A 57,671-nucleotide genomic window follows, 5' to 3' on the forward strand; every position below is an offset into this window, starting at 1 on the left:
GACAAGTGGTATTTCCCATCTTCTTTGTTAAAGAACTCAGAAGAAGCTACGTCCATTGCAAGTAAGATTTCTTCACCAGGCTTATAACCCGCTTTTTCAATCGCAGTTAAAATTGTCGTAAGAGCTTCTTCGTTTGAAGCCAGGTTCGGTGCAAATCCACCTTCGTCACCAACAGCTGTGTTCAAACCTTTTTCTTTCAATACTGATTTCAGGCTGTGGAATATTTCAGCACCCATGCGTAAAGCATGACGGAAAGATTCTGCACCTACAGGCATAACCATGAATTCCTGGATATCAACATTGTTATCTGCGTGTGCCCCACCGTTTAGGATGTTCATCATCGGAACTGGAAGTTGTTTCGCGTTGAACCCGCCTAAGTACTGGTAAAGTGGAATATCCAAGTAATCTGCAGCAGCATGTGCAGCAGCAATTGAAACACCAAGGATTGCGTTAGCGCCTAATTTACCTTTATTTTCAGTACCATCAAGTTCGATTAAAGCTTGGTCAATTGAAACTTGGTCAAGAACTGAGAAGTTCTCTTCGATTTCAGCTGCAATGATGTCGTTAACGTTTTCAACAGCTTTCAATACACCTTTACCAAGGTAGCGGCCTTTGTCGCCATCACGAAGTTCTACGGCTTCGTGTTCACCAGTCGAAGCACCTGATGGTACGATTGCGCGGCCGAATGCGCCGCTTTCCGTAAATACTTCTACTTCAATTGTGGGATTACCACGTGAATCCAATACTTCGCGAGCTTGTACTTGTGTAATAATTGGCATGTTTAAATCTCCTCAGCTTTCACTAATGTTTTACCTGTCATTTCAGGTGGTAGATTAATTCCTAATAAGTGTAACATGGTTGGCGCCAAATCGGCTAAAATGCCATCTTTACGTAATTCTACTCCAGCTTTCGTAACGATTACTGGAACAGGATTAGTCGTATGAGCAGTCATTGGTCTTCCTTCAACAGTTAAAACTTCATCCGAATTCCCATGATCTGCTGTGATGATGGCCGATCCACCTTTAGCATGCAGCGCATCGACAATACGTCCTAAACACTCGTCTACTACTTCAATCGCTCGAACTGTAGGTTCAAGCATACCGCTGTGCCCTACCATATCCGGATTGGCGAAGTTCAGAATGATGCCATCAAAACGCTCGGATTCAATGGCCGTCAACAATGCTTCCGTCACTTCATATGCGCTCATTTCCGGTTGTAAATCATATGTGGCTACTTGTGGTGAATTAATGAGAATGCGTTCTTCCCCTGGGAATCGTTCTTCCCGTCCGCCACTCATAAAGAAAGTCACATGGGGATACTTTTCAGTTTCTGCTATGCGTAATTGAGTTTTCCCATTTGCTGAAAGAACTTCCCCAACTGTGTTGATTAAGTTATCACTTTCATAAGCAACGGTAGCCACAACTTCATCACTGTAAGAAGTAAAAGTCACAAACTTCAAATCTGTTGGATGCTTGACGCTCATTGAAAATGTTGTTTCACATGTTGGGTTGGTAAACACAGAGGACAATTGAATCGCACGGTCAGGTCTGAAATTAAAGAAAATGACTGCGTCTTGTGAATCAATCGTCGCTACCGGTTTACCCTCTTCTTCGATCACCATCGGAAGTACAAATTCATCTACCACACCAAGATCATAGGAAGACTGAACTCCATCTTTAGCAGAACTAGCTGAAACCCCAACTCCGTCAACTAAAGCACTGTACGTTTTCTCCACTCTTTCCCAGCGGCGATCGCGGTCCATTGCATAATAACGCCCACTAATAGAAGCAAATTTACCAATCCCGATTTCAGCCATTTGACGCTCGGTTTCTTCAATATATCCTATTGCAGTTGTTGGACCAACATCACGACCATCCAGGAAGCCATGAACAAAAACTTCGTCTAGACCATTTTTCTTAGCGACCATCAATAAACCAAACAAATGCTCATAGTGTGAGTGAACACCACCATCTGATAGCAATCCCATTAAATGCAACTTCGAGCCATGAGCTTTCACATATGCAATGGCTTCCATGAATGCAGCATTGTCAAAAAAGTCGCCATCTGCAATCGATTTGTGAATACGAGTCAAGTTTTGATAAACAATTCGTCCCGCTCCAATATTTAAATGCCCCACTTCCGAATTACCCATTTGTCCTTCAGGTAATCCCACAGCATTCCCCGAAGCGATTAACGATGCATGAGAATATTCGTTCCAATAGCGATCGAAATTCGGCTTTTTCGCATGTGCTACTGCGTTACCAAAAACTTCGTTACGCAGTGCGAAACCGTCAAGAATTATCAAAGCAACTGGTGATTTAGACATTGGCACCAGCCTCCAACAATTTAAGGAAAGATGAAGGCTGTAAGCTTGCCCCACCTACTAGAGCACCATCAATATGCTCCTTCGTTAACAGTTCTTCAATATTTTCAGGTTTTACAGAACCACCGTACTGGATGCGAATAGCTTCTGCTACAGATGCTCCATACAAGGACTCCACTTTAGCACGGATGGCACCACATACTTCATTGGCATTCTCAGAAGTCGCAGTTTTACCTGTACCAATTGCCCAAATCGGCTCGTAAGCGATGACCGATTGTTTCACTTGGTCTTCCGTTAAACCTGCAAGTGCTTTTTCAACTTGTCCTTCAACTTTAGAAGTTGTGTTTCCAGCTTCACGTTCTTCAAGAGTTTCACCTACACAAATAATAGGAGTTAAAGAGTGAGCGAACGCTGCGTGTGCTTTTTTATTCACGGCTTCGTCTGTTTCGTTAAAGTATTCGCGGCGTTCGGAATGGCCTAAAATTACATATTCCACACCTAAATCCGCTAATTGAACAGGACTGACTTCTCCTGTATAAGCGCCTTCTGTTTCATAATGCATCGTTTGCGCACCAACATGTACGTTAGAATTCAAAACGATTTGCTTCAATTGTTCAAGAAAAAGAGCAGGTGCACAAATTACTGTATCTACTTTCACAGAATCCGGAGCTAACCCTTTTACTTCTTCTGCAAATTGTTTTGCTTCAGATAATGTTTTATACATTTTCCAGTTGCCAGCAATAATGGGTTTTCTCATAAGAATTCCTCCTTAGTTTTGATCGTTCAGTGCCACGACACCAGGTAGGTCTTTACCTTCCATAAACTCTAATGAAGCTCCGCCACCAGTTGAAATGTGATCCATTTTTTCAGCGACATCGAATTTCTCAACAGCTGCAGCAGAATCGCCACCACCGATTACGGTATACCCTTGTGTTTCGGCCATCGCTTTAGCCACACCTTTCGTGCCTTCCGCGAATAGCGACATTTCAAATACACCCATTGGTCCATTCCAAATAATCAGCTTCGAATTGGCAATGACCTCTGCATACTGAGCAGTCGTTTTCGGGCCGATATCCAGACCCATCCAATCCGATGGAATCGCATCGATCGCAACTACTTTTGTTTCGGCATCTTTTGAAAATTCATTTGCAACGACAACGTCGATTGGCAAGAATAAATTCACGCCTTTTTCTTTTGCTTTATCGATAAATGATTTGGCTAAATCAATTTTGTCTTCCTCAAGCAAAGATTTTCCAATCTCATTGCCTTGTGCTTTAGAAAATGTATAAGATAAGCCTCCACCGATAATAAGGTTGTCCACTTTATCCAATAAATGATCAATTACACCGATTTTATCTTTTACTTTTGCTCCACCAATAATGGCTGTAAATGGTCGGTCGGGTTCAAATAATGCTTTACCCAGAACGTCCAATTCTTTTTCCATCAATAAGCCGGAAACTGCAGGAATATGTTTTGCAATACCTTCTGTAGAAGCATGAGCGCGATGAGCAGCTCCAAAAGCATCGTTTACAAACACATCTGCCAGCTTCGCAAATTGCTCAGCCAATTCTGGATCATTTTTTTCTTCGCCTTTATGGAATCGGACATTTTCAAGCAACACAATGTCTCCGTCTTCCATTTCGGCAATTGCTTCTTCAACTGACGTGCCGACTGACTCGTCCAGTTTTAGAACAGGTTTATGTAATAGCTCACTTAAATGTTTACCAACTTCAGTCAAGCGTAACTCTTCAGTGACTTCTCCTTTTGGACGACCCATATGACTCGCCAAAATTACTTTCGCACCCTTTTCCATCAATTGTTGAATCGTTGGAAGTGCTGCACGTATACGTGTATCATCAGTAATTTTGCCAGCTTCCATCGGGACGTTAAAATCCACCCGGCAAAATACGCGTTTTCCATTTAAATCCAGTTGTTGCATTGTCTGTTTTTGTTTCATGAAGAATCTCCTCCTCCAAAAATTAAAAAAATAAGGAACGGAGGGTACCTCCGTTCCTTTTACCCTACTTTATTATAGAGGTTAATGACAATATTCGCTACTTTAGCTCAAGAGCTTAAACGTCTTATAAACCTTTGCTAGCCATGTGTAATGCAAGGTCGATACAACGAGTAGAGTAACCAGTTTCGTTGTCATACCAAGACAATACTTTTACCATATTTTTCTCAAGAACCATTGTAGACAATCCATCAACTGTTGATGAAGCTGCATTGCCGTTATAGTCACGAGATACTAATGGCAAGTCATTGTATTCCAAGAAACCATTTAATTCGTTATCAGCTGCTGATTTTAATGCAGCATTAACTTCTTCTGTTGTAACGTCTTTATCAAGTTCAACTACTAAATCGACTAAAGATACGTTTGGTGTTGGTACGCGAACTGCCATACCATCTAACTTGCCTTTTAATTCAGGAAGAACTAATGATACTGCTGCTGCTGCACCAGTTGAAGTTGGAATCATTGATTCAGCTGCTGCACGTGCACGGCGGTAATCTTCATGTGGTAAATCCAAAATACGTTGGTCATTTGTATATGAATGAATTGTTGTCATCATTCCACGTTTAATGCCAAAGCTTTCATGAAGTACTTTTGCAACTGGAGCTAAGCTGTTTGTCGTACATGATGCATTAGAAACAACATTATCAGTCTCTGCATTGTAAGACTCATGATTAACACCCATAACGAATGTTGGCATATTCCCTTTACCTGGAGAAGAAACGATTACTTTTTTCGCACCAGCTTCGATATGTTTGCCGGCAGTCTTTTCATCACGGAAGATACCTGTTGATTCTACTACGATATCGATTTCAAGCTCTTTCCAAGGTAATACTGAAGGATCTTTTTCAGCGTATACACGTACTTGTTTGCCATTAACGATTAAGTATTCACCTTCAGAAGAAACATCAGCATCAAAAACGCCGTGAATTGAATCGTATTTCAATAAATGCGCCAACATGGCTGCATCTGTTAAGTCGTTAATTGCTACTACTTCCACTCCGTCACGTTGTAATGCTTCGCGGAATACCACACGTCCAATACGTCCAAATCCGTTAATCGCTAATTTTAAAGTCATTTAAAGTTCCTCCTAGTTTTCATTACTCATAAGTTGAGTTAAATTTTTCGCTGCACCTTCATCCGTAATCAAAACGGTCTGATGAGGTGCGTGTTTTAAATATGAAAGCATGGCAGAAGCTTTAGATGCTCCACCTGCTACTGCTAGTAAATGCTTCACTTGATTCAGTTGTTTTAATTGTATTCCCACCGTACGAATCCGATGGACGGCTTTGCCTTGTTCGTTGAAATAGTATCCAAACGCTTCTCCCACAGCCTGTTTCTCTGAAATAATATCCAGTTCCTCAAGACTCGAGTTTCGTCTTTTGGCCATTTCTTTTGCATCCCCAATTCCATGAATGACAATGTTTGTGTGATCATATAAGTCCATCATTTCTTTAATGACAGGCTCTTTTATCATGGTCTTATATGCGGTTTCGCTTAAATGATCAGGTAAATATAGTGTTCTGGAAGTACCGCTTGCTTGCGCGGCAAATGCAGATGCAATATGATTCGCTTGCAGTTCCACATTTTCCCCGATTCCACCACGGGCTGCTACAAACACTAGATTTTTAGGCTTGATATGCACCGACAAGTGATTCGTAATGGCCGCAATTGTACTTCCACCTGTTACAGCGACAGTGTCTCGCTCTTTCGACAATTGCTCCAGTTGCTTTGCAGCTTCTTGACCAATCAATGACTTTGCTTGACTTTCTTTTTCGCTGTCTCCAGGCACGATAATCACGCGACTTAACTTGAAATTCTTCTCAAGTTGTTTTTCCAGTTCACTTAAACCAGACCACTCGTGAACTAAATTTTTCAAGCTATCTAAAACATCATTACCTTCTTGTGTAATTTCCATTCCATTTGCAAGCACATGTATTAATCCTTGTGCCCGTAAAATGTCTAGCTCTCTTCTAGTCTCCCGTTCGGTTAAATGAACGATTTCGCTGAGGGCTCTGCGACCAATTCCGGCTGTTAACTGGATGGTCATCAATACTCGATATCTTTTCTGGAGAAGCGCAGTCATTTCCGGCAACAATTTTTGTTGTGCTCCTAGTAATTGATCCATTGCATTCTCCTTCTGAAAAGTGGTTGGACGTTTTTTGTCCCACTATATCTTTTTATGTCCCACCTCAATAGTTAATATACTCCTTTTCTTAAAAAAGAGCAAATAAAAAAGTCGTTTACGATGTAAACGACTCTAATAATGTCGGATAATCAACCCGACCTTCCTGAATAACTACTCCTTCACGTTCTATTACAGGAATACGAAGTAAGAATTTTTCATGGATGTCATCATTGTCCTCAATATTGATTTCTTCAATATGTAATACCACATCTTCTTTGACGAGTTCCAGCATCAGTCGTGCATCCTCGCATAAAGAACAATTCGGTCTCGTATAAAATTGTACTTTCATCATACAGCTTCCTTTCGCAACTTTATTATGATTCCGTCCCTATTATTTAAAATTGTACTTTACATTACACAATAAAAAAACAAGTGACTACACTGAGCCACTTGTTTTTTATTAAAATCCGCGACCTGCGCCGCCTCCGCCGGAAGATCCTCCGCCTCCGCCACGGAAACCGCCGCCGCCTCCGCCTCCAAAACCACCACCGAAGGATCCTGGTCCAAAAATCATTGGGAAACCTCCACGGCGCTCACGTGAACCTGGTCCCATACCGCCTCCGCCACGACCTTTAAAGATTGTGTAAAGCACGATGGCAATGATGATAATAGTGATGAATGACATGGAGCCACCGCCACCACTTCCCTGATTAGCCATTTCCGGCTCCACAGCTTCTCCATTCCACCCATATTCCGTAGCAATTTCTTGATAAAAGACTTTCATTGTATTAAGAATCGCCTGATCAGCTTGATCATTTTTCATATAAGGAACGGTAAATTCATCTAATATGCGTCCCACTTTTCCATCGGGAAGGGCTCCTTCAAGTCCATAGCCTACTTCAACCCACATGTCCCTTTCACCCATATCAATTACCAACAAGACACCATTGTTTTTTTCGGCATCTCCTAACTGATATTCACGGAAGGCTTGGTTCGCAAAACTTTGAATGTCTGTCCCGTCCGTGGAATTAACCGTCAAAACGGCAATCTGAGCACCCGTTGCATCATCCAACCGCCTAGCCATTTCGTTGATTTCAGCTTTCTGATTTTCATTCAGTAACCCCGCAAAGTCTTGCGTATAAATGTCACCAACAGGTTTTGGAATTGTTGCCGCCTGAATCATTGGCGCAAACGTCAACAGAAAAAGAAGCGCCGTTCCTACGAAAAGCGCAGCTTTTTTCATCACTCGCCATCTCCTCCGAAATCGACTTTAGGTGCCTCTTCCGCGCCTGCTTCAGCTTTAAAGTATTCTTTTTCGTCAAAGCCGAAAATTCCTGCTATTAGCGCACCCGGGAAACGTTTCACTTTACGGTTGTAATCAGAAACTGCGTTGTTGTAATCCTGACGTGCCACAGACAAACGGTTTTCTGTACCAGCCAACTCATCCATCAACTGACGGAAGTTCGCATCGGATTTTAATTCAGGATAATTCTCCACAACAACCAGTAATCGGCTTAATGCACCCGATAACTCATCATTCGCTGCCGCCTGATCTTCTGGAGATCCTGCACCTGCCAAGCGAGCACGTGCTTCGGTCACACTGTCAATAACGTCCTTCTCCTGCTTGGCAAACCCTTTAACTGTTTCCACTAAATTTGGAATCAAGTCAATACGACGTTGCAGCTGATTTTCTACTTGCGCATAGGCTTGGTCCACATTCTCTTCACCGTTTACAAACCCGTTATAACTAGGAATTAACATAAGAGCCAAAACAACAATAATAATACCCACAATAATAATTGGGCCTAAACCTTTTTTCATCATCTTCACCTCTTGGATAGTATAGTCAATATCTACCTTCTTTAGAGATGATTAAAACATTTTAGTCTCTACTAGTAGTGATTCCTTCGTCAGCTGCGAATTTTCCTACGTCGGGTTCAATTTTTCCTACGTGGACTCGCTTTTTTCCTACGTCACCCTCAATTTTTCCTACGTGAACCCTTTTTTAATACAACAAAAAAACTACAGTGACTAAACCAGTCACTGTAGCTTTGTTTTTTATGCTTTTTTCAATTCACTGCGAGAAATAATGTGATCTACTAAACCATATTCTTTAGCACGTTCAGCTGTCATAAAGTTATCGCGATCTGTATCCTTTGCAATGACTTCAATCGGTTGACCTGTACGTTCCGCCAAGATACCGTTTAATTTTTCACGCAAGAATAAAATACGTTTTGCAGCGATTTCAATTTCAGTCGCTTGACCTTGTGCTCCACCAAGTGGTTGGTGAATCATAACTTCTGCATTTGGTAATGAATATCGTTTGCCTTTAGTTCCTGCCGCTAGTAAGAATGCGCCCATTGAAGCTGCCATCCCGATACAAATTGTTTGTACGTCAGGTTTGATGAATTGCATTGTGTCAAAAATCGCCATACCCGCAGTAATACTTCCGCCTGGGCTGTTGATATAAATTGAAATATCTTTTTCTGGATCTTCAGCTTCTAGGAAAAGTAATTGTGCAACAATGGAGTTTGCAACATTATCATCAATGCCGCTTCCAAGCATAATCACGCGGTCTTTTAATAAACGTGAGTAAATGTCATAAGCGCGCTCTCCGCGGCTTGTTTGTTCAATAACTGTAGGAATTAAATTCATTGAAATTGCCCCCTTCAAGCTTTTATAATTTTCGTACATCCCGAGTATCATCTGTTGTACTCGGTTGTTCCTTTATCATATACAAGTTGGTCAAGGAAGGTCAAATATTATGCATAAAAAAGTACAGTTGAATTGTTTTCCTTCTCTTTGTATAATAGGTAAGTCGCCTGCCCTCGTGGTGCAATGGATAACACGTAAGATTCCGGTTCTTGAGATGGGGGTTCGATTCCCTCCGAGGGCGTCAAAAATAAGCCGCACCATACGTTTTCTATACGTATGGTGCGGTTTTTTTATATTAACTCAGGCAATTGTTCACATTAAGATTGGAATTCTGCCTTATGAATGGTGTTCATGTGGCCACTAACCACCATTGTTACAACTTTTTATTTACTTTACTGAATAAGAATCTTCACCAAATCATGATCTGAAATTTAACCGTTTTAACATAATTGCGGTTAATCCAATTGCTTCGGATTCTGTCAGCAATCCATCCTCAGCCTTTTTCTCCCAATGATCGGATTCAATTATTCCCTATTCTTCACACGCCTTGACCAACAAAGCCTTGTAAGAGAAACTGGGATTTAAAAATTCCCACAAAAAAAACCTTCGACCGATGTCGGAGGCTTTGTAAATTATTCTTCTTTTTGAATCATGGCGATTAGTCCTTCAACCGCTTTTTCTTCATCTGATCCTTCAGCACTGATTGTAACTGATGATCCTTTGCTGATGGCCAAGCTCATAATGCCCATGATACTTTTTGCATTAACTTTTTTATCGTCTTTTTGCAAATATACATCTGCTTGGTAGCGATTTGCTTCTTGCACAAAAAGAGCAGCTTGTCTTGCCTGCAATCCAGATTTTAATTCCACTAGCACTTGATTTTCCGTCATTCGTTCTTGCCCCCTAAACATTGTGCGTTCATGTATTGTTTTTTATGTTAGCTGAAATGAGCCATTCTCACAACTATCTTTTCACTTTATCGAACGCTACTCCACCACGAAGTCCATCAGCGATTTCATCAAGCTTACGCAATCTGTGATTTATGCCTGATTTACTAATTGTCCCCGCAGAGACCATTTCGCCTAACTCTTTCAAAGTCACATCTGTATACTCTACGCGTAACCGGGCTACTTCCCGCAACTTTTCAGGCAATTGGTCAATTCCGATAACATTATCTATATAACGAATATTTTCCACTTGTCTTATAGATGCACCAATCGTTTTGTTAAGATTGGCTGTTTCACAATTAACGAGGCGATTTACGCTATTTCTCATATCACGGATGATGCGAACGTCTTCAAATTTCAACAATGCGTGGTGAGCACCTGTAATACTTAAGAAATCTGAGATTTTTTCAGCTTCCTTCAAATAGGTTACAAAGCCCTTTTTACGTTCAATCGTTTTGGCATTTAATCCAAAACCATTCATTAAATCGACAAGCGCATCACTATGGTCTTTATATAGAGAATACACTTCCAAATGGTAAGCAGATGTTTCAGGATTGTTTACTGATCCACCTGCTAGGAATGCCCCTCGCAAATACGCACGCTTACAACAATTTTTTTTGACCAGGTCAGCCGAGATTGTATGATTGAACTGAAAATCTTCTGTAATGATCTTCAGATTTTCTAGCAAAGCTTTTGCCCCATCACGGACGCGACAAATATATACATTGTTCTTTTTTAATCGCATTTTTTTTCGTACCAATAGTTCTACTTGGTACGGATATAATTCTTTCATTAACGTATACAGACGTCTTGCAATTGCTGCGTTCTCTGTCTGTACATCCAAACTCAAACTTCGGTTAGCAAATGAAAGTGCACCATTCATGCGGATTAGTGCAGAAAGTTCTGCTTTCGCGCAACAAGGCGTTATGTCAGCTTGCGTCATTTCTTTTTTCGTTTCAGATGCAAATGACATAGGTATTTCCCCCTTTCGAGCGAAAGTTAGATAAATGTTTGCTTGATTGCATTTTCCTTATCTTCCGCATAATGGACCAACCATTCGGCAACTTTAGTTGCTTCATGGCGAATGGCTCCATCCTGAATGGTCGCTATATCTTTTTTGACCACTGTTATTCCTAATTGATTTAATCGTGATTCATCATAACTCACCGGCATGGACTGTTCTTGTTCATAAATTTTTTGAACGGATAAAGGAACTTCATCCGTATTCAATAATATCGTTTGGATAAAAGGAGCTCCCATATGCAACATCAACGCTCGGACATGATCAGCCGCTGAATAATCCATCGTCTCTCCTGCCTGTGTCATTAAGTTGCAAATGTATACGTTTGGTGCCTTCGATTGTAGTATCGCTTTTTGAATTCCTTGAACCAATAAATTGGGCAAAATACTAGTATATAAACTTCCAGGTCCAAATACGAGTAAATCAGCTTTTCTGATAGCTTTTATCGTATCAGGAAGAGGTTCCACATCGTTAGGTGTCAAAAAGACACGATGGATTCGTTGATTATATGTTGGAATTTTAGATTCCCCTGTAACAATGGTACCATCGTCCAGTTCTGCATGAAGTGTGATGGTCTGATTCGCGGCTGGCAACACGGTGCCATGAACATTAAGTACGCGACTCATTTCCCGAATCGCATGTGAGAAGTCTCCAGTTATATCTGTCAACGCCGTTAACATTAAATTCCCAAGGGAATGTCCACCCAAATCATCAGATTGACTAAATCGATATTGGAACATTTCTTCAACTAAAGGCTCGACATCTGATAATGCAGCCATTACTTTACGAATATCTCCCGGAGGTGGAATATCATAATCGTCGCGGAGACGACCTGAGCTCCCTCCGTCATCTGCAACCGTAACAATTGCAGTGATATCGACCGGGAATTTCTTTAATCCCCGCAGTAACGTGGACAGACCCGTTCCCCCGCCGATTATGACGATTCGCTTCCGACGTTTGGAACGTGCCATTCCATCAGCCCTTTCTATGTTTAATATCGCGATGCGTTATTACAGTTTGATAGTCTTGTTGGAACAAGTTTGCATAGTACTCCGTAAGAGTTACGGATCGGTGTTGCCCGCCAGTACAACCAAATGCGATGACAAGCTGGCGTTTTCCTTCTCGTTTATATTGAGGAATCATATAAGTCAGTAAATCAGTCAGTTTTTCTATTAACATTTGGGTTTCTGGCCATTTCAACACATAACCCGATACATCAGAATCCAAGCCGGTTTTCGGACGTAATTCTTCTATATAATAAGGGTTCGGCAGGAATCGTACATCAAACACCAAATCCGCATCAATCGGCAAGCCATGTTTGAAACCAAATGACATGACGTTTACGGTAAATGTAGAAATTCCTTTTGCAGAAAACTCTTCTTGTATTTTTTCACGAAGATCTTTCGGTTTCAGGGTTGAGGTGTTGTAAATGAATTGTGCACGGCCTTTCAGCTCTGACAGTAACAAACGTTCTTTTGCGATTCCTTCCAAAGGCAAGCCTTCAGGAGCAAGCGGATGTGAACGGCGTGTTTCTTTGTAGCGTCTGACCAATGTCTCATCGTCGGCTTCCAAGAAAAGAATTTTAGGTGTACTCAAATTCCCTTTCGCCATTTCGTCCAGTGCACCAATCAATGAATCGAATAAATCTCCGCCACGCATATCCATCACCGCGGCAATACGATTCATGTCTTTTCCGGATTCCTTCATTAATTTTAAAAACGTCATTAATAGAGCTGGTGGCAAGTTATCAATACAGAAAAACCCTAGATCCTCGAAACTTTGAATGGCTACTGTTTTACCCGCGCCAGACATACCGGTAATGATGACAAATTCCGAATCTTGAGTTTGTTGTGATTCCATCATTGCTTCTCTCCCTCATATGACGCTTGTATATCTTCTTTAATTAAATCAAAATTATGGGTGTAAACAAAGGTACCGTATTGAACCCCTTTTCCTGAAACAGCAAATTGGAGATTCGTCCGATCTCCTTCCGCCATCGGCAAATGTGCCAAGGCTTCCACTGGATGCCACTCCAAAATTCCTTCTTTTGTTACTTCAAACGGAATTCCTTCTAAGTCATTCGAGACAAATGTAAAGAGCATCCATTCATTTTCCATATCCGAATGTTCGTCATGAACGACCATCGTATAAACACCTTTTAGATGAGGTTCGACAGGAACAGTATTGGTTTCTTCTTTAAATTCACGGATGGCCGCACTATAAATAGACTCTCCTGGTTCCATTTTCCCGCCAGGTGCGACGTACCAATTTCTACGTGGTTTTTTCAATAAAAGCACTTGATGATTTTTCAAAACAATTAAGTTTGCTATACGTTGCACATTCGACACTCCACATCCAAATAAACTCACTTATTCTATTATACAACTTTGAACGTGGGCATATCAAAAAGTATGCAAAAAAAGAAACACTGAAAGCTTGATTTAAGTGATTGAATTGACAATGTTGCTTGTTCTAATCGAGGTGTATGTCGAGTCGAGATTGACTTCCATTCAGTCGAATTGAGTTTTATCCATTCAGGGTTAATTTGCGTCCGGTTAGGGACACTTTCTGCCCCGATACTCACTCCACTTCGCCATTTAATTCGAAACGATAAAAAAGAGGCTGCTTCTTCGATTTGCACCGAAAAAGCAGCCTTTCAAAATGTTGCTATAAAAAGGGGGTCAATTTACTAACTTCACTATACTCCTTTATTGTTGCAAGGGTATTACAAGTGGATTAAAGAATGATTAAAAATTAAGCCTTCATGCTTATTTTTTCATGTAATTCTTCAATATAATGCTGAGCAGCTTGAGCAGCGATGCTTCCATCTCCTGTAGCCGTTACAATTTGACGCAATGTTTTTTCACGTACATCTCCGGCAGCAAAGATTCCCGGGATGCTTGTTTCCATTTTTTCATTCGTTAAAATATAGCCTGTTTCGTTCAGGATACCTAACTGAGCAAATGGTTTTGTTAATGGAAGCATTCCAATATAAATAAATACACCGTTTGCTTTAAATTCTTGTTCTGAATCATCTACTGTGGATGCCAATGTCACACTTCCGACTTTGCCATTTTCATCGTTAATTGATTTTACAGTATGGTTCCAGATGAAATCGATTTTTTCATTTGCGAACGCACGATCTTGAAGGATTTTTTGTGCACGAAGTTCGTCACGACGATGAACAATCGTTACTTTGCTAGCAAAACGAGTCAAATATACGCCTTCTTCAACAGCTGAATCTCCGCCACCTACAACGACTAATTCTTTATTTTTAAAGAACGCGCCATCACAGACTGCACAGTAACTTACCCCACGTCCACCAAGTTCAGTTTCGCCTGGAATACCCATTTTCTTATATTCAGCACCAGTTGTGATGATAATTGAACGAGCTTTATATACTTTTCCACCAGCCTTGACGGTTTTGAATTCTTCTCCATCAATGATTTCCTGTACATCCCCGTATGCGTATTCCGCACCGAATTTTTTAGCGTGATCAAACATTTTCGTTGAAAGTTCAGGTCCTAAAATATGTTCGAAACCTGGATAGTTTTCAACTTCCTCTGTATTCGCCATTTGGCCACCTGGAATCCCTCGTTCAAGCATTAAAGTCGATAAATTTCCACGGGATGTGTATACAGCTGCTGTCATACCTGCAGGTCCTGCCCCAATAATCAAAACATCATAAATTTTTTCTTCAGTCATTTAAAAAAACCTCCTAAACCCATTGTTCTCTCACAAATCGTATAAGATTCATGCATGTCGTTCAACTTTTTTGCCTAAGCATCAAAGAGTGGTAAAAATTGAATCAGTTCATTTACATATTTCGTTATGGTTGGCGTCGTTATCTCATAGCGTTCCGCGAGTGCTTTTTTGGTTACGCCTTGTGAACGTGATGATTGGAACATATAATCCGCAGCTGCTGCTAAAGCCTTAGGATTTTTAAAGGCATACCCTTTATCAATCCCACGTTCAATTAACACAAACCACATTTGAAAAAGGAATGATCCATCAATTGTTAAGGGATAATTTTTGCGATACAACACTTCTGTTGCTTCAACCGCTCGCAAAAAGGAGCGTTCAGCAATTTGGCTTGCTTCAAATTCATGTCCGAGAGCATGGGCCAACAACCATTTTTCCATTGTAGAATACGTTTCTACATTTACCCATTCCGGATGAGCGATGATTTCTTGTTTATGTGCAGTTTTTCCTAGCAAAAACAAACCAAACATTCGCTCACTGCGATACGCGTTTTCAAGCTTTTCTACTATAAAATCACGATTGTGCTCCATGCCATCTAACGAATCGCCTTCTTTTTGGTCAGCCCAAGGTTCAAGGCCTTCTTTTTCAGGATCGATTTGAATTAGTTGCTTCCAGTATTGGCGTGCTTCATTTTCATGTCCCGAAAAATAAGCGGAATGTGATAACCAGAAATAAAAGCCTGGGTCGCCTTCATAGCCTCGTTTTTGAAGAGAACGCAACCATTTATATGCCTCTTCATACTTACCAACCAATGCAAAAGTTGCACCGAGCTTGTAGCGATGTTCCAGCATATAAGGTTGAATTTTGACGAGTAAATTTAATAGATATGAGAGTTCCTGCTCATTTTTTTCGTAATAATGCACCACTGCCAAATTACACAATGCATGTAAATTACCTGTGTTTTCTTCCAGTACTTTGTGCAATAAAGCTTTTGCCTGATCGACTTCACCGATATAGAAATAAGCAAGGGCTAAGTTATTGTAAGCTGCCCAGAAATCCGGATTTTCTTCAATCAGATTCTCCAAAACTTCGATTGCCTGTTCAAAGTTTCCTTGTTCCATCATTCGTCTGGCTTTTTCTTGTACGATTAAGATTTCACTTCCGAAATTATCATCTTCAAATAATGGCCAATCTTCTTGTTCAGAGAAATCAATGATTTCCATCGCTTCCTCAGCGTATGCTCCCGTCATGTCCAATTCTATATACTTTTTGGCGAATTTGCGGGCATCAGAAAGAAAACCGAGGTGAGCGTTCACTTCTGCTAAGAAGAAAACAACTTCAGTTTCATTTGGGTCAAGACTGTGTGCACTTTGCAATAACTCCAGAGCATGGTCGTATTTTTCTACTTCCATTTCTACAATTGCGTATTGCATTAAAATAAGCGGATCATCTGGACTCAGTTCCGCTGCACGTCTCAAATATTTATGCGCTTTTTCAAAGTGCTCCCGATTTAGAGCTACTAACGCTTTTTGATAATAATATTCGCCTGTAGGAAGGAACGAGACGATGTTTTCATTCGCGTGTTGTTTGTGTTTTTTCTTCAATTAATGCCTCCGAAAAAATAAAAAGGAACGCAATAGGTCCCTTTTCAGTATCTCTCTATTATAGCACACAGGCTTATGATTTACTCTCATGTCGTTTCTGTAAAACTTCCAACACATCATACAAATTTACTTTTTGTTCTTGAAGCAGTACCAACAAGTGATACAGCAAGTCAGCGGCTTCCCATTGCAACTCTTCAGCGTCACGGTTTTTTGCGGCAATCACCACTTCAGTCGCTTCTTCTCCGATTTTCTTGCCAATCTTGTCTACGCCTTTTTCAAATAAGTAGGTTGTATATGCACCTTCTGGCATTGATTTTTCACGCTGTTGAATGACTTCAACCAAATCTGAAAGAATCCCGAAACTGCCTACAGTCTCTGAAGGAGCAACGATTACCTTATGAAAACAAGTGTCTTTGCCAGTATGGCATGCAGGTCCTTTCGGCAACACTTCCACAACTAGTGCATCGGAATCACAATCGGTTCGGATTGCCACAACTTGTTGAGTGTTTCCACTTGTTGCGCCTTTATGCCACAGTTCTCGTCTAGAACGGCTATAAAACCATGTTTCTTTTGTTTCAATGGTTTTCTCCAAAGATTGTCGGTTCATATATGCGACCGTCAGCACTTCTTTTGTTTGTGCATGTTGGACGACAACGGGTATCAGTCCCTGTGCATCAAATTGAATGGGTTCCATTTCGTTTTTTGTCATCTAACTGACACTCCTTTCTCTCGCAAAACACTTTTCACTTCTTTGACACTGGTCTCTTTGTAATGAAAGATAGAAGCTGCCAGTGCTGCATCTACATCTACTTCATTAAATACGTCATAAAAATGTTGAGCATTCCCTGCCCCGCCACTCGCGATTACAGGAACATTTACTGCTTCGCGTACCGCTTTCGTTAATTCAAGATCAAAACCACTTTTTTCTCCATCTTTGTTCATAGAAGTAAGGAGGATTTCTCCTGCCCCCAAGCGTGTGGCTTCTTGTGCCCATTTTACCGCTGTCCACACTGTGACACGTCGGCCCCCGTGAGTATAGACCAACCATGTTCCGTCTTCCTCAGACCATTTCGCATCAATTGCAACGACAATGCATTGTGAACCAAAATAAGCAGCACCTTCAGCTATCAACTCAGGTCGTTCAATAGCGGATGTATTTACCGATACTTTATCTGCACCGGCACGTAGCATGTTTTTCATATCATCGAGCGTTCGGATACCGCCTCCCACAGTAAAGGGAATGGCCAGTTCGACAGCAGTCTGTCGCACTACATCAATCATCGTTTCTTTCCCTTCATGCGATGCTGATATATCCAAAAACACTAATTCGTCTGCTCCTTGCTCATCATAAAATTTAGCAAGTTCCACAGGATCCCCCGCATCACGCAGTGACACGAACTGAACCCCTTTGACAACCCGTCCTTCTTTGACATCTAAACACGGAATAATTCGTTTTGTTAACATGAAGCCACCTCACGCAATGCTTGCGGTAATGTAAAACGATTTTCATAAAGTGCTTTACCGATAATCACGCCACCAATTTTAGTCTCGGCTGCCGCTAGTGCTACTTGCTTCACGTCCGATAGTGAACTAATACCGCCTGAAACAATCACTTCTGCACCTGTTGCTTCGGCAAGGAGTTCATTGGCTAAAATATTAGGACCATTTAGTGTTCCGTCCGTAGCTATATCTGTGAAAATAAAGGTTTTTGCACCATTACTTGCAAAGTATTGCCCTACTTCAATAGCAGATTTTGATGAGGTTTCCAACCATCCGTGTGTTGCCACCATGCCATCTTTGGCATCAAGTCCAATAACAATTTTATCCGCACCGAACTTCTTAATCAACGAGACCGCAAGCTCCGGGTGCTGTATAGCTAAGCTACCGATGATAACGCGTGCCACACCATTATCCAGATAATATTTCACATCATCTTCCGAGCGGATTCCTCCGCCTATTTGCACATTCACACCAAGCTCTGTTGCTGCACGTATTACATCCTGGTCGTGAATTCGTTTTCCGTCTTTTGCCCCATCCAAGTCGACCATGTGAATCCATCTTGCCCCTTGGCTTGCAAACGTTTTGGCCATTTCAAAAGGAGATTCCCCATAAACTGTCTCTTGATTATAATCACCTTTAAATAAGCGTACACATTTGCCTCCACGCATATCAATTGCTGGATATAATTCAATCACTGACATTTTTGGCCACTCCTCTCATTTACTTGCCCGACCCATTTGGCCAACAAGTACTTCCCGAAAGGTCCTGACTTTTCAGGGTGAAATTGCATACCTGTAATGGAACCTTTCTGAACCAGACCTGGTACAAATTGACCTGCATATGTACTGCTTGCCACCACTTCTTTTTGGAGCGTTTTTTGTGCCAAATATGAATGAACAAAGTACACATGCGTTGAATCTTCTTTATCAAGATCCTGTAACCAAGTAGGTTGATGCGTAAAAGATAAGGGATTCCAGCCCATATGAGGAATTCGAATCCGATTTTGTTGTGCATCCAGTTCTTCAAATTTTTGAATATGACCAGTTAATATGCCGAGACCTTCTGTCCGTCCGTTTTCCATACTGTCTTCATAAAGAAGTTGCATACCCAGACAGATCCCGAGCAAAGGTTTGTTATTTTTTTCGATTTGTTTAATATACAGATCCATTCCTGACTCGCGCAGACGATTCATGGCATCTGGAAAAGCTCCGACACCAGGCAATACATATCCATCCATTTGATCTAATATGTTTGAATCTGAGGTTATGGACACTTCACACCCCAGTCGAAGTAGTGCTTGCTCAACGCTATATAAATTGCCCATTCCGTAATCGATTACACCAATTTTCATGTCAATAACCCTTTCGTTGATGGCACTCCTTTGACACGCGGATCGATTGTGACCGCTTCATCCAGTGCTCTTGCTAATGCTTTGAATATGGCTTCAATCATGTGGTGGGTATTGTGTCCATAGTGTAAGATCACGTGAACATTCATCCGTGCTTCAAGAGCGAATTTCCATAAAAACTCATGGACAAGTTCCGTATCGAAATTGCCTACTTTTTCTTTAGGAAATGTCGCTCTGAACTCAAGGTGTGGACGGTTTGAACAATCCACAATCACTTGCGCCAGTGCATCATCCATGGGCACAAAAGCATTACCGTATCTTCGTATTCCTTTTTTGTCACCTAACGCTTCTTTGACAACTTGCCCGAGTACAATCCCTATATCTTCCGTTGTATGATGATCATCAATATGTGTGTCACCAGAGGCTTGAATGGTCGCATTAAAGAATCCATGTTTCACAAATAAATCAAGCATATGATCCATAAAAGGGACACCCGTATCAATAGTCGCTTGCCCTTCTCCATCCAGTTGCATCGCGACTTTCACTTGTGTTTCTTTCGTTTTTCTATTTATTGTTGCTTCGCGTGTCATGATTGATTCATCCCCTTTGTCCAGCCTCTTGATTCTACAGCTCTAGCATGGGCTTCTAACCCTTCCATTCTTGCCAGTCGTGCCACTTTGGCTGCATGTTGTTGCCATGTTTCTTCCGTATAATAAATGATGCTTGTCTTTTTGATGAAATCATCCACTGATAACGGGCTTGAGAATCGTGCAGTGCTGTTTGTGGGCAATACATGATTGGTCCCGGCAAAGTAATCCCCGATTGGTTCAGAACTGTAGCGACCGATAAAAATCGCCCCCGCATGTCTAACTTGTTGTGCAACTTCATGAGGATTGATCGTCATGATTTCCAAATGCTCTGGTGCCAATTTATTTACAGCTTCAATGATGTTCACCATTGTTTCTGCAACATAAATTTTGCCGAACTTTTCAACAGCTGCCCGTGCAATCTTTTCACGTGGGAGCATACGCAATTGTTTTTCCACTTCCTGCATAACTTCCTGTGCGAATGTATCGACCGTCGTTAGTAAAATAGGACACGCCATCGGATCATGTTCTGCCTGAGACAATAAATCGGCCGCTACTTCGTCTGCATAGGCTGTATCGTCTGCGATAATGGCGATTTCACTCGGCCCGGCAATCATATCGATTGCCACTTCACCAAACACTTCCCTTTTGGCCAATGCCACAAACACATTCCCTGGACCTGTTATTTTGTCAACAGGTGCAATGGACTCGGTACCATATGCAAGAGCGGCAATTGCTTGTGCCCCACCTACTTTATAAATTTCTTCAATACCTAAAATTGAAGCTGCGACCAATACTGCGTCTGGCAATGCGCCTTTTTCGTTAGGAGGAGAGACAATGACAATTCGTTCTACACCAGCTACTTGAGCCGGAATAACATTCATTAATACAGACGATGGATATGCAGCAGAGCCACCCGGCACATATAAACCAACTGCATCCAATGGACTTACTCGCTGTCCGATAAATGAGCCATTTTTTACATCAACTTCATAAGATGACCGTTTTTGCATTTCATGAAATTGGCGGATATTTTTTGCCGCTTCTTCCAAGTCATTTTTAAGTTCATCATCAAAATCGGCGAGTGCCAGTTGGATTTCGTCATTCGAAACACGAAAGTCGCTCAGTTTAATTCCGTCCCATTTTTCGCTGTATTCAGCAACTGCCTGATCACCACGTTTTTTGACATCGGCCAATACCATTTTCACGGTGTTTAATTGTTCCGCATTGCCCATTTCCAACGGTCGTTTTAATGAAATATCTTTTGTTAAAGAAACGATTTGCATATCTAAATCCTCCTTACTCCATTGACTCTTTTAGTCGTTTCACCATATCGCGAATGCGTTCGCTTTTCAGTCGGTAACTGACGGGATTAGCAATTAATCTCGATGTAACATCCACAATGCGTTCGTATTCAACCAGTCCATTTTCTTTCAATGTCCGGCCAGAAGATACGATATCGACAATTCGATCTGCTAGTCCAATCATTGGTGCCAATTCGATTGAACCATTTAATCCGATTATTTCAACTTGCTCCCCTTTTTCTTTGTAAAAAGCCGAAGCAATTTCAGGATATTTAGTTGCCACACGTGGTGCAATCTCATTCATGACTGTATTCGGCAATCCTGCAGTTGCGATATAGCATTGGCTGATTTTTAAATCCAGCAACTCATGAACACTACGTTTTTGCTCAAGTAATACATCTTTACCCGCTATCCCTATATCTGCAACCCCATGTTCAACATAAACTGGTACGTCCATCGGTTTTGCAAGAATAAATCGGATTTTTTCACTTGGAGCTTCGACAATGAGCTTCCTTGATTCTTCAAAGTCTTCCGGTAACTGAAAACCCGCTTTTTGAAGTAACACATATGCTTCTTCAAAAATGCGACCTTTCGGCATCGCAATTGTCAGTTCACTCATTATGTCCATCTCCTTCTGTTAACCACACCACGTCTGTAAAGTTATCCTGATAAGCCTGTCTATCTTCCACACCATTTACATATTGAATGGTTGTGCGAATTCCTTGTTTTCTCTTTTCATTTGCCGCATTGACCGCTTTCAAATAATTAGCTTCATCAAAAAATAGTAATGCGTGTGGCTCACGAACGGTCGAAGTTGTCATCACTTCAAGTAGTCGATCCACTCTCAAACCAAACCCTGTTGCGCCGACATTACAATTGAATTCCTGCAACAAACCATCGTAACGACCTCCATTACCAATAGCAAAACCTGACCCACTCGCAAAAACTTCAAACAACATCCCTGTGTAATAACTCATCTCACTGGTAAGTGTCAAATCGTATGTAACCAATTTTGAAAGGCCAGCATTTTCAAGCAATACAGACAAGTCACTAAGATACGTAAACATATTTACTTGCTGCATATCTGATTCGTCGATGAAAGGACGCAATGATGCAATGGTTGGAACATTGGAAGCATGTTCAATAAATTCAATAAAGCGATGTTCTTCTTCTCTCGCTAACCCATACGATTTTACTGCTTCTTCAAATCCAACCATGTTCTTTTCCACAAGTAATGTGCGTAGTTCTTTCACTTGTTCCTTTGATTGAGTTAGTTGTGTCAAAATAGATTGCAATAACCCAGCATGGCCAACCGTCAAATGGTATTCACCTATTCCTAGTTCCTGAACGAAATCGGAAGCAGTGATAATCATTTCTGCATCAGCAAATACTGAAGAATCCCCAATTAGCTCAACACCCATTTGTTCAAACTCGGCAGGTCTCCCGCCTTCATTTTCCTGAGCTCTAAAAACATTGGCAAAATAGGCAAGACGTAAAGGGATTTGCTCCTTCAGCAATTTGGATGTCGCAACACGAACAATTGGTGTGGTCATATCCGGTCTTAAGACCAGTGTTTCACCTTGCCGATCAACTAATTTAAACAAAGATGAGTCTGCAATTGCAGAAGCTTTACCCACTGTTTCGTAATATTCAACTGTAGGTGTTTTTATAAAATCAAAGCCGCGAGTTTGAAAAAATTGTCTGCCAATATCCCGTATTCTTTCCTTTTTTTCATTTATCAACGGAAAAGAATCTCTCATCCCAAGCGGTTTTTCAAATTTTCGAATTGGTGTCATTATAATCACTCCCTAAAATAAGGATAATTTACTTTAGTACACTACTATGCTAGTACGATGAAATAAAATATATTTTAACGTAACTACTACAGTGCGTCAATACAAAAGACCTCATGAAGCGTTGGAATACTCTTCATGAGGTCTTTTCTTGTTGTATATGGCGACGTGCCGCCATTTCTTCTGCTGTGTATATAATTTTCATGGGATTTCCGCCAACAAAACTACCTGCAGGCACATCCTGATGAACGAGCGTGGCGGCAGAAACGATTGCCCCGTCACCAATATGAACCCCTGGTAATATAGTTGAATTCGCTCCTATAAGAACACGATTCCCAATTATGACGTCTCCGATACGATATTCGTCAATTAAGTACTCATGAGCCAAAATCGTTGTATTATAACCAATAATGGAATTCTCACCAATCGTAATTCTCTCAGGAAACATGACGTCTGGCATAACCATCAAAGCAAATGAAGTTTGATCTCCTACTTTCATATGTAAAAAACGTCGATAGAGAAAATTTTTCAGTGGCAATGAAGGACTGTATCTACCCAGTTGAATAACGACAAAATTTTTCATCACTTTCAAGAAAGGCACGGTCTGGTAAATATGCCACAAAGAGTTTGCGCCTTCAACTGGATATCGTTCCGTCCTTCTCATGAAGATGGTCCGTCCACAATTTCAAGCAGGTCCGTAATATGTTGCAACATATAGGTTGGGTTAAAAGTGGCTAAATATGCTTCGCCTTTAGCAGTCCAAGCAACACCGGCTGTTCTCACACCTGCATTATGACCACCCTCGATATCATGGGAGTTATCCCCGATCATTAAAGCCTCTTCTTTCGTTGCATCCAAACGTTCAAGTGCCAAAAGAAGTGGTTCAGGGTCTGGTTTTACATTTACCACATCATCAATTCCAATTACAACTTCAAAAATATCTTCAATGTCCATCAGCTTCAAACCACGTTGAATCATACCTTGTCTCTTCGTTGAGACAATCGCCATTTTGATTCCACGTGCCTTAAGGATACGAAGTGTTTCTGATACACCTTCGAATTCAACAACCATTTGATCATGCATTTCCAAATTCCATGCACGATATTCTTTAATCAACTCTTCGCTTAATGACGCGTCAATGCCATCAAACGTCTCTTTTAATGAAGGACCTAAAAAATGAATGACATCTTCTCTCGCAAACCGACCTGGGTAACGCTTTCCTAACACACTTAAAAAAGTTTGAATGATAAGCTCATTCGTATCCAGCAACGTCCCGTCAAAATCGAAAAGAAGCGTAGTTATGGGTTTAGATTTCATGAAGTCAGCACTTCCTTTCTTTTCGTTTGTTCAGCTCGTTTCCATAACACAGCGACCGTGATGGTCAATACAAAAGCAATCCCCAGCCTTAATAAGATTAATGGCCAAATCGGTATTCCAAGAGGAAGAAAGATAAGGGTATCTTCCACAACTGCGTGACAGGCGACTAAAAAGATAAAGACCAGCGTAGCATCTTTCTTACTGACCCCATCCTCCTGAACTGCTTGAATCATGACACCTGCCCCAAACGCCAAGCCAATCACCAACCCGGAGACGAGTGTCATAGAAGCATTCGGTTCAATGCCGAGCAACTTTGTAAATGGTGCCAGTTTTTGCGAAAACTTCTGTAAGTATTGTTTATCTTTTAAGTATTGAATAATAATCATTAAAGGGATCACTATCATTGCGAGCTGCAATACCCCAAAGCTCGCTTTTTGTAATCCTAGTAAAACAATTTCCATCCAGCCCTCAGGAATTGAAGCCATTTTTGGAGCCATGCCGTATTGAGCAATATCCGATCCACCGGACCACACTAAGTTTATGACAATTGCGGATATGGCTGCGAGTCCAAACCTTACGAGTAAAACAACCCATAATTTAACGCCAACTTTTAATGCCACTCCCGTTTCTATGAAAATATTATGAGAAAACGACAACATGACCGCCAAAATAAAGACTTCTTTCACGGTCAATTCTAGTGACAGAATCCCGGCAATCCCTGCGTACAAATTAAGCGCGTTTCCTAAGACCAGTGGAATCGCGGCATCACCGCGTAATCCAAATATGCCCATGACAGGAGAAACAAAGTCAATAATCCATGGTAGAACTGGGGTAAATTGCAAAATGACCAGTAACAAGGTAATTGGAAATATAATTTTGCTAAGCGTCCAGGTTGTACTGAGTCCCGCCAGCAGTCCATTTTTTATCGTAGACATGTTTTGTACATCCTTACTTATGCGTCTTTATAACGCACAGGTTCTTTAATCGTCAGGCGACGGTAAATAATAATTATGAGTGCAACAACAACCGTAGCGATTGACACTACTTGTGCCGTACGGAGTTCCCCGATTAAATACAAACTGTCCGTGCGCATTCCTTCAATAAAGAAGCGTCCCACTGAATACCAGATGAGATAGAACATGAACATTTCTCCACGCAGCAAGTTTACTCGACGCAATAAAATCAAGATGACTACTCCTGTGAAGTTCCAAATAGATTCGTATAAAAACGTCGGATGATAATATACTCCATCAATGCGCATTTGGTTGATGATCCATTCCGGCAGAAACATGTTCTCTAGGAAAGCTCGTGATACGGGACCACCGTGTGCTTCCTGGTTCATAAAATTGCCCCAACGTCCGACTGTTTGACCAATCAGGATACTCGGTGCTACCACATCTGCCAGTTTCAAGAACGATACTTTACGTCTTTTCGTAAATACATATGCGGTAATGAAAGAAGCAATCAATGCTCCGTGTATAGCAAGGCCGCCTTCCCATACTTTAAGGATATTACCAGGACTTCCCGCATAATCTTCCCATTTAAATAGTACATAATAGAGACGTGCGCCCAAAATTGCCAATGGAACAGCCCAAATCAATAAATCCGTTAAAAACTCTTCGTGAAAACCTCGTTTGACCATTTCGCGCTGTGCTACCAAGAATGCCAAGACAATTCCAAAAGCGATGATTACGCCATACCATCGTACTGAAATCGGTCCAAGCGAAATCGCGATTGGATCAATTGCTCCAAGTAAAAAATTCATGTTGTACCCCTTCCAAGCTTTCTGCTCTTAATATGTAGCGTCTTCATTTTGACTGATGACATCGTTCAGACGATTGGAAAATTCCTCTGCCGCATTGACTCCCATTCGTTTTAAACGATGATTCATCGATGCCACTTCAATAATAACTGCTAAGTTCCGACCAGGTCGAACGGGAATGGTCAGCTTGTGCAGGTCAGTATCAATAATTTTCATTTTTTCTTCCTCTAGTCCTAAACGGTCATAAGTCTTTTGGGGATCCCAGATCTCTAAATCAATGACAAGTGAAATTCGTTTAAAACTTCGTATTGCACTTGCTCCGAACAAAGTCATAATGTCAATGATACCCAGTCCACGAATTTCAAGTAAGTGTTCAATCAGTTTCGGTGCATTTCCTACAAGCGTATTTTCAGCTTCCTGCCTGATTTCCACACAATCGTCTGCCACCAGACGATGACCTCTTTTAACAAGTTCCAGTGCTGTCTCACTTTTCCCGACACCACTTTTCCCTGTGATCAAGACGCCAACTCCATAAATATCGACCAAAACGCCGTGCACTGCAGTTGTCGGTGCGAGCTTACTTTCCAAAAAGTTGGTCAGCAAACTGGAAAAACGTGTAGTTGCCATTTTTGCGGTCAACACTGGCACATGCTCTTCATTTGAAGCATTCTTCAGTTCTTCCGGCACTTTCATATCATGAGAAACAATAATGGCTGGTGTATCCGGAGAGCATAACTTTTTCATGCGTTCTATTCGTTCGTGAGGCAGCAACATATCATAAAATGACAGTTCTGTTTTTCCAAGTAGTTGTACACGATTTGCCGGATAATGTGTGAAATAACCGGCCATTTCCAATCCAGGTCGAGATATATCGCTGACGGCGATATGTCGGCCGATTCCTTCTTGACCACTGACGAGTTTCAAGTCGAACATATCCATTACATCTTTCGTCGTGACTTGTACCAAACTATCACCTGCTTTCTTCGAAATTCGAATTATACGTTATGTCCTATATTTTAGCATGCACTTTAAGAAAAGCGCAAAGTGCCGTCCTGCTCCTCATCGCCGCTAAAAGGTTAGATGTGAAGGTTGCTTTCACTAGATGTTAAGAAGGAAGTTTACTTGAGTGACACCCCCCGTGCATCTCCTGCGATTACTCGTCGCAAAAGTGATTGGCTTACGCTATATATTTCACAACGTCTTTTGTCCCAAACTCTTTGGATCCATCGTTTGTGCGGGCTCTGATTGGGAGCTAGAAATCTCTTTAACATTGAAGAAATGAAATATATTCGCCCGAAGTTATCCCTTTTCTTTCATTTTCCCTATGTAACCTTTAGGAGGGATGACTATTGAAGAAAATAATTATTGATGCAGGTCACGGTCCAGAAACACCAGGTAAACGCTCACCCGATGGAACCTTAAGAGAGTTCACATTTAATGAAGCCACCGCTATATGTGTAAAAAAACTTTTAACTACAGTAGGATTTACCGTCATTTTTTCACATGATCACTCTCGGGATGTGTCACTTTCAGAACGCATATCTTTAGCGAACAAATTGAAAGTCGATGCATTTGTATCCATTCATGCGAATGCTTTCGGAAACCACTGGAATGCATCAGAGGGCATCGAAACCTATACTTGGTTACACGCAAACGAAACTTCAACCAGAATGGCTACTTGTGTCCAAGAAGCTTTGATCATGCGTACTGGGAGAAAAAATCGGGGGGTTAAAAAAGCAGACTTTGCCGTGCTTCGGGATACAGCGATGCCTGCCATATTAGTGGAATGTGGATTTATGACGAATAAAGAAGAAGCAAATCTACTTAAAAGCATTAATTATCAACAGCAATGTGCACAAGCCATCGTTTTTGGGATATTGTGTTCGTTGAAATAGTACAAAAAAATCCCCAAATCGATTTATGGTCGATTTGGGGATTTTTTTTATTCAGCTGTTGTATAGCGTACTAGGATAGAACCAGTTTTTGCTTCTCCTTTTATATACAGAGGAGCTGCTGTTGAATCTGCGATTTCTTTTGTGAAACGTATATTTTTTTGCAAGAAGTGCTCTTGTTCATTTAATCGTGTCACATCCGGCAAAGAAACGTCCATTTTACCGAAATTCGAAGCAACTTCCCCCTGCAAACCAACAGTGGAAGGGACATATATTTCTACTGCACCGGCTACTGCACGACCTTCAACTTTGCGGGCATCTGGATTTTTTGTGGTCACAACGACATGACCATTCACAGACTGTGCGTCAATATCTTTTAAATGGCCATCAATGTAAATACGACCATTGATGGTTTCCGCTTCAACTTTGTTTCCTTTTGCGTCTTTTATATTAATGGCACCATTGGCAGTCTGGACTTCTCCGTCCTCCAATTGAACATTTTTCAAATCTATCTTGCCATTTGCCGTTTTGACTTTAAAACGTCCAACTTCAAGATGTTTGCCAATAAAAGCACCATTGAACAAACGAACCGATATGGAATCATACATTTGTTTTGGCACGTACAAAACAACATTGACAGAAGTTGTTTTCAAGTCACTAATCATTCGCAATCTTTGTTGGTCCACGACAAATACAAATTTCTCTAAGAACTCTTTCTTACCTTCTTCTTCAGATGGAGCTCGATAAACTTTCACGTGACATTCTGCTCGTACTTGACCATCTTGTGATGGATAGATTTCGAACTTTCCATTTGCAATGTCGACAGATACTTCTTTAAATTCTGCTTTATCTAGAGTAAAAGAATGATGAAATTCGTTCGGTTCACCGAAAGGCATATCGAAATCAAATGCTTTCATTTTACCGACAGCCGTTTGCATAAATTGCATCAAACGGTCGCTGAATTGCGTAAAATCTCTTTTAATATCTTCCATAAAATCTTCTGCTTGAGAGGATGATGATTTCTTGTTATGTGTTTCTGAACTTGTATGAGTGGAATGTCTATGCATGTCTGACTGCTTAGACTCAGTATATGCTGATGCACCAGCTGTCGCTTTTTCATTCCCAAGAGCCTCTAGCAATATCAACGCTTCCTGAGCAGAAATCGTTCCTTTTTCAACTAGATCTAAAATGCGTTTACGTTCTTCTTGCATATAGTTGGCCTCCTTCAAAGCCGCTTTGCGCGGAACTTTGTTCTTCCCTTATACATACGGTTCATCCACTAAAAGGTTTCATTTAGCAGCAACTGCCTCTTTTTTAGCCTTTTTCTTCGTTGAAGCTTTTTCAATTTGTTCGTCCATGCGCTGACGATCTCGTTCGAGCACAGGTTTTAAATAGCGACCCGTATAGGACTTCTTAACGGCCGCGATTTCTTCAGGAGTACCTACCGCTAATATGGTACCGCCTTTGTCCCCACCTTCAGGACCTAAATCAATCAAGTAATCGGAAGTCTTTATCACATCTAAATTATGCTCGATCACTAAAACAGTATCCCCGCTTTCAACCAATCTCTGTAAAACTACTAATAAACGGGCAATATCATGTGCATGCAGTCCAGTTGTCGGTTCATCCAAAATGTAAAAGGATTTGCCGTTTGAGCGTTTATGCAATTCGGAAGCGAGTTTTACACGCTGTGCTTCACCACCAGATAATGTCGTGGCAGGTTGTCCCAATTCCATATAACCAAGACCTACATCGACGATTGTCTGAAGTTTACGGCTGATTTTCGGAATGTTTTCAAAGAATTTAAGACCGTCTTCCACTGTCATTTTCAGTACGTCGGCAATATTTTTATCCTTGTACTTCACTTCCAGTGTTTCACGGTTGTAACGTTTGCCATGACAGATTTCACATGGCACATAGACATCCGGTAAAAAATGCATCTCAATTTTGATGATGCCGTCTCCACGACACGCTTCACAACGTCCACCTTTGACGTTGAAACTGAATCTTCCTTTTTTGTAGCCACGCACTTTCGCTTCATTCGTTGATGCATAGACATCTCGAATATCATCGAATACCCCAGTATAGGTAGCTGGGTTAGATCTTGGTGTTCGTCCAATCGGAGACTGGTCAATATCAATGACTTTTTCCAATTGTTCAATTCCAGTGACTTCTATGTGTTGCCCCGGCTTCGCTTTTGCACGGTTCAACTTCTGGGCAAGTGATTTGTGCAAGATTTCATTAATAAGCGTACTTTTTCCTGAACCAGAAACACCCGTAACTGAAGTGAAAACGCCAAGAGGAATATCCACAGTGACATTTTTCAGATTATTTTCAGTCGCACCCTTGATGGTTATCATGCGACCATCGGGTTTTCTGCGCTCAGTAGGCAGAGGAATGAATTTCTTGCCACTTAAATATTGTCCTGTAATGGACTTCGTATTTTTCATGACTTGAGCCGGTGTTCCGGAAGCCACGATTTCACCACCATGAACACCCGCACCAGGACCCACATCAATTAAGTAATCGGCAGCCATCATCGTATCTTCATCATGTTCGACCACAATTAACGTATTGCCAATATCCCTCATATTTTTAAGCGTTGAAATTAAACGATCATTATCCCGTTGATGTAATCCAATGGAAGGCTCGTCCAAAATGTACAATACACCTGTTAAACGGGAACCAATTTGAGTCGCTAAACGGATCCGCTGAGCTTCTCCACCTGACAATGTTCCAGCAGCACGACTTAATGTTAAATAATCCAGACCTACGTTAATAAGGAAGCCAAGTCGTTCATGTATTTCGCGTAAAATGAGTCGTGCAATTTGCATGTCTTTTTCGGATAACTCCAGTGATTTAAAAAAGGCATCTGCTTCTTGAATTGAAAATGCAGTTACTTGTCCGACATGCAATGAAGCTACTTTTACTGCCAAAGTTTCTGGTTTCAATCGATAGCCTTCACATGTTGGGCAATCTTGCTGGGCCATATATTTTTCCATTTGCTCACGAATATAATCCGAAGATGTTTCTTTATAGCGACGTTCAATGTTTTTTAATACGCCTTCGAAATAAATATCATTATCTCGAACTTGTCCAAAATCATTTTCATAACGGAATCGTATTTTATCTTGTCCAGATCCATGAAGAATCTTGTCCATTTTTTCTTTTGGCAATTTTTCAACAGGTTTATTCATATCTATTTTGTAATGTTTACACACCGCTGCCAGAAGTTGAGGATAGTATTGAGAACTGGTCGGTTCCCACGGGGCTATTGCTCCTTCATTTAACGACCTTGTCCAGTCAGGAATAACAAGCTCGGGGTCTACCTCAAGCTTCGTGCCAAGACCATCACATTCCGGACACGCTCCGAATGGGCTATTGAAAGAAAACATGCGTGGTTCCAGTTCACCAATTGAAAAACCACAAATTGGACATGCATGATGTTCACTGAATAGTATCTCCTCGTGTTCCATTACATCAATCAATACCCGACCATCTGCCAATCTTAATGCTGATTCCAACGAATCGGCCAGTCGAGCTGCAATATCATCTTTCATGACTACACGGTCGATGACAATTTCAATATCATGCTTTTTATTTTTCTCGAGATTAATATCATCATCGAGGTCCATTAAATCACCGTTTACACGAACTCGAACATAGCCTTGTTTCTTCACATCTTCCAGCATTTTCGCATGAGTTCCTTTACGGCCAGAGACAATTGGCGCTAAAATCTGCATGCGTGTTCTTTCCGGGAACTCCATCAACCGGTCGACCATCTGTTCAATCGTCTGGGATGTAATTTCAGTTCCATGGGTTGGACAAATCGGCTTCCCGACACGTGCAAATAACAGTCGTAAATAATCGTAGATCTCTGTAACCGTACCCACAGTGGAACGAGGATTACGGCTAGTTGTTTTTTGGTCGATTGAAATGGCTGGTGACAATCCTTCGATGGCATCCACATCCGGCTTATCCATCTGACCTAAAAACTGACGTGCATAGGCAGATAAAGACTCAACATAACGTCGTTGTCCTTCTGCATAAATTGTGTCGAAAGCAAGCGATGATTTACCAGACCCAGACAAGCCCGTCATGACGACAAGCTTATCGCGCGGAATGGTTAAATCTACGTTTTTTAAATTATGTGCACGTGCACCTTGTATACGAATTTCCTGGTTTTTCAAATCGGTTCATCCTTCCGCTTTCAGTTCCAAAATCGTGTCACGCAGTTCAGCTGCACGTTCGAAATCGAGCGCTTTCGCCGCATCTTTCATTTCTTTTTCCAAAGTCAACAGCAATGTCGCTTTCTCGTCTTTGGTCAACTTCTTACCTTTTGTTACTTTTTCCATATATGTCGATGTTTCTTCTGCATTATGAGAAGCACGAATAACATCGCGAATTTTCTTCTGAATCGTTTGAGGGGTAATGCCATGTTTTTCGTTATATTCAATCTGGATATTACGACGTCGCTGTGTTTCACCGATTGCTTTTGTCATCGAATCTGTCATGCGGTCGGCATACATAATAACATGACCATTCGCATTACGGGCTGCACGTCCAATCGTTTGAATAAGTGAGCGTTCGGAACGTAAAAACCCTTCTTTGTCCGCGTCCAAAATTGTCACTAGGGACACTTCCGGTATATCGAGTCCTTCCCTTAGCAAGTTGATTCCAATCAGTACATCATACGTACCCATGCGAAGTTCGCGGATTATTTCGATTCGCTCGAGCGTTTTAATCTCAGAGTGCAAGTAGTTAACTTTGATACCGATTTCTTTTAAATAATCGGTCAAATCCTCAGACATTTTTTTCGTTAATGTGGTGACAAGAACCCGTTCGTTGCGTTCTGTCCGTTGACGGATTTCATCAATCAAATCATCAATTTGACCTTCGATTGGTCGGACATCGATTGTAGGGTCTAACAAGCCAGTCGGTCTAATGATTTGCTCAACCATGTCTGGCGTGTGTTCCAGTTCATACGGACCTGGCGTTGCCGACACGAATATAGCTTGATTCATATGTCCCTCAAATTCCTGGAATGTTAAGGGTCTGTTATCCATTGCTGATGGCAAACGGAACCCATGGTCTACCAGCACTTTCTTTCGTGCTTGGTCCCCGTTGAACATTCCCCTTACCTGGGGTAATGTTACGTGGCTTTCATCGACGACCATTAGGAAGTCGTCTGGGAAGTAGTCCAATAATGTATAAGGGGTTGCTCCTGGTTCACGTAATGTTAAATGTCGTGAGTAGTTTTCAATTCCTGAACAAAAGCCCATTTCGCGCATCATTTCCAAGTCGTATCTGGTACGCTGTTCGAGTCGCTGAGCTTCTAGCAATTTATCTTCGCCGCGGAGAACCTTCAGTTGCTGCTCTAATTCGATTTCAATATTTTCAATCGCTTTTAGTAATTTTTCTTCTCTGGTAACGAAGTGGGAGTTCGGGAAAATTGCGACATGTTCACGATCGCCGATGATTTCACCTGTTAATGCATCCACTTCACGAATACGGTCAACTTCATCACCGAAAAACTCCACGCGGATGCATCGTTCGTCACGGGAGGCTGGAAAAATTTCAACAACATCTCCTCGCACACGGAACTTACCGCGGACGAAATTCATATCGTTTCTTTCATATTGAATATCGACCAATCGACGAAGTAATTGATTGCGTTCGATTTCCATTCCTTTACGTAAAGACAAGACCATTTCCCGATATTCTTCCGGATTCCCCAAACCATAAATACATGATACAGATGCAACAATTAATACATCCTCACGTTCAAATAAAGATGAGGTTGCTGAGTGACGCAACTTATCAATTTCTTCATTAATACTGGAATCTTTCTCGATATACGTATCAGTTTGAGGCACGTAGGCTTCCGGTTGATAGTAATCATAGAAACTGACAAAGTACTCTACTGCATTATTTGGGAAGAATTCTTTGAACTCACTGTAAAGTTGTCCAGCGAGTGTTTTATTGTGAGCCATAACCAATGTCGGCTTTTTAATTTCCGTTACTACATTTGACACGGTAAATGTTTTACCTGTCCCTGTTGCACCAAGCAACGTCTGGTATTTCCGACCTTCTTCGATTCCTTGTATCAATTCTCGAATCGCCTGAGGTTGGTCGCCGTCTGGTTTGTAAGGAGCTTGCAAATCAAATTTCTCTACCATAATTTCCTCCTTGTATATAAAGCGAAAAGCGCTACTTTTGTTATAGCAAGCGTGGTTCAAACTACTTTTATTTAATGTCCATATTTTATCATATTCCCCAATGGAACACGAATAAAAAGCGAACGTATGTTTTTCTGACAAAAAAATAAAATCCGCCCTTCGCTAAGAGCGGATGATTCACAAGTCTATAGGAACTGAAATTTACACACTTTCTTGTTGCAACTGACGTAATTCGCTTGTATATGCCACAAACGATTCTTTATCTTTCAGATCGAGCGCACCATCAATCAGGGTCAGCAAGCGTTCTTTTCGTTGTTCGCGATGGACATGGTTTAAAAACAAGTCCATGTAAATATCGTTCAACAATTTTTCTGCTTCACTAACGGTCTGATTTCGCCCCATCGCTTTCAGAAAATCAGCATATGAATAATACTTATCCATTGCAATCACCTCGGATGCCTTTTTTCTATTATAAATAAAAAACCCAGGAAGTTGCAAATGTTTTTTCTGAAAATTCTCTATGATTTATTTTTTCTTAATATTTATAAAAATTAGTCAATCAGTCTTGCATAATTTCCAAATTTCTCTATAATAGGGTTTGTAGTCTACTATAGGGGATGTGAATGGATGGACAAAAAATTCTCTGCTGCATCGAATTATCTCGTTTCATTTAATACAATTGCACTTGTACCGATCTGGATTGAAAACAAACTTTATACTCGAGTCATTGAAAACCATATTGAATTTCTAGTTAAAATGAAGCCAAGCGCAATCATAAAAAAATCACTCATTTTTTATGGAAATTCATATAAGCTTGCTACTTTTTTCTCTCGTGAATCCATCGGGCATTTACATAAGCTCCCTCTCATGATTTCACATGATTTCGGAGTTCCTTTAATCATGATGCCAACCCTATCAGCCGAATCAGAGGGAAACATTTGGATTTCCTTTTCTGCTATCGATAGCTATTCAATTAATTCCCACAACCAATGTTTAGTACACTTTACTAATTCTCAAGTCCTGCCGGTTAATGTTTCGTATTCAACCATGTGCAGACAATTTGTACTTTCCCATTTCCTGACGAATCACTTTCAAAAAACACGTGATCAAATGAACCATCCTTTTTCGCAGTCAAAACTTACATATTTGCCAACCCGTAAAAATCCTAAAAGATAATACATATATTTAAGCCCTTTGCTTCCTGCAAGGGCTTATTATTTTATTCTGTCCTCCATCAATTCGCCTGTTTTGCAATTGACAGATACACACTAAGCAACTCCTCAACCCGATTGCGCAATCGTACGTTCAAATAGCGGCGATGCTCTTCGTATCCACCATGAAAAAAAACATATTCGGTAAAGGTGTCATCGTGATTTCCCCGGATGACTTTCATGTTGTGTTGGCGCAAATAAAGCTTTGTATCCTTCAATTCACGCTGCGCTTCCTTCACTGCTTGATCAATCATCGCAACATAAGGTCTTTTCAACTTGAATGGGCCTTTTTCAACACTCTCCCGATCGCGCTCCAAAATGGTCAATACCATAGGAAGATAAATCATTTTTTCAAAATAGGGTAAACTTTCAGATGGAATGAGCGGCATGTTTTCGCCTCCTTAAAGAACGTTTGTTCGTATTTTATATTGTACGCTCATTTCAAAAAAATACAAGTGGAAATTCAGGGGAATTTTACTGAAAGTGTTGCTGTATCTCACTTAAGTTAACCTTAACGTGAGATGACATCAGCAAAACGATATAAAAAAACATCAAAAAAACCACCTCACAAGAGATGGTTCGTTCTTAATTATATGATTTCCCCTTATACACCCATGCGGAAGCAAAAAAGAATATCCCGGACGCCACCATTAATGGAGAATGTTCATCCCATATCGCGTAAAATCCAGTCACCAAGGACAAAACCGAAATGATGCCGGCAAACATTCTAGTTTGCAGTCGGTATCGTTCCATTTTGGATTCTGCATCCCGAATTTGCATATATTCGCGCATTCTTGTCGGTTCATCCAGGAAAGTAAGTACTTTTTGCGGGAAATCACGCAATGGTCCGATAGCATTTAATGCAAAACGAACAGCATCCTCTTTCGAAAATGATTTGTCCCCATCTTTTTGGGTCGTCGCCCATTCAAGAACACGTGGACGGGCAATTGCCAGTAAATCCACTTTTGGATTCAGAACATGAAGAACTCCTATAAACGTCGAAACTGCCCGCCCGAAAAAGGCAAATTCCGCAGGTAGTTGAACGGGTTGCGTACGCACAATTCCTTTTAAATCATCCAGTAATCGGTCTACCACAAAACTGTCCATTTGCGTCAATTCTTCTGATTCATACGCTGCAACCACTCTGGCAATTGCATCTGCCAGTAAACGGCGATCTGCCTGAGGCAACAAGAATCTCAACTCTTCGAGACCATCCAATACCCGATCATATTGTTTGAGCAGAACTCCTTCGACAACTTTCAAAACAGAACGGGCTTCCTCTCTGCTAATAGAACCGACCATTCCGAAATCAATCAACACAATCGTGCCATCAGGTTTAATCAAGATATTCCCACCGTGTGGATCCGCATGGAATTGTCCACCGTCCAGCACTTGTTCTAAAAACAAACGAAACAATCGTTCTGATAGATCGTGCCGGTTTATCCCATTCGCATCAATAAATGCAAGGTCAGTGATACGGGCACCTTCAATCCATTCCATCACAAGAACACGACGTGTAGAAAATTCATCATAATACACAGGAAAACGGACACCTGGCATCGTTGCGAAACGGTCCGCAAAGCTGCGACCATTGCGCAGTTCCTGTAAAAAATTAAGCTCTGCTCCAATCGTATTAACCATCTCGCTATACAACAAATTGAAATTGATTTGTTTGCCAAAAGCCGTGAAACGTTTGGCCAGCCAAATCACAATTTTCATGGCCCGAAAATCGGCACGTAAAATGCGTTCGATATCCGGCCGTTGGATTTTTACCGCAACAGGCGTACCGTCTTTCAGTTTACCTTTATATACTTCGCCGATTGATGCAGAAGCAACGGGTTTATCCGATAGATTCATGACCGTATCCGTATGAACTGCATTCCATTCCTGTTCCAAAAGTTCAATAGCTCTTGCTCTCGGAACAGCAGGTACACGGTCGGTCAACCCTTCCAGCTCTGCAATAAATGAAGGCGGCATGATGTCCGCACGTGTTGATAAAAACTGTCCCATTTTAATCATTAATCCGCCAAGTTTGAGGGCTGTTCTTTTATATTCTTTCGCTTGCCTCGTGACAAGCCGCTCCCATTTTTCATTGACAGCCGGTGTAAAACGACCTTTATAGCGGCGCTGAAAAAGCGTTACTTGTGTAAAAAACTTTACGGACATCCAGACAATGCGATAAATCCGGTAAATTGCTAAACGTTCCATTTCAAGCGCCTCCTTTGCCTATCATTATAGAGAGTGATGGCGACAACGTCCAAAAAGTGATATGTTTTGAAGGGGAAAAACTTTCAAAATTGTGAACATTATAAGGGGGAATTACGATGGAAACTATTCGTTACGAACAAAACGGCAATTTAGCGATCATCACACTTAATCGTCCGGACTCTATGAACGCCTTTAATTATGATATGTTGAGAGAACTTGGGCAGGTTGCAGAAGCCATTCGCATCAACCCGGACATTCGTCTTGTTGTTTTTACAGGTTCAGGTGAAAAAGCATTTAGCGTAGGTGCAGATTTAAAAGAACGCAAAACTTTGACAGAACAACAAGTAAAACGCAATATCTACAAAATCGGTGAAGTGTTCTCAGCCATCGAAAACTTGCCACAACCTACGATTGCCATGATCAATGGTCACTCTTTTGGCGGAGGGATGGAACTTGCTCTTGCATGCGATTTCCGAATTGCATCCGATGATATTCTACTTGGTTTGACTGAAACGAGCTTAGCGATTATACCAGGAGCTGGTGGCACCCAGCGTTTGCCTCGTTTGATCGGAGAAGCTAAGGCCCTTGAATTAATCCTGACTGCCCGTCGCTTAACCGCTGATGAAGCACTGGCTTACGGTGTTTTAACAAAAGTAGTGTCCCGTGGAAGTTTGCTTGAGGAAACAGGGAAATTCGCCAATTTGATTTTAGCGAACGGTCCAATCGCCGTACAACAAGCGAAATTTGCCATCAAACACGGCATGAACGCTGATTTACATACTGGCCTGAACATTGAACGCAAAGCGTACGAAATAACAATTCCGACTGAAGACCGTGTCGAAGCATTGATTGCTTTTGGAGAGAAAAGGAAACCAGTCTTTAAAGGTAAATGACAAAAAACAGCTACTCCAGAGATTTTATTCTTTGGAGTAGCTATTTTTATACTTGAAATTCATGTCTTCTTTTTCGAAGTCGTTAAAAAGATTCATAGAAAAAATTCATAAAAAAGCATCTTGAATAATAATTCATGGTGCTTTTTTGTTATTGCTTCGAATTCATTTTGCTACACCATAATTTTTTTACTACTGTTAGCTGTTTCACTACTGAGAATCAAAAAAAATATTGACAAAAAAAATTGTCAAGGCATAAACTAATTCAAACAACCATAAACTTTCCTTAAGGAAACTTTATTGAGGGGGATAAAAAAAGATGGCTGAAACCAATTTTTCTAGACGCGATATTCTAAAGTTAGGTTCTGCAGGAGTTATTGGGATAGCAGGAAGTTATTTTTTAAATACACTTACGGGTCTAACACCTGCGGTACAGGCGGCAACACATGCTGGTAATAAACACAACAACATGAACCATGGTAATAATATGACCGATACATCAAAGAGCGAAGGCTATAAAATGGCTGAAAAAGCTCTTACAGAGTTTGATTATGGAAAGGTAAGTGTTTTGCCGAATGGGCAAACGTTACGAGTTTATGAAGTTGAGGCAATCGATAAAGAAATCGAAATTGCAAAAGGAATTAAGTTTCCTGGTTGGACTTATAACGGAACGATCCCTGGACCGACTTTTCGTTGTACAGAGGGTGATCTTCTACGTTTCCACTTTATAAATAAAGGCAGTCATCCTCATTCGATTCATTTTCATGGTATTCATCCTCCAGAGATGGATGGATTGGAGCCCATTTATCCCGGACAGACATTCACGTATGAATTTGAAGCAAAACCTTATGGATTACAGATTTACCACTGTCATGTCTTACCGTTAGCCAGACATATTCATAAAGGTTTGTACGGTAATTTTATTATCGATCCTAAAAAGCCAAGAGAACCAGCTTTAGAATTGAACATGGTCATGAATGGATTTGATTTGGATTTAGACGGTGAAAACGAATTTTATACAGTGAATGGATACGCGAATGCATTTATGAACCATCCTATTAAAATTAAAAAAGATCAACTTATCCGAATTTACCTAAGTAATTTAACTGAATTCGACTTACTAAATTCTTTCCACTTACATGCTAATTACTTTACGTATTATCCAACTGGACGAAACGATAATCCTTCACAATTTACAGATACAATTATGCAATGTCAGGGTGAGCGTGGGATTTTGGAAGTGCGTTTTCCGTATACAGGAAAGTATATGTTTCATGCTCATGTTAGTGAGTTCGCTGAGTTAGGCTGGATGGGATTTTTCGAAGTAGAGTGAAGGAGGGTTAATAGATGAAAGTTAAATGGATTATTTCGGGGTTAATTCCCCTATTGCTGCTAGTGGCAGTAGTTGCTTGGGTGATGATAAATGGTGCTGGTATTGAAAAAGATCCAGCCGCCCCAATCGAAGTACTAAATATTGAGCGAATTAACACGACATACAGTGGGTTTGAATTATCAATCAGTAATACAGGACCAGAGCCCCTCACAATCTCTCAAGTAATAGTAAATGATTCAATCTGGAATTTTAGTGTCTCTCCATCAGAAACATTTAAACGATTTGAGGAAGGAAAAATCACAATTAATTACCCTTGGGTGCAAGGCGATCCACATGTAATCAAGATAATTACTGAAAATGGAATTATTACAGAAGGTGAAATTGCAGCTGCGACACTCACTCCAGAAAGAAGTTGGAGCAATTTTATTAATTACGGGTTTATTGGGTTTTATGTAGGAATTGTCCCCATTACATTAGGTTTATTGTGGTATCCATTCATGAAACGTTTCTCACGAAAATGGATTAACGCCATTCTTGCTCTTACCGTTGGGTTACTTCTCTTCTTATTTATTGGTACATTGGCAGATGGCATCGAAATTGGTGCTGAAGCGCCTGCAGTCTTGCAAGGTACTATGGTGGTAATGCTAGGTGCGGTTCTTACTTTCTTATTATTAATTGGATTTGACCAGTATCAACAGAAAAAACAAACATTGAAAGCTTCTTCTCCTTTTAATATCGCTTTATTAATGGCTGTCGGAATCGGACTCCATAACTTTGGGGAAGGTCTGGCTATCGGTACTTCGTTTTCTCTTGGCGAAGCTGCACTAGGAACATTTTTAGTCATTGGCTTTACGCTTCATAATATTACTGAAGGTATCGGCATAGCAGCTCCATTGTTGAAGATTAAACCTAGGATACGAGACTTTGTATTACTAGGATTAATAGCAGGAGCTCCAGCAATCATTGGAACTTGGTTTGGTGGATTTATTTTTTCCCCAATTCTCGGAGCATTGTTCTTAGGGATTGGCGCAGGTGCCATTTTACAAGTAATTTATGTCATAACTAAAATGTTAATAAACGATCATAAAAAACATTTGGAACCAACTGTATCTTGGTTGAACTTCAGTGGTTTTACTATAGGTCTATTAATCATGTATCTTACAGCCTTTTTTGTTAAATATTAAATAGTAGCGAGATGAGGAAATTGCGAAGTAACGTTCATAAATCAAGGAGTAACTTTGGCCTTTGGCTAGATAAACAAGAGGATTTAACTATTAGTGCATTAGAAAAAGCTTCCGATATCAGTTACGTAACAATTTCTAAACTTTGCAAAGATCAAAATTACCTCCCTAGACTTTCAACAATTGCTAAAGTAAATAAGGGATTAAAAACACTTGGAAAAGATATTGATTTGAAAGATTTTTTTGCAAAAGAATTTTACTAGATACATGTTTTTAATATGAAAGGTGGAGGATATCATGATTCAAAATATAGGAATACCAGGATTAGTATTGGTATTAATCATTGCTCTAGTTATTTTCGGACCTTCTAAATTGCCTGAAATAGGTAAAGCATTCGGATCAACAATAAGAGAGTTTAAAAATTCAACTAAAGATTTATTATCAGACGATACAAGTTTAGGGAAAACCCAGGAATCAGAAAATAAAGAACTGAAATAAGGCAGTGTAATTTTAGACATACACCTTTTTTTCATGGGGGTTATTGAATGAAAGGTCAAAATATGAAAGTCGTTCAACACTTAGAAGAATTACGTAGAGCCATCATTATCACATTAGGATTTTTTCTATTATTCTTTTTCTTGGCATTCATTTTCGTGGGAGATATTTATCACCTTCTCGTCAAAGATTTGCCATTTAAATTAGCCTTACTAGGACCAAGTGATATATTGATGGTGTATTTACTCCTTGCCAGTGTTGCCGCTTTCGCAGTTACCATGCCTGTAGCTGCATATCAAGTTTGGCGATACGTTAGCCCTGGTTTGACTTTAAAAGAGCGTAAAGTGACTATTGCATATGTACCAGCTTTATTTATATTATTTATTGTTGGCATTAGTTTTGGTTATTTCATTCTGTTTCCTTTGGTACTGAATTTTATGATGTCATTATCAAATGATATGTTCATTACTTTTTTCACAACAGAAAAATATTTTCGTTTTTTGATTAACATGACATTACCCTTTGGATTTTTGTTTGAACTTCCGGTTGTGATTATGTTTTTAACGAGCTTAGGAATAATTAATCCATACCTTCTACAGAAAATCAGGAAATATGCGTACTTCATATTAATTATTACATCAGTTTTAATAACACCACCTGATTTTTTGTCAGATATTCTTGTGATTATTCCCTTATTACTTTTATATGAGAGCAGTATCACGCTTTCAAAACTTGTTTATAAACGCCAGTAAAAAATAAATTATACTAATTGACTTTTAATCAAAAAACTTCAAAAAATGCACAAAGCCAATTTAAGGCTTTGTGCATTTCTAATTTTAACTAATAATCTACACTTCGAGTTCCGTGTGTTCAAGAATTGATTTTTCAATTTGTATGGTCGTGTGTTCAATTTTATATTTTTCTTTTACAAGATTAATCGCCTGTTGCAAAACGATTTGTTCATCCCTGTCATCTTCGATTAACATGTGACAGGTTAACGAATCCAGCCCTGATGTAATTGTCCATATATGAAGATCATGAACATTTTTGACACCATCAATATTTTCTAATACTTGTCCAATCTCTTTAATATTCATCATTGGAGGTGAGCCCTCCATTAATATGTGAATACTTTGTTTGAGCACTCCCCAAGCACTTTTTAAAATTAATAAAGCAACAAGAACGGATATGATTGGATCCGCAATGTACCAATCAAATAAATACATGCATACCCCTGCAAGCAGTGCACCTACTGAGCCAAGGGCGTCACCAATAATATGCAAATAGGCACTCTTTAAATTGATGTTATCTTTCACATCGGCAGTTTTGATTAAGAACCAAGCGCTTAACGCATTTGCAGACAAGCCAATGAAGGCAATAATCATCATTGTTCCACTTGCAACAGTCGGCGGATCATTAAATCGTTGGATTGCTTCATAGACAATAAAGCCTGAAATCAAAAATAACGTAAAGCCGTTGAACAATGCAGCCAATATTTCAAACCTGTAATACCCAAAAGTTTTTTGAGATGAAGGCTTTCTACTCGCAAACCATAGTGCGATTAAACTTAACGCAAGAGAACTTGCATCTGAAAGCATATGACCACTATCTGACAGTAGCGCTAAGCTATTTGTCACCAAACCCCCGAAGAATTCCAATAACATAATACTTGTGGTAATGATTAATGCAATGATTAATCCTTTTCTATTGCCTTCTCTTTTTTCATTAAAATGACTGTGCCCATGATCATTCTTATGTCCCATCGAATTTACCCCACCCATTTTAATTTGATACTATCTTTAGTTATCCTCATTCTCTCTAAACAATACAGAAATAAATCGTTTAAATTTTGGCATCCTAAACGCTATAACCTTTCTAATCATTTAAATAAGTCATCAGAAACTCTGCATCGGATCCAACCCCTTGAAGAAGTGCAGAACCTCTTTTGCTTTGCCAGGGCAATCCTATAAAATACACTCCCTTAACAGGACTGACTCCTCTTTGATGGATGACTTCATTTTTTTCGTTTACAACTCCATTTATTTGAACCCATGAATAGTCAGATTTAAATCCGGTGGACCAGATAATATTTTGTACAGGTAACGTAGAAGTATCGTCAAACATGACTACATTATCCTTACATTCAATGACTCTCGGTTTCATTACAATCCTGTTCTGTTTCAACGCAATTTTCAAATTCTGACCAAAAATCAGATCTCCTTTTTTCCGTATAAATTTACCTAGCTTTGAATGAGAAGCCGCATTCAATATCCCCAATTTATCGAACCAATAAAAGATGCTTTTCCCCATGACCATTAGTGGCATATAATCAGGTTTTTTACTGACCGCTAAATACGTCTTCTTTGATTCAGATAATTCCACAGCAATCTGTGCCCCACTGTTTCCACCACCAACCACCAGAACATTGCCTTCCTGTAATTGATTTTGGTTACGAAACTCTGAAGAATGCAATTGTATAACGTGGTGATCCATTGATTTGGAAATGAGAGGAACAAATTTTTTATGGAAAGGTCCTGTTGCAATGACCATATTTTTAGTTTGAAAAACACCATTATCTGTCGTTACCGTAAAAGAATGATCGTCATTTTGGACAACCACTTGAACTTCTGTATTAAATTGAACTGGGAATTGAAAGGCTTGGGCATAACGAGATAAGTAGCTGCTGACCTCATCTTTTGAAGGTAAGCTATGTAAATCTCCTTCCATCGGCATTCCTGGAAGCGAGTTATATAATCGTGGTGTGAAAAGAACTAAGGAGTCATATCTGCTAGACCAGCTCTCACCTATAGATAATCCTTTATCCAGAACGAGAAAATCCTTCTTGTCTTTCATTAAAAAATAACTCATGGCTAATCCAGCCTGCCCCGCACCAACGACAATTGTATGAAACATGCGTACCCACTCCTCTTAAGAGTTTTCATGTTGAAGATATATAAGTAACCACTATTAAAATATAAAATTGTGGTTTCCATCTGTCTAGTAACAAATGGAAATTCAACACTGAGAACCTACTATGAACCAGATGCTTCTAAAGGCATGTCCCATAAAAAATACTCTTTTAGAAAAACTTCCGTTTCCACCACAACCGTATCTTTGTCTTTCCGAAAAAATAGAGCCGTGCCTTCATGCGTTTCATAAGACCATCCCAGATCACTCATAACTTTCTTCACAAGTTCCATTGAGACATCTTCCTCGTATTCAGAAACATAGCGTTTCACATATTCCGTTTCCTCGAACTTTACATACTCACGTCCAGTGAAATCCAGAACGGCTGCAGCCATACCAAGTCGGAGCGTCCCATCATTAGCAGTCAATATATGACCATAACGAATTCCAAAAAGTGTGCAAAGGATTACGAACAATAAACAAATAAGCAAAGTGAATTTTTTCATTGCAACATCCTTTCCGTTTTATAGAATATGTTTTGGAAGAGGACAAATAGTATCCGATACTGTAAAGAAAAGTCACTGCTTTTTATTATAGACTCTTATAAAAATCAGAAGAACTCTGCTCCCTTTCTGCTCATGAACAGGCAGAACTGTTAAATTGCTCCGCCAAGCGAACGCTTGGCGGGTTTTTTGATGGGAAAGCTGACATTTCGTTGGACGATTTCAGAGTTTTGTTGGACAAAATGAAGGTTTCGTTGGACGAATCACGAGTTTCGTTGGAATCGCTAGAGGAAGAACTGCTGAATGGCCCGCCAGCGAACGCTTGGCGGTTTTTTTGATAGGAGAGGTGACATTTCGTTGGACGATTTCAGAGTTTCGTTGGACAAAATGAAGGTTTCGTTGGACGAATCCCGTATTTCGTTGGAATCACAAGAGGAAGAACTGTTGAATGGCCCGCCAGCTATCGCTTCGCGGTTTTTTTGACGGGAGAGCTGACATTTCGTTGGACGAATCCCGTATTTCGTTGGAATCACGAGAGGAAGAGGCAAGCCAGCAACATCGTTTAACAAAAATAAACGAAAAAAGCCACTCCATATAAAATAATGAAGTGGCTGAAATCTACGGATATTATTAAGCTAATCCTTGCTCTAAATCTTCAAGTAAATCTTCTACGTCTTCGATACCAACCGAAATACGCACAAGGCCATCTAGTATGCCGAGTTCCTGGCGGCGGTCTGCTGGAATGGAAGCGTGGGTCATTCTTGCCGGTACGGAGATTAAGCTTTCTACCGCTCCAAGACTTTCTGCAAGTGTGAAGTATTTCAATTTCTTGAGTAACTGATCGGCTTTTTCAGTACTGCCAACATCAAAAGAAATCATGCCGCCAAAACCAGTAGCCTGATTTTTCATAATGTCGTGACCAGCATGTGATTCCAATCCTGGATAGAACACTTTTCCTACAGCTTCATGTGCAACTAGGAAATCCGCTATACGCTTCGCATTTGAATTCGTTTCTTCCATGCGGATTCCAAGTGTCTTCAAGCCACGAATTAATAACCATGAATCTTGTGGCCCTAAAATCGCACCTACTGAATTTTGAACAAAGTGTAGGTCTTTCGCTAACTCTTCTGTTGCAACAACTACCAACCCAGCAACTACATCACTATGGCCACCGATATATTTCGTAGCACTGTGCAATACGATATCCGCGCCAAGTGCTAGCGGTTGCTGAAGGTACGGAGTCATGAATGTGTTATCAACAATCGTCAGCAAGCCTTTAGCTTTTGCTAATTTAGCGATTTCCGAAATATCCGTGATTTTCAATAACGGATTGGTAGGAGATTCAATAAAGACTGCTTTTGTATTTTCTTTAATTGCCGCTTCAAATTCAGCAGCGTTTGAAGAATCAACAAACGTAGATTCAATTCCAAAACGGTTCAATACTTTTGTCATGACACGGTATGTACCACCGTATACATCATCCGTCATCACAATATGATCACCTGCATTGAAAAGCATCATGACTGAACTGATTGCAGCCATTCCTGACCCGAAAGCGAAGCCTGCATGACCACCTTCAAGATCACTGATTAATACTTCAAGTGCATGGCGAGTCGGATTCCCTGTGCGTGAATATTCATATCCACGAAAATCACCTACGGCATCCTGTTTATATGTGCTTACTTGATAAATAGGTGTTGAAACGGCACCTGTCGTCTCGTCCCCTACAATTCCAGCGTGAATTAATTTTGTTTTTGGTCTCACTCTGCTTCATCCTCCTTCAGTAATTCATAAACTTTTTGACTTAAATAGCGTTCGCTTGAATCCGCAAAAATAGTCACGATATGGCTGCCTGGTTTAGCAACTTTCGCTTCTTCCAACGCAGCATAAAATGCCGCTCCTGACGAACTTCCTACGAGAAGTCCTTCTTTTTTAGATAATAGTCTCAGTTTCGCAAAAGCATTCTTATCCGTAACCGTATGGATTGCATTAAAGTAATCTTTGTCCATGTAGCCAGGTAAGAATTCCATTCCAATGCCTTCTGTATAATGCGAACCGGGTTCTCCACCATTTAAAATAGAGCCTTCAGGTTCCACAATCACTGTTTTAATCTCTGCATTTTGTCCCTTTAAATACTTCGCTGTACCCATGAACGTACCACCAGAACCTGCACCTGCGACAAAGACGTCTATTTGGCCGTCTAAATCACGCCAAAGTTCTGGACCCAATGTATGGACATACGTTTCAGGATTAGCTGGATTTGAAAATTGAGAAGGCGAAAAAGCACCTGGAGTTTCTTTGACAAGCTCCGCCGCTTTTTCAATGGCCCCTTTCATTCCAAGTTCCGTAGGTGTATTAATAATTTCTGCACCTAATGCTCGCATCAGTGTTTGTTTTTCCATGCTGAACTTTTGTGGCACCACAAATTTAACATTATACCCTTTTCCTATTGCAGCAAGAGCAACTCCGATTCCTGTGTTGCCGGCTGTCGGTTCGATAATCGTACCACCTGGCATCAGTTTACCTGATTGTTCCGCGTCTTTTAGTAAAGAAACGCCTAACCGATCTTTTACGCTACCGCCTGGATTCATGAATTCTAGCTTGGCAAATATTCGGCAATTATTAGGAATCTCAATATTTTTGATTTCCACAACGGGCGTATTACCGATTAGTTCATGTACGCTGCCGTAAACATTCATTATGCTTCCTCCGCAAATACGTTACGCCACTCATCTTTCTTCGATAGCATCTTGCGAGCGATTTCTTTCGCACCTTCTAGACTGTGATTTGCAGCCCAACCACATTGCACTTCATTACATGCAGGAACTTCCGTAGCTTGAAGGACATCTTCTAGCGTTTTTTCAAGAATCGTTAAGATTTCCTCATAATTATCATGGTTGATTACCGCTAGATAAAATCCAGTCTGGCATCCCATTGGACTCATATCGACCACTTGATCCGTATGGTTGCGAATATTCTCAGCCATTAAATGCTCGATGGAATGTAAACCTGGCATTTCCATATGTTCTTTATTTGGTTGAGTAAAACGAATATCATATTTCAAGATTTCGTCGCCATTCGCTCCCATTTTACGACCAGCAAGACGTACATAAGGTGCCACTACTTTTGTATGATCTAAGTTAAAGCTTTCAACATTCATTTTTTTCATCAAAAACACTCCTTATTTTTTAGTTGCGTCCATTAACCACACATAATCATTCATTTGTTCAAACTGAACGTCGAATCCAGCTTTTTCAAATGCTTGAGTCAAAACAGGAATCGTCGTGTAGTACTCGCGTTCCAAATCATCTGCCACGTTGTTAAAACCACGTGCACGTTCTTTTGTAATCTGTGCTTGTTTTGCTTCTTCTGATACAAAAACAGTGTCTGCAAAGACAATTTTCCCACCGAGCGGCAATATACTAGCATATGTGGCCAAAGCATTTTCTTTCTCTGTATCTTTTAAATGATGAAAAACATACGAGCTGACAAATGTATCAACTTTTTGTGGTCTCTCAAAGGCTAATAAGTCACCATCCACTATTTCTAATTTAGGAAAACGTTTAGCTGTTACTTTACGCATTGCTTCATTTGGTTCAATCCCGATGACAGAATGACCCGCATCTATTAATTTCGCCGTCAAGTTGCCAGTTCCTGTTCCAAATTCAACAATTGTGCCAAATGATTTATTGGCAACCGCTGAAAGAATCTCTTCATATTTATCAAATACATCACGGTATTCCGGATCTTTTCCAGAAACAGATGCATCATAAGAATGTACCCAGTCATCAAAAATATCTACGAATTCACGTCCCATTGTAAATTCTCCTTTTTATTCATATATTATTCCAATAAGTTTACTTGGTATTAGGTTAACAGACTTATTTATATCATAGTTTACCCGTTATTTCTACTCTCGAATCTCAAAAGACCCCTTTCAAATAATTCGAAAGGGGTCTTGATTTCATTAAAATTGTGCTTCCCATTCCTCACGTAAAATGCCCATGCGAATCGAGTCATAGTAGGTGCCATTGTAGTAACGAACCTTGCGAATACGGGCTTCCATTGTCATGCCAAGCTTTTCCCCGACACGGATCATTCGAAAATTTCCGGACCAGGTGGTAAAGCCTACACGTACAAGCGGCATCGTGTTAAAGAGATGATTGGTCCATTGTCTTAACGCTTCCGCACCGTAGCCCCCGCTCCAATATTTCGGCTTGAAAATAACGATTCCCATCTCAAGCCACAAAGAAGGTTCATGCTCCCAGTAATACGATACCATCCCAATCAGTTCACCGTTCACTTCGATTCCGTGCATAAACTCTCTATTGAGATAACGCTCTTTATCGGATAAAAATTGTTCAAACGTTTTTGGTGAATAAGGATAATAGGGTGCATCCCATTTTTTCCATTCAGGATGTTCTTCTTTTGCACTCATTTCCCAAAGACTACATAAATCTTCTTCATAAAAAGGTCGCAAGTGGACATGTGAACCTACATCAATCAAATCTTTTCACCTCATAAATACTTATCAAACCAACTTGTAATTTGTTCGAGTCGTGCATACCGTAAATTTGGATAGCCTGTTCTCGACAAGTTATGATCCGCATCCGGGAAACGCACGAAGCCTGTTTCTTTCTTCATTTGTTTTAAGGTAATGTAAAGTTGCTCTGCCTGTTCAATCGGACAACGGAAATCTTTTTCACTGTGTAAAATCAATAAGGGTGTTTCGATGTTCTTGGCATACTTCAGTGGAGAATGATTCCATAGTTTCTCAACATCCGTCATATCCGCTCCGATTTGCCATTCATTGAAATAATAGCCGATATCTGATACCCCAAAGAAACTTACCCAGTTGGAAATCGATCGTTGTGTAACCGCAGCTTTAAAACGATTTGTGTGACCGACGATCCAGTTTGTCATGAAACCACCGTAACTTCCGCCAGTAACCCCTAAACGACTTTCATCAATCCAGTCATTTTCAGCAAGTACCGAATCGAGTCCCTTCATGATGTCTTCATAGTCACCGCCGCCATAGTCACCGCGAACCGCATCGACGAATTGCTGACTGTAGCCATGACTGCCACGTGGATTCACATATAATACCCCGTATCCTTGTGCTGCTAAAAGCTGCAGCTCATGGAAAAACGTATTGGCATACATAGCATGCGGACCACCATGAATTTCAACAATTAATGGATATTTTTCACCTTGTACGTAGCCTGCCGGTTTCATTAACCAGCCATGCACGTTCCATCCTTCTGCACCTTCATAGACAATCGCCTCTGGTGAGACCAAATCAACTTCATTTTCAAATGTTTCATTAAAATGAGTTAGCGCCTGTCTTTCTCCAGTTGCAATCGTTTGTATATAAAGTTCGCCAATATGGGTTGGATTTGACAGTGTAATGAGGGCGAACTCTCCAGATTTCGCAACATCGTAGCCATATATATATTCATCCTCGCCTGTAGCCGGATACATTTCTCCTTCCAATGAAGCTGCATACAAGCGGACGTCACCCATTGTGGAAACTTGGAAATATAAATGGTTATCTTGCGTCCATACAACGCTCGGTGCATTTGCTCCTTGTTGGGTATCAGCAACGACATAATCTCCTACTGGAGCGTCCAAGCCTTCCGTCAGAATTTCACGGAAACCTGATTCGATGTCATATACGTAAAGGTCGGTATGTGTGGCGTTCTTGAACGACGCTTCGCTGCCAACAAACGCTAGTTTCGAATCATCAAATGAAAATGCGGCACCGCCGAAGTATCCTTCTTCTTCAATAACAACCGTTTCCTCCTTCGAGTTCACGTCTACCAAATACAACGATTGACGGAATTCGAAATCCTGGTTATCAGAGCGATTTACACTAAAGACCACTTTGGTGCCATCGTGTGAAACGGCCTGTAGAGAATAAAAATGGTTGCCATCCGTAAATTGGTTTACTTCCCCAGTTTCAATATCGATTGCACCGATATGTTTATAGCTGTCTTGCGGTAGCAATCCAACCCCGTCCATTTTGTACTTCATTTTATCTACTACATATGGTTCTGGCTTTTTCTTCTCCTCTTTATCCGGTTCATCGGTAAAGCTTTTCCCTTCTTTCAATGAAGCGGAAAACCAGATTTTCTTTCCACAAGGAGACCATACGAAACTGCTGACTCCTTTTTCGAATGAAGTCAATTTACGTGCTTCTCCACCTTTAGTGGACATTATGTATAGTTGATTTTTATCGTCCCGTGTCGATAAAAAAGCAAGTTTTGAGCCGTCCTTACAATATGTAGGGGATGATATTTTTTCTTTGCCATGTGTCCATTGAGTCAATTCTTTTGAATCCAATACTACATGCCATAAATTTGCTTGATATGTATTTTCTTTGTCATCAATTTTTGTATGGACAAAAACCGCTTCTTCTTGATTCGGTGCCAATGTAGGCTGAGTAACCGAAACCAATTGATTCAGATCGTCTATTGTTAATTTGCGTTTTGACATTTTATTTCCTCCCTAGGTGTCGTATAATACCTATTTCGACATCCGTAAGAGTTTTCCTTTAAATATGAACCATAATTTTCCCGTCGATTATTTGAAATTAATGCAGTATGTTTGTTATATGAAAATTGGAGGGTTTATTATGGGATGGATACTAGGTGGGATTGCATTGATTCTTATAGGCTTAATAGGTATATATTTTATGGTGTACAAATACAATCGTGATAAATTCGAATTGAATTATATTGACTCTCCTTCAACCGATAGCATCATCGTCTCAATTGTTCTCTTTATTGGTATACTCCTGATTGCTGTATTTTTTGAAAAGCTGCCGATTTGGATTGCACGGAGTATCCTGTTCCTCGTTTGCCTATTTCCCATTTTGATTGGGGTAATGGTTATTTTGGAAGAAATACAGTGAATACCTCCTCCTTATGTAGTTCAATTTATTCCTGTCCCATGATTGTATTTTCTGGAAAAGGGTAATAATGAAGAAACTACGAGCAGGAGGGTTTATTATGTGTGCACTCGAATTACCTAAATTCACAAAATCCTATTGGAGAAAAGAACATTCAAACAAAACATTTCCACCATTTGAATCTGATGTTTCAACAGAAGTGTGTATTATAGGAGCTGGTATTACCGGAGTGACTGCAGCATACTGCCTTGCTAAAGCAGGCGTAAAAGTAATCGTAATTGAAGGCAGCAAAATCGCCAGCGGGACTACAGGATTTACGACAGCGAAAATAACGGCACAGCATGGGATTATATATGATGAATTACTACAAACATTCGGTAAAACCACAGCACGTCAATATTTTGATGCCAATCAACAAGCACGTGAACAAATACAAAAGTGGGTAAACGAACTATCCATAGATTGTGATTTCGAAGAACGCCATGCAGTTCTATACGCACAAACCTCCAAAGGCGTTGACCAACTACATACGGAGAAAGCGGCTTATGACAAGCTTGGTATTCCTGGTGAATTATCGATATCGATGAATGAACTCCCTTTTCCGGTAAGCGAAACATTAACCTTGCCAAACCAAGCCCAATTTCACCCCGTAAAATATATTAATGGGTTAGTTAAAGCAGCTCAAACTCTTGGCGTGACATTTTATGAAAACACACGAGCAAGCTCGCTTAAACATAACGATGAAATCGTCATCGAAACGACGGACGGGAAGAAAATAACAGCCAAGCAAGTCCTTGTTACAAGTCATTTTCCATTCAACGATAAAAACGGTCTCTATTTTTCAAAATTATCCCCTCAACGATCCTATGCAGTGTGTGTCAGAGTACCTGATGAGCATATGAACGGGATGTATATCAACGTAGAAAAGCCAACACGTTCTATTCGAACTGTCAAAGGAGATAAAGGAGAAAGTTACGTAATTGTCGGAGGGGAAGGTCACAAAGCTGGGCAATACGAAGATCCAACACATGATGATTCTACAGTCGAACGCTATGAAACACTCGTTCAATTTGCCAAACAGCATTTCCCTGTCCAGTCCATTGATACTCATTGGTCTGCTCAAGATTTAGAAACACTCGACCGTGTGCCCTATATCGGCGAAATGACATCAGGCTTGCCTCATGTATTTGTAGCAACCGGATTTGCCAAATGGGGCATGACAAATGGGACGGCTGCAGGTCTTTTATTAGCCGATCTCGTACAAAATAAATTCAATGCCAATAAAGAATTATACTCGCCGACTCGATCAAAACTAAAACAACATGATACGAAAAACTTTGTAAAAGAAAATGCAAATGTCGCCAAAGAATTAGTTAAAGGAAAATTCACAAGACCTTCAGATACTCTTGAGAATTTGCAGGTAGACGAAGGACGTATTGTGATGATTGACCATCATAAGACTGGGGCGTATAAAGATGAACATGGGAAAATACATTTAGTTAAACCTACATGTACCCATTTAGGCTGTGATGTTCATTGGAATAATAGTGAACGGTCATGGGACTGTCCTTGCCATGGTTCACGCTTCTCCTATACAGGCGAGGTTTTGGAAGGTCCTGCGATTAAACCGTTGGAACGTAGATAAATAATGCTTTTAAAAGTCAATCCTTTGGCATAATAAGGATTGGCTTTTTTGCCGTGTAATCTGTAAGATGTAGTTTATTGTCATTGTTCCCTGTTCTAATACTTTAAAATGCTACATATTACTGATATTTTCTAAGAAGAACATTTTGAAAACAAATCATTTTCCGAAGTAAAATACTTTGTTACACCATTGGAGAAAAAATGAATCCTTTTAGCCCTAATACAACAGCACGTTTAAATATGTATATTTTAGTCTTGTGCATTGTTTGTGCGAGTTTTTTTATCTTCCCTACCTTTTTCACCACTCTTTATGAACCGCTGCAACCTAGTCATGCCGTCAATCATTTACTTTTCGAAATGATTTCTATCTTTATTGCCATGAGCATAGCAATCCATAGCTGGATTACTTATGGTGAAGCAAAAGTTCATTTTCCAATCTTACTTGCGGCTGCTTTCTTCTCCGTTGGCATTTTCGATACATTTCATGCTTTGACATTTTCCGGTATGCCCCTATTTTTCATTGAAAGCAGTTCCTTAACTTCAACTTGGTTTTGGATTCTCGCCAGATTAACAGAGAGCGCGATTCTAGCTCTGGTTTTTTTGACACCTACGATTTTTAAACGTTTAAATCGAAACATCACGTTTGCAATTGCGACGGTTTATACAATCATATTAATAGCCATCATCTTCGTTTTTCATCAGGACTTACCGTTACTTATTTTGGATGGCGCACCTACTTTATTTAAAAATTCATTAGAATTAATAACAGTCGTTTTACATCTTTTTGTAATTTTTCACTGTTTAAAATATGCAACTAAATTTAATAGTATTGTCATTCGTAATTTATACATCATTGGCGCTTTTTCTATGGTGTTATCATCTATCTTTTTTGTACGATATGAATCTGTAGATGCCTATCTAAATATGGCTGGACACTTATTTAAAATTATTGGGTATTCCATGTTTTTCATTGTGTTATTCACAGTCAGTGTAAAAGCCCCTTTTCGAAACATCACTCGCTTACATGACCGCAACCGGATGATGTTTAACATGCTTGAACTAGGGATCATAGAAACAGACTCAAAAGGAGAAATCCAATACGTAAATATGTCTGCAAAAGATTTATTACAGCTCCCAGCCAACTCAACAGAGATATTGCTGATGAGTCAGTTTGAAAGTAAAGCAACCATCGGAGAAATATACGAAGAAATCACAACCTATACAGGTGAAAAAATCCCTGTAGAAATTGATCGCTTCCCATTAATTGAAAACAGAAAGATTGTGGGTTACTTCTATACCTTAGACGACTTACGTGAAGCTATTGAAAATGAACGTTTAGCAAAAGAGAAATCAGTCACCGATTTTGAAATTGAAACAGCTGCTGCCGTGCAAAAAGATTTCTATTCCGAAATCTCTTCGGGGGATCAAATTGGATTTGTATCGTACCCTTTCAAACGATTAAATGGGGATTTCTATAACATCCTGAAACAAGGAAGTAAAACAATGGTGACGATTGCTGATATCAGCGGGAAAGGTATTCCAGCTGCCATTCAAACATCTTTGATGATTGGAGCCATTGAGCACGTGAACTTGCACCAAGAGAAACCGGATCAATTTGTGCAGTTTATCAATCGTATGTTTTCAAAATATAGCAAATCTGAACACTTCATGACCTTGTATACCATGATTTATGATGAAGAAACACGCATGCTTCAATATTGCTCAGCTGGCCATGAACCTTCTCTGCTATACACTAAAGGAACAAATACATTCAATTTCTTAGAAACAAAAGGAGCAGCAATTGGCTTTTTTAAAGAAGCTTTATATGAAACAAAAACAATTCAGCTTTCAAAAGATGATATTGTCGTTCTTTATACGGATGGTTTAATTGAAGATCGCGGTAATCTTGAAGGTGATTTATTCGAGGATATGATGGACGCCATTCGCCAGTCAGACTTGACCTTATCTGCGGATACTTTATCTAAACATCTTATTACGGAAGTTGAGAAAAAACGTCAAGGACTTATCCACGATGATCGGACAGTTATTGTATTAAAAACATAAAATAATCCACACTAGCAAGTAGCTCATTTTCTGAGTTACTTGCTTTTTTAAGTTCACGTAAAGATTTTTTAATGTTTTGAATTTTTATACCCGGGTAAACTTTGAAGTATTGAACACAATTAGAGGAGGATGGTATATGAAGGCAGTTACATTTCAAGGAACGAAAGATATCAAAGTTAAAGAAGTCGAAGATCCGAAACTTCAAAAACGAGATGATATTATTGTTCGAATTACCTCTGCAGCCATTTGTGGATCAGACTTACACATTTATCAAGGCGCTCTTCCCGCTCGAAAAGATTACATAATTGGTCATGAGCCTATGGGAATTGTTGAAGAAGTGGGGCCGGAAGTAACAAAAGTTAAAAAAGGAGATCGTGTAGTATTGCCGTTCAATATATCTTGCGGTGAATGTTATTACTGCAATCACGAGATGGAAAGTCAATGCGATAATTCCAACGATAATCCAAAAGTCGACACTGGGGGCTACTTCGGCTTCACTGAGAGATACGGAGATTATTCCGGAGGTCAAGCAGAATTTCTGCGTGTACCTTATGGAAATTTCATGCCGTTTGTTATTCCCGAATCATGTGAATTAGAAGATGAGTCCCTTCTCTTTATGTCTGACGTATTACCGACAGCTTATTGGAGTGTTGAAAACTCCGGAATGAAAGCTGGAGATACGGTAGCCGTTTTGGGGTCAGGTCAAATTGGTTTAATGGCCCAAAAATTCGCTTGGATGAAAGGCGCGAAACGTGTAATCGCCGTCGATCACCTGCCGTATCGTTTAAAACATGCAGTGAAAATGAACAATGTGGAAGTATTCAACTTTGATGAATACGATGATATGGGTAGCCATATCAAAGAAATCACGAACGGTGGCGTCGATGTAGTAATCGATTGCGTAGGTATGGATGGGAAAATGTCCGCAGTTGAAAAAGTCGAGCAAAAACTGAAATTGCAAGGCGGAACCTTGAGTGCGATTGACATTGGCTTAAATGCCGTGCGTAAATTTGGGACGATTCAACTGACAGGTGTATATGGTTCAAAATACAATATGTTCCCACTTGGGAATATTTTCGAACGCAATGTAACATTAAAAATGGGTCAAGCGCCTGTCATCCACTACATGCCATTACTGTTTGATAAAATTACAAAAGGCGAATTCGATCCAACGGAAATCGTGACACATAAAGTCCCACTCGATAAAGCAAGTGAAGCATACCAACTCTTTAACGATCATGAAGATGAAAGCATCAAGTTTGTCTTAAAGCCATAAAGAAAATCCCTTTAGCTGTTTTTATGCTAAAGGGATTTTTTGATTTAAAATCTGAATACTTCCGGGTTTATATGCTTCTTCAAAACAATTACGCCTTCACCTAGAATGGGGAGTAGACTCGAAATGGAATATATCATGAGTAAAGCAAAAAAAGTGAAAGCGATTAAATGGATGGGCTTCGTAAATTTATTTCTGTTTTGGAATAGCAATATTCCTAATGCAACTTGTATAGACACTAATAATACATTCTTCATTTCCTTCCCCCTTCCGTATCTTACGATTCTTTCGTTTTATTTTTATACTTCTAGTGTACATGAAAAAAACGTCGAAAAATGTCGAAAATGTTGGGAAAGTTTTCACATTCAGGGCATATATATATCAATTTTATGAAATAAATTTCTTGATTAAACTTTTGTTTAAAGTTTAATCAACGTATAGTAGGATAAAGATTAATTATTACAGATGTAAAATGTATGTTAACGAGGAGATATCGACCATGAATAACTTTGGACACGTCATCAAACTGGAGAGAATCAGAAGGAACATGAAGCAAATCACTTTAGCACAAGGTATTTGCACCCCTTCCTATCTCAGTAAAATTGAAAACAATTCCATCGTACCCAGTCAAGAAGTGGTCAATTTACTATTAAATCGACTTGAACTCGCAATCAATCAAAACAAAAGTTTAGATGATGAAAGTTACCTGAAGCATGTTCGTGAGATCTATTTCAATGCCATCATGAATAAGGATCGCGAACACACAGCTAAAGCACTTAAAGAAATCAATAATGAAAGATACCTTTTCAAGGATTCTTCAAACTTTTATACATACCAGCTCATGGTCCTTAGGTTAACTTTAATTGTGCAAGATGTTCGAAATGACACAAGTGAACTGATAATGGCGTTATCCGAGCTATCCAGTAATTTTGATGACTACCAGATGTTTTTGTTTAATTCCAATGTCGGTAGCTACTAT

General features: G+C 40.1%; 59 protein-coding genes and 1 tRNA gene (2 of these 60 running past the window's edge). 14 read left to right on the forward strand and 46 right to left on the reverse strand.

Annotated elements, in window-relative coordinates:
• The 10 genes from eno to clpP all read right to left on the reverse strand — a co-directional run.
• Positions 1-779: the 5' portion of a phosphopyruvate hydratase gene (eno, locus tag ACQKEV_RS12120; RefSeq protein ID WP_269926571.1), read on the reverse strand. The gene continues 517 nt to the left of window position 1, outside the view; only the first 779 of its 1,296 coding nucleotides appear in the window; it begins with the start codon at positions 777-779; its stop codon lies beyond the left edge, outside the window.
• Between the two features lie 2 nt (positions 780-781).
• Positions 782-2,326, reverse strand: coding sequence for a 2,3-bisphosphoglycerate-independent phosphoglycerate mutase (gpmI, locus tag ACQKEV_RS12125; RefSeq protein WP_427446419.1), 1,545 nt, complete (start codon positions 2,324-2,326; stop codon positions 782-784).
• Positions 2,319-3,080 carry a triose-phosphate isomerase gene (tpiA, locus tag ACQKEV_RS12130; protein WP_427446420.1) on the reverse strand — a complete coding sequence of 254 codons (762 nt, stop codon included), beginning with the start codon at positions 3,078-3,080 and terminating at the stop codon, positions 2,319-2,321. Before tpiA ends, gpmI begins: the two co-directional genes overlap by 8 nt.
• A 12-nt stretch (positions 3,081-3,092) precedes the next feature.
• Positions 3,093-4,280, reverse strand: coding sequence for a phosphoglycerate kinase (locus tag ACQKEV_RS12135; protein WP_427446422.1), 1,188 nt, complete (start codon positions 4,278-4,280; stop codon positions 3,093-3,095).
• A gap of 124 nt (positions 4,281-4,404) precedes the next feature.
• The gene (gene gap / locus ACQKEV_RS12140; RefSeq protein ID WP_427446424.1) at positions 4,405-5,412 is read right to left on the reverse strand and encodes a type I glyceraldehyde-3-phosphate dehydrogenase; all 1,008 of its coding nucleotides are present in this window, start codon (positions 5,410-5,412) and stop codon (positions 4,405-4,407) included.
• A 12-nt stretch (positions 5,413-5,424) separates the two neighbouring features.
• Positions 5,425-6,462: a sugar-binding transcriptional regulator gene (locus ACQKEV_RS12145; RefSeq protein WP_427446426.1), complete on the reverse strand. Its 1,038-nt coding sequence runs from the start codon at positions 6,460-6,462 to the stop codon at positions 5,425-5,427.
• A gap of 115 nt (positions 6,463-6,577) precedes the next feature.
• Positions 6,578-6,811: a glutaredoxin family protein gene (locus ACQKEV_RS12150; RefSeq protein ID WP_427446428.1), complete on the reverse strand. Its 234-nt coding sequence runs from the start codon at positions 6,809-6,811 to the stop codon at positions 6,578-6,580.
• 111 nt (positions 6,812-6,922) lie between these two features.
• Positions 6,923-7,705 (reverse strand): TPM domain-containing protein, encoded by a 783-nt coding sequence (locus ACQKEV_RS12155; protein WP_427446666.1) that lies wholly within the window; start codon positions 7,703-7,705, stop codon positions 6,923-6,925.
• Complete coding sequence (locus ACQKEV_RS12160; protein WP_269926578.1) at positions 7,705-8,283, reverse strand: LemA family protein; 579 nt, start codon at positions 8,281-8,283, stop codon at positions 7,705-7,707. Before ACQKEV_RS12160 ends, ACQKEV_RS12155 begins: the two co-directional genes overlap by 1 nt.
• 237 nt (positions 8,284-8,520) lie before the next feature.
• Positions 8,521-9,117, reverse strand: coding sequence for an ATP-dependent Clp endopeptidase proteolytic subunit ClpP (clpP, locus tag ACQKEV_RS12165; RefSeq protein ID WP_427446430.1), 597 nt, complete (start codon positions 9,115-9,117; stop codon positions 8,521-8,523).
• Between the two features lie 169 nt (positions 9,118-9,286).
• Here clpP and ACQKEV_RS12170 point away from each other — a divergent pair.
• Positions 9,287-9,358 (forward strand) — tRNA-Arg (locus ACQKEV_RS12170).
• Between the two features lie 391 nt (positions 9,359-9,749).
• Here the strand turns inward: ACQKEV_RS12170 and ACQKEV_RS12175 are convergent.
• The 20 genes from ACQKEV_RS12175 to hprK form a co-directional block, all read right to left on the reverse strand.
• Positions 9,750-10,007 (reverse strand): HPr family phosphocarrier protein, encoded by a 258-nt coding sequence (locus tag ACQKEV_RS12175; RefSeq protein WP_427446432.1) that lies wholly within the window; start codon positions 10,005-10,007, stop codon positions 9,750-9,752.
• A 73-nt stretch (positions 10,008-10,080) separates the two neighbouring features.
• On the reverse strand, positions 10,081-11,037 hold the full coding sequence (gene whiA, locus ACQKEV_RS12180) for a DNA-binding protein WhiA (RefSeq protein ID WP_427446434.1): 957 nt from the start codon (positions 11,035-11,037) through the stop codon (positions 10,081-10,083).
• Between the two features lie 26 nt (positions 11,038-11,063).
• On the reverse strand, positions 11,064-12,056 hold the full coding sequence (locus ACQKEV_RS12185) for a gluconeogenesis factor YvcK family protein (RefSeq protein WP_269926582.1): 993 nt from the start codon (positions 12,054-12,056) through the stop codon (positions 11,064-11,066).
• A gap of 4 nt (positions 12,057-12,060) precedes the next feature.
• Complete coding sequence (gene rapZ / locus ACQKEV_RS12190; RefSeq protein WP_427446436.1) at positions 12,061-12,948, reverse strand: RNase adapter RapZ; 888 nt, start codon at positions 12,946-12,948, stop codon at positions 12,061-12,063.
• The gene (locus ACQKEV_RS12195) at positions 12,945-13,424 is read right to left on the reverse strand and encodes an NUDIX hydrolase (RefSeq protein WP_427446438.1); all 480 of its coding nucleotides are present in this window, start codon (positions 13,422-13,424) and stop codon (positions 12,945-12,947) included. Before ACQKEV_RS12195 ends, rapZ begins: the two co-directional genes overlap by 4 nt.
• A gap of 415 nt (positions 13,425-13,839) precedes the next feature.
• On the reverse strand, positions 13,840-14,790 hold the full coding sequence (gene trxB, locus ACQKEV_RS12200; protein WP_427446440.1) for a thioredoxin-disulfide reductase: 951 nt from the start codon (positions 14,788-14,790) through the stop codon (positions 13,840-13,842).
• A 74-nt stretch (positions 14,791-14,864) separates the two neighbouring features.
• On the reverse strand, positions 14,865-16,391 hold the full coding sequence (locus tag ACQKEV_RS12205; protein ID WP_427446442.1) for a tetratricopeptide repeat protein: 1,527 nt from the start codon (positions 16,389-16,391) through the stop codon (positions 14,865-14,867).
• Positions 16,392-16,464: 73 nt separating this feature from the next.
• Positions 16,465-17,100: a bifunctional phosphoribosyl-AMP cyclohydrolase/phosphoribosyl-ATP diphosphatase HisIE gene (gene hisIE / locus ACQKEV_RS12210; protein WP_427446445.1), complete on the reverse strand. Its 636-nt coding sequence runs from the start codon at positions 17,098-17,100 to the stop codon at positions 16,465-16,467.
• Complete coding sequence (gene hisF / locus ACQKEV_RS12215) at positions 17,097-17,855, reverse strand: imidazole glycerol phosphate synthase subunit HisF (RefSeq protein ID WP_427446447.1); 759 nt, start codon at positions 17,853-17,855, stop codon at positions 17,097-17,099. The genes hisIE and hisF overlap by 4 nt, the downstream gene beginning before the upstream one ends.
• Positions 17,849-18,592 carry a 1-(5-phosphoribosyl)-5-[(5-phosphoribosylamino)methylideneamino]imidazole-4-carboxamide isomerase gene (hisA, locus tag ACQKEV_RS12220; protein WP_427446449.1) on the reverse strand — a complete coding sequence of 248 codons (744 nt, stop codon included), beginning with the start codon at positions 18,590-18,592 and terminating at the stop codon, positions 17,849-17,851. Before hisA ends, hisF begins: the two co-directional genes overlap by 7 nt.
• A complete protein-coding gene (gene hisH, locus ACQKEV_RS12225; protein ID WP_427446451.1) occupies positions 18,583-19,242 on the reverse strand; it encodes an imidazole glycerol phosphate synthase subunit HisH in 660 nt (219 codons plus the stop codon). Before hisH ends, hisA begins: the two co-directional genes overlap by 10 nt.
• Positions 19,239-19,829, reverse strand: a complete 591-nt coding sequence (hisB, locus tag ACQKEV_RS12230; protein ID WP_427446453.1) for an imidazoleglycerol-phosphate dehydratase HisB — start codon at positions 19,827-19,829, stop codon at positions 19,239-19,241. The genes hisH and hisB overlap by 4 nt, the downstream gene beginning before the upstream one ends.
• On the reverse strand, positions 19,826-21,112 hold the full coding sequence (hisD, locus tag ACQKEV_RS12235; RefSeq protein ID WP_427446455.1) for a histidinol dehydrogenase: 1,287 nt from the start codon (positions 21,110-21,112) through the stop codon (positions 19,826-19,828). The genes hisB and hisD overlap by 4 nt, the downstream gene beginning before the upstream one ends.
• 13 nt (positions 21,113-21,125) lie before the next feature.
• Positions 21,126-21,749, reverse strand: coding sequence for an ATP phosphoribosyltransferase (gene hisG, locus ACQKEV_RS12240; protein ID WP_427446457.1), 624 nt, complete (start codon positions 21,747-21,749; stop codon positions 21,126-21,128).
• Positions 21,742-22,926: an ATP phosphoribosyltransferase regulatory subunit gene (locus ACQKEV_RS12245; RefSeq protein WP_427446459.1), complete on the reverse strand. Its 1,185-nt coding sequence runs from the start codon at positions 22,924-22,926 to the stop codon at positions 21,742-21,744. Before ACQKEV_RS12245 ends, hisG begins: the two co-directional genes overlap by 8 nt.
• A 133-nt stretch (positions 22,927-23,059) precedes the next feature.
• Positions 23,060-23,587, reverse strand: coding sequence for an acyltransferase (locus ACQKEV_RS12250; RefSeq protein WP_427446461.1), 528 nt, complete (start codon positions 23,585-23,587; stop codon positions 23,060-23,062).
• Entirely contained in the window at positions 23,584-24,240 is a 657-nt protein-coding gene (gene ppaX / locus ACQKEV_RS12255; protein ID WP_427446463.1) for a pyrophosphatase PpaX, read from the reverse strand. The genes ACQKEV_RS12250 and ppaX overlap by 4 nt, the downstream gene beginning before the upstream one ends.
• Positions 24,237-25,175, reverse strand: coding sequence for a nucleoside recognition domain-containing protein (locus ACQKEV_RS12260; RefSeq protein ID WP_427446465.1), 939 nt, complete (start codon positions 25,173-25,175; stop codon positions 24,237-24,239). The genes ppaX and ACQKEV_RS12260 overlap by 4 nt, the downstream gene beginning before the upstream one ends.
• A 17-nt stretch (positions 25,176-25,192) precedes the next feature.
• Positions 25,193-26,005, reverse strand: coding sequence for a prolipoprotein diacylglyceryl transferase (lgt, locus tag ACQKEV_RS12265; RefSeq protein WP_427446467.1), 813 nt, complete (start codon positions 26,003-26,005; stop codon positions 25,193-25,195).
• A 27-nt stretch (positions 26,006-26,032) separates the two neighbouring features.
• Positions 26,033-26,968: an HPr(Ser) kinase/phosphatase gene (gene hprK / locus ACQKEV_RS12270; protein WP_424471636.1), complete on the reverse strand. Its 936-nt coding sequence runs from the start codon at positions 26,966-26,968 to the stop codon at positions 26,033-26,035.
• Positions 26,969-27,351: 383 nt separating this feature from the next.
• Between hprK and ACQKEV_RS12275 the strand changes: the two genes are divergently transcribed.
• Positions 27,352-27,897, forward strand: a complete 546-nt coding sequence (locus tag ACQKEV_RS12275; RefSeq protein WP_427446470.1) for an N-acetylmuramoyl-L-alanine amidase — start codon at positions 27,352-27,354, stop codon at positions 27,895-27,897.
• 47 nt (positions 27,898-27,944) lie between these two features.
• On the opposite strand, the gene ACQKEV_RS12280 is transcribed toward ACQKEV_RS12275, so the two are convergent.
• The 4 genes from ACQKEV_RS12280 to ACQKEV_RS12295 all read right to left on the reverse strand — a co-directional run bounded on the left by ACQKEV_RS12280 (position 27,945) and on the right by ACQKEV_RS12295 (position 34,514).
• On the reverse strand, positions 27,945-29,105 hold the full coding sequence (locus ACQKEV_RS12280; protein WP_427446472.1) for a DUF4097 family beta strand repeat-containing protein: 1,161 nt from the start codon (positions 29,103-29,105) through the stop codon (positions 27,945-27,947).
• 78 nt (positions 29,106-29,183) lie between these two features.
• Entirely contained in the window at positions 29,184-32,084 is a 2,901-nt protein-coding gene (gene uvrA / locus ACQKEV_RS12285; protein ID WP_427446474.1) for an excinuclease ABC subunit UvrA, read from the reverse strand.
• A gap of 6 nt (positions 32,085-32,090) precedes the next feature.
• Positions 32,091-34,073, reverse strand: coding sequence for an excinuclease ABC subunit UvrB (uvrB, locus tag ACQKEV_RS12290; RefSeq protein ID WP_427446476.1), 1,983 nt, complete (start codon positions 34,071-34,073; stop codon positions 32,091-32,093).
• 201 nt (positions 34,074-34,274) lie between these two features.
• Positions 34,275-34,514, reverse strand: coding sequence for an IDEAL domain-containing protein (locus ACQKEV_RS12295; protein ID WP_269926605.1), 240 nt, complete (start codon positions 34,512-34,514; stop codon positions 34,275-34,277).
• Between the two features lie 186 nt (positions 34,515-34,700).
• On the opposite strand from ACQKEV_RS12295, the gene ACQKEV_RS12300 reads away from it, so the two are divergent.
• Positions 34,701-35,249 carry a competence protein ComK gene (locus ACQKEV_RS12300; RefSeq protein WP_427446478.1) on the forward strand — a complete coding sequence of 183 codons (549 nt, stop codon included), beginning with the start codon at positions 34,701-34,703 and terminating at the stop codon, positions 35,247-35,249.
• Between the two features lie 58 nt (positions 35,250-35,307).
• On the opposite strand, the gene ACQKEV_RS12305 is transcribed toward ACQKEV_RS12300, so the two are convergent.
• A complete protein-coding gene (locus ACQKEV_RS12305; RefSeq protein WP_427446480.1) occupies positions 35,308-35,673 on the reverse strand; it encodes a hypothetical protein in 366 nt (121 codons plus the stop codon).
• A gap of 196 nt (positions 35,674-35,869) precedes the next feature.
• Entirely contained in the window at positions 35,870-37,492 is a 1,623-nt protein-coding gene (locus ACQKEV_RS12310; RefSeq protein WP_427446482.1) for an ABC1 kinase family protein, read from the reverse strand.
• A gap of 116 nt (positions 37,493-37,608) precedes the next feature.
• Between ACQKEV_RS12310 and ACQKEV_RS12315 the strand changes: the two genes are divergently transcribed.
• The 6 genes from ACQKEV_RS12315 to tatC all read left to right on the forward strand — a co-directional run bounded on the left by ACQKEV_RS12315 (position 37,609) and on the right by tatC (position 42,143).
• A complete protein-coding gene (locus tag ACQKEV_RS12315) occupies positions 37,609-38,385 on the forward strand; it encodes an enoyl-CoA hydratase-related protein (RefSeq protein ID WP_427446484.1) in 777 nt (258 codons plus the stop codon).
• 316 nt (positions 38,386-38,701) lie between these two features.
• Positions 38,702-39,715, forward strand: a complete 1,014-nt coding sequence (locus ACQKEV_RS12320) for a multicopper oxidase domain-containing protein (RefSeq protein WP_427446486.1) — start codon at positions 38,702-38,704, stop codon at positions 39,713-39,715.
• A 14-nt stretch (positions 39,716-39,729) separates the two neighbouring features.
• Positions 39,730-40,899, forward strand: coding sequence for a ZIP family metal transporter (locus tag ACQKEV_RS12325; RefSeq protein WP_427446488.1), 1,170 nt, complete (start codon positions 39,730-39,732; stop codon positions 40,897-40,899).
• Positions 40,900-40,919: 20 nt separating this feature from the next.
• Complete coding sequence (locus ACQKEV_RS12330; RefSeq protein WP_427457903.1) at positions 40,920-41,159, forward strand: transcriptional regulator; 240 nt, start codon at positions 40,920-40,922, stop codon at positions 41,157-41,159.
• Between the two features lie 34 nt (positions 41,160-41,193).
• Positions 41,194-41,394 (forward strand): twin-arginine translocase TatA/TatE family subunit, encoded by a 201-nt coding sequence (locus ACQKEV_RS12335; RefSeq protein WP_427446492.1) that lies wholly within the window; start codon positions 41,194-41,196, stop codon positions 41,392-41,394.
• A gap of 47 nt (positions 41,395-41,441) precedes the next feature.
• The gene (gene tatC, locus ACQKEV_RS12340; protein ID WP_427446494.1) at positions 41,442-42,143 is read left to right on the forward strand and encodes a twin-arginine translocase subunit TatC; all 702 of its coding nucleotides are present in this window, start codon (positions 41,442-41,444) and stop codon (positions 42,141-42,143) included.
• A gap of 96 nt (positions 42,144-42,239) precedes the next feature.
• On the opposite strand, the gene ACQKEV_RS12345 is transcribed toward tatC, so the two are convergent.
• From ACQKEV_RS12345 to ACQKEV_RS12385, 9 genes are all read right to left on the reverse strand, one after another.
• Positions 42,240-43,154 (reverse strand): cation diffusion facilitator family transporter, encoded by a 915-nt coding sequence (locus ACQKEV_RS12345; RefSeq protein ID WP_427446496.1) that lies wholly within the window; start codon positions 43,152-43,154, stop codon positions 42,240-42,242.
• 112 nt (positions 43,155-43,266) lie between these two features.
• A complete protein-coding gene (locus ACQKEV_RS12350; protein ID WP_427446498.1) occupies positions 43,267-44,304 on the reverse strand; it encodes a flavin-containing monooxygenase in 1,038 nt (345 codons plus the stop codon).
• Positions 44,305-44,423: 119 nt separating this feature from the next.
• The gene (locus tag ACQKEV_RS12355; RefSeq protein WP_427446500.1) at positions 44,424-44,804 is read right to left on the reverse strand and encodes a hypothetical protein; all 381 of its coding nucleotides are present in this window, start codon (positions 44,802-44,804) and stop codon (positions 44,424-44,426) included.
• A gap of 627 nt (positions 44,805-45,431) precedes the next feature.
• Entirely contained in the window at positions 45,432-46,565 is a 1,134-nt protein-coding gene (locus ACQKEV_RS12360; RefSeq protein ID WP_427446502.1) for a bifunctional cystathionine gamma-lyase/homocysteine desulfhydrase, read from the reverse strand.
• On the reverse strand, positions 46,562-47,500 hold the full coding sequence (locus ACQKEV_RS12365; RefSeq protein ID WP_427446504.1) for a PLP-dependent cysteine synthase family protein: 939 nt from the start codon (positions 47,498-47,500) through the stop codon (positions 46,562-46,564). The genes ACQKEV_RS12360 and ACQKEV_RS12365 overlap by 4 nt, the downstream gene beginning before the upstream one ends.
• The gene (locus ACQKEV_RS12370) at positions 47,500-47,970 is read right to left on the reverse strand and encodes an S-ribosylhomocysteine lyase (RefSeq protein ID WP_427446506.1); all 471 of its coding nucleotides are present in this window, start codon (positions 47,968-47,970) and stop codon (positions 47,500-47,502) included. Before ACQKEV_RS12370 ends, ACQKEV_RS12365 begins: the two co-directional genes overlap by 1 nt.
• 12 nt (positions 47,971-47,982) lie before the next feature.
• Positions 47,983-48,618 carry a class I SAM-dependent methyltransferase gene (locus ACQKEV_RS12375; RefSeq protein ID WP_427446508.1) on the reverse strand — a complete coding sequence of 212 codons (636 nt, stop codon included), beginning with the start codon at positions 48,616-48,618 and terminating at the stop codon, positions 47,983-47,985.
• Between the two features lie 150 nt (positions 48,619-48,768).
• Complete coding sequence (locus tag ACQKEV_RS12380; protein WP_427446668.1) at positions 48,769-49,239, reverse strand: GNAT family N-acetyltransferase; 471 nt, start codon at positions 49,237-49,239, stop codon at positions 48,769-48,771.
• Positions 49,240-49,319: 80 nt separating this feature from the next.
• Positions 49,320-51,296 (reverse strand): S9 family peptidase, encoded by a 1,977-nt coding sequence (locus ACQKEV_RS12385; RefSeq protein WP_427446510.1) that lies wholly within the window; start codon positions 51,294-51,296, stop codon positions 49,320-49,322.
• Positions 51,297-51,435: 139 nt separating this feature from the next.
• On the opposite strand from ACQKEV_RS12385, the gene ACQKEV_RS12390 reads away from it, so the two are divergent.
• The 4 genes from ACQKEV_RS12390 to ACQKEV_RS12405 all read left to right on the forward strand — a co-directional run bounded on the left by ACQKEV_RS12390 (position 51,436) and on the right by ACQKEV_RS12405 (position 56,695).
• Complete coding sequence (locus ACQKEV_RS12390; RefSeq protein ID WP_427446512.1) at positions 51,436-51,714, forward strand: hypothetical protein; 279 nt, start codon at positions 51,436-51,438, stop codon at positions 51,712-51,714.
• 97 nt (positions 51,715-51,811) lie between these two features.
• Complete coding sequence (locus tag ACQKEV_RS12395; protein ID WP_427457906.1) at positions 51,812-53,356, forward strand: FAD-dependent oxidoreductase; 1,545 nt, start codon at positions 51,812-51,814, stop codon at positions 53,354-53,356.
• A gap of 200 nt (positions 53,357-53,556) precedes the next feature.
• Positions 53,557-55,419 carry a SpoIIE family protein phosphatase gene (locus tag ACQKEV_RS12400; protein WP_427457909.1) on the forward strand — a complete coding sequence of 621 codons (1,863 nt, stop codon included), beginning with the start codon at positions 53,557-53,559 and terminating at the stop codon, positions 55,417-55,419.
• A 136-nt stretch (positions 55,420-55,555) separates the two neighbouring features.
• Positions 55,556-56,695 carry a zinc-dependent alcohol dehydrogenase gene (locus ACQKEV_RS12405; RefSeq protein ID WP_427446518.1) on the forward strand — a complete coding sequence of 380 codons (1,140 nt, stop codon included), beginning with the start codon at positions 55,556-55,558 and terminating at the stop codon, positions 56,693-56,695.
• Positions 56,696-56,739: 44 nt separating this feature from the next.
• Here the strand turns inward: ACQKEV_RS12405 and ACQKEV_RS12410 are convergent, their stop codons facing one another.
• Entirely contained in the window at positions 56,740-56,949 is a 210-nt protein-coding gene (locus tag ACQKEV_RS12410) for a hypothetical protein (protein WP_427446520.1), read from the reverse strand.
• Positions 56,950-57,191: 242 nt separating this feature from the next.
• On the opposite strand from ACQKEV_RS12410, the gene ACQKEV_RS12415 reads away from it, so the two are divergent.
• Positions 57,192-57,671: the 5' end (the start) of a helix-turn-helix domain-containing protein gene (locus ACQKEV_RS12415; protein ID WP_427446522.1), read on the forward strand. It continues 810 nt past the right edge of the window; 480 of the gene's 1,290 nt are visible here — the first part of the coding sequence; it begins with the start codon at positions 57,192-57,194; the stop codon falls past the right edge of the window.

The sequence above is a fragment of the Paenisporosarcina sp. NPDC076907 genome, from assembly GCF_050269735.1.
Lineage (GTDB): Bacteria > Bacillota > Bacilli > Bacillales_A > Planococcaceae > Paenisporosarcina.

Coding starts and splice junctions, on each gene's coding strand:
- gpmI (WP_427446419.1), bottom strand. CDS start 2,326: ATGTCTAAATCACCAGTTGCTTTGATAATTCTTGACGGTTTCGCACTG.
- tpiA (WP_427446420.1), bottom strand. CDS start 3,080: ATGAGAAAACCCATTATTGCTGGCAACTGGAAAATGTATAAAACATTA.
- ACQKEV_RS12135 (WP_427446422.1), bottom strand. CDS start 4,280: ATGAAACAAAAACAGACAATGCAACAACTGGATTTAAATGGAAAACGC.
- gap (WP_427446424.1), bottom strand. CDS start 5,412: ATGACTTTAAAATTAGCGATTAACGGATTTGGACGTATTGGACGTGTG.
- ACQKEV_RS12145 (WP_427446426.1), bottom strand. CDS start 6,462: ATGGATCAATTACTAGGAGCACAACAAAAATTGTTGCCGGAAATGACT.
- ACQKEV_RS12150 (WP_427446428.1), bottom strand. CDS start 6,811: ATGAAAGTACAATTTTATACGAGACCGAATTGTTCTTTATGCGAGGAT.
- ACQKEV_RS12155 (WP_427446666.1), bottom strand. CDS start 7,705: ATGAAAAAAGCTGCGCTTTTCGTAGGAACGGCGCTTCTTTTTCTGTTG.
- ACQKEV_RS12160 (WP_269926578.1), bottom strand. CDS start 8,283: ATGAAAAAAGGTTTAGGCCCAATTATTATTGTGGGTATTATTATTGTT.
- clpP (WP_427446430.1), bottom strand. CDS start 9,117: ATGAATTTAATTCCTACAGTTATTGAACAAACAAGCCGCGGAGAGCGC.
- ACQKEV_RS12175 (WP_427446432.1), bottom strand. CDS start 10,007: ATGACGGAAAATCAAGTGCTAGTGGAATTAAAATCTGGATTGCAGGCA.
- whiA (WP_427446434.1), bottom strand. CDS start 11,037: ATGTCATTTGCATCTGAAACGAAAAAAGAAATGACGCAAGCTGACATA.
- ACQKEV_RS12185 (WP_269926582.1), bottom strand. CDS start 12,056: ATGGCACGTTCCAAACGTCGGAAGCGAATCGTCATAATCGGCGGGGGA.
- rapZ (WP_427446436.1), bottom strand. CDS start 12,948: ATGATGGAATCACAACAAACTCAAGATTCGGAATTTGTCATCATTACC.
- trxB (WP_427446440.1), bottom strand. CDS start 14,790: ATGACTGAAGAAAAAATTTATGATGTTTTGATTATTGGGGCAGGACCT.
- hisIE (WP_427446445.1), bottom strand. CDS start 17,100: ATGACAAAAAACGAAATGGAACCCATTCAATTTGATGCACAGGGACTG.
- hisF (WP_427446447.1), bottom strand. CDS start 17,855: ATGTTAACAAAACGAATTATTCCGTGTTTAGATGTCAAAGAAGGACGG.
- hisA (WP_427446449.1), bottom strand. CDS start 18,592: ATGTCAGTGATTGAATTATATCCAGCAATTGATATGCGTGGAGGCAAA.
- hisH (WP_427446451.1), bottom strand. CDS start 19,242: ATGAAAATTGGTGTAATCGATTACGGAATGGGCAATTTATATAGCGTT.
- hisB (WP_427446453.1), bottom strand. CDS start 19,829: ATGACACGCGAAGCAACAATAAATAGAAAAACGAAAGAAACACAAGTG.
- hisD (WP_427446455.1), bottom strand. CDS start 21,112: ATGCAAATCGTTTCTTTAACAAAAGATATTTCATTAAAACGACCGTTG.
- hisG (WP_427446457.1), bottom strand. CDS start 21,749: ATGAGTGAACTGACAATTGCGATGCCGAAAGGTCGCATTTTTGAAGAA.
- ACQKEV_RS12245 (WP_427446459.1), bottom strand. CDS start 22,926: ATGACACCAATTCGAAAATTTGAAAAACCGCTTGGGATGAGAGATTCT.
- ACQKEV_RS12250 (WP_427446461.1), bottom strand. CDS start 23,587: ATGAGAAGGACGGAACGATATCCAGTTGAAGGCGCAAACTCTTTGTGG.
- ppaX (WP_427446463.1), bottom strand. CDS start 24,240: ATGAAATCTAAACCCATAACTACGCTTCTTTTCGATTTTGACGGGACG.
- ACQKEV_RS12260 (WP_427446465.1), bottom strand. CDS start 25,175: ATGTCTACGATAAAAAATGGACTGCTGGCGGGACTCAGTACAACCTGG.
- lgt (WP_427446467.1), bottom strand. CDS start 26,005: ATGAATTTTTTACTTGGAGCAATTGATCCAATCGCGATTTCGCTTGGA.
- ACQKEV_RS12280 (WP_427446472.1), bottom strand. CDS start 29,105: ATGCAAGAAGAACGTAAACGCATTTTAGATCTAGTTGAAAAAGGAACG.
- uvrB (WP_427446476.1), bottom strand. CDS start 34,073: ATGGTAGAGAAATTTGATTTGCAAGCTCCTTACAAACCAGACGGCGAC.
- ACQKEV_RS12295 (WP_269926605.1), bottom strand. CDS start 34,514: ATGGATAAGTATTATTCATATGCTGATTTTCTGAAAGCGATGGGGCGA.
- ACQKEV_RS12300 (WP_427446478.1), top strand. CDS start 34,701: ATGGACAAAAAATTCTCTGCTGCATCGAATTATCTCGTTTCATTTAAT.
- ACQKEV_RS12305 (WP_427446480.1), bottom strand. CDS start 35,673: ATGCCGCTCATTCCATCTGAAAGTTTACCCTATTTTGAAAAAATGATT.
- ACQKEV_RS12310 (WP_427446482.1), bottom strand. CDS start 37,492: ATGGAACGTTTAGCAATTTACCGGATTTATCGCATTGTCTGGATGTCC.
- ACQKEV_RS12315 (WP_427446484.1), top strand. CDS start 37,609: ATGGAAACTATTCGTTACGAACAAAACGGCAATTTAGCGATCATCACA.
- ACQKEV_RS12320 (WP_427446486.1), top strand. CDS start 38,702: ATGGCTGAAACCAATTTTTCTAGACGCGATATTCTAAAGTTAGGTTCT.
- ACQKEV_RS12325 (WP_427446488.1), top strand. CDS start 39,730: ATGAAAGTTAAATGGATTATTTCGGGGTTAATTCCCCTATTGCTGCTA.
- ACQKEV_RS12335 (WP_427446492.1), top strand. CDS start 41,194: ATGATTCAAAATATAGGAATACCAGGATTAGTATTGGTATTAATCATT.
- tatC (WP_427446494.1), top strand. CDS start 41,442: ATGAAAGGTCAAAATATGAAAGTCGTTCAACACTTAGAAGAATTACGT.
- ACQKEV_RS12345 (WP_427446496.1), bottom strand. CDS start 43,154: ATGGGACATAAGAATGATCATGGGCACAGTCATTTTAATGAAAAAAGA.
- ACQKEV_RS12350 (WP_427446498.1), bottom strand. CDS start 44,304: ATGTTTCATACAATTGTCGTTGGTGCGGGGCAGGCTGGATTAGCCATG.
- ACQKEV_RS12355 (WP_427446500.1), bottom strand. CDS start 44,804: ATGAAAAAATTCACTTTGCTTATTTGTTTATTGTTCGTAATCCTTTGC.
- ACQKEV_RS12365 (WP_427446504.1), bottom strand. CDS start 47,500: ATGAATGTTTACGGCAGCGTACATGAACTAATCGGTAATACGCCCGTT.
- ACQKEV_RS12370 (WP_427446506.1), bottom strand. CDS start 47,970: ATGAAAAAAATGAATGTTGAAAGCTTTAACTTAGATCATACAAAAGTA.
- ACQKEV_RS12375 (WP_427446508.1), bottom strand. CDS start 48,618: ATGGGACGTGAATTCGTAGATATTTTTGATGACTGGGTACATTCTTAT.
- ACQKEV_RS12380 (WP_427446668.1), bottom strand. CDS start 49,239: ATGAGTGCAAAAGAAGAACATCCTGAATGGAAAAAATGGGATGCACCC.
- ACQKEV_RS12385 (WP_427446510.1), bottom strand. CDS start 51,296: ATGTCAAAACGCAAATTAACAATAGACGATCTGAATCAATTGGTTTCG.
- ACQKEV_RS12390 (WP_427446512.1), top strand. CDS start 51,436: ATGGGATGGATACTAGGTGGGATTGCATTGATTCTTATAGGCTTAATA.
- ACQKEV_RS12395 (WP_427457906.1), top strand. CDS start 51,812: ATGTGTGCACTCGAATTACCTAAATTCACAAAATCCTATTGGAGAAAA.
- ACQKEV_RS12400 (WP_427457909.1), top strand. CDS start 53,557: ATGAATCCTTTTAGCCCTAATACAACAGCACGTTTAAATATGTATATT.
- ACQKEV_RS12405 (WP_427446518.1), top strand. CDS start 55,556: ATGAAGGCAGTTACATTTCAAGGAACGAAAGATATCAAAGTTAAAGAA.
- ACQKEV_RS12410 (WP_427446520.1), bottom strand. CDS start 56,949: ATGAAGAATGTATTATTAGTGTCTATACAAGTTGCATTAGGAATATTG.